General features: G+C 42.3%; 40 protein-coding genes (1 of these 40 running past the window's edge). 24 read left to right on the plus strand and 16 right to left on the minus strand.

All coding sequences use genetic code 11. The annotated features are described in order from the left end of the window. The 3 genes from guaB to pdxH all read left to right on the plus strand — a co-directional run. Positions 1-988: the 3' portion of an IMP dehydrogenase gene (gene guaB / locus ACTXGL_RS11725; protein ID WP_443526947.1), read on the plus strand. The gene continues 485 nt to the left of window position 1, outside the view; the window shows 988 of its 1,473 coding nt (coding positions 486-1,473); the start codon falls outside the window, past its left edge; it ends in the stop codon at positions 986-988. A 195-nt stretch (positions 989-1,183) separates the two neighbouring features. Next, on the plus strand, positions 1,184-2,551 hold the full coding sequence (gene glmM / locus ACTXGL_RS11730) for a phosphoglucosamine mutase (protein WP_443526948.1): 1,368 nt from the start codon (positions 1,184-1,186) through the stop codon (positions 2,549-2,551). 69 nt (positions 2,552-2,620) lie between these two features. Then, positions 2,621-3,292, plus strand: a complete 672-nt coding sequence (pdxH, locus tag ACTXGL_RS11735) for a pyridoxamine 5'-phosphate oxidase (protein WP_443526982.1) — start codon at positions 2,621-2,623, stop codon at positions 3,290-3,292. Between the two features lie 130 nt (positions 3,293-3,422). Here the strand turns inward: pdxH and ACTXGL_RS11740 are convergent, their stop codons facing one another. From ACTXGL_RS11740 to ACTXGL_RS11770, 7 genes are all read right to left on the minus strand, one after another. Further along, the gene (locus tag ACTXGL_RS11740) at positions 3,423-4,715 is read right to left on the minus strand and encodes an HlyD family secretion protein (protein WP_443526949.1); all 1,293 of its coding nucleotides are present in this window, start codon (positions 4,713-4,715) and stop codon (positions 3,423-3,425) included. Positions 4,716-4,785: 70 nt separating this feature from the next. Continuing rightward, a complete protein-coding gene (locus ACTXGL_RS11745) occupies positions 4,786-6,474 on the minus strand; it encodes an MFS transporter (protein ID WP_443526950.1) in 1,689 nt (562 codons plus the stop codon). Between the two features lie 409 nt (positions 6,475-6,883). After that, positions 6,884-7,513 carry a glutathione S-transferase family protein gene (locus tag ACTXGL_RS11750; protein WP_319051518.1) on the minus strand — a complete coding sequence of 210 codons (630 nt, stop codon included), beginning with the start codon at positions 7,511-7,513 and terminating at the stop codon, positions 6,884-6,886. A 44-nt stretch (positions 7,514-7,557) separates the two neighbouring features. Further along, positions 7,558-8,235 carry a type 1 glutamine amidotransferase domain-containing protein gene (locus tag ACTXGL_RS11755; RefSeq protein WP_319051519.1) on the minus strand — a complete coding sequence of 226 codons (678 nt, stop codon included), beginning with the start codon at positions 8,233-8,235 and terminating at the stop codon, positions 7,558-7,560. 157 nt (positions 8,236-8,392) lie between these two features. After that, entirely contained in the window at positions 8,393-9,442 is a 1,050-nt protein-coding gene (locus ACTXGL_RS11760; RefSeq protein WP_443526951.1) for an NADP-dependent oxidoreductase, read from the minus strand. 134 nt (positions 9,443-9,576) lie between these two features. Next, positions 9,577-10,788, minus strand: coding sequence for an iron-containing alcohol dehydrogenase (locus tag ACTXGL_RS11765; protein ID WP_443526952.1), 1,212 nt, complete (start codon positions 10,786-10,788; stop codon positions 9,577-9,579). A 402-nt stretch (positions 10,789-11,190) separates the two neighbouring features. After that, complete coding sequence (locus tag ACTXGL_RS11770; protein ID WP_443526953.1) at positions 11,191-11,796, minus strand: TetR/AcrR family transcriptional regulator; 606 nt, start codon at positions 11,794-11,796, stop codon at positions 11,191-11,193. A gap of 289 nt (positions 11,797-12,085) precedes the next feature. On the opposite strand from ACTXGL_RS11770, the gene ACTXGL_RS11775 reads away from it, so the two are divergent. Beyond that, on the plus strand, positions 12,086-13,564 hold the full coding sequence (locus ACTXGL_RS11775) for an aldehyde dehydrogenase family protein (RefSeq protein ID WP_443526954.1): 1,479 nt from the start codon (positions 12,086-12,088) through the stop codon (positions 13,562-13,564). 148 nt (positions 13,565-13,712) lie between these two features. On the opposite strand, the gene ACTXGL_RS11780 is transcribed toward ACTXGL_RS11775, so the two are convergent. Then, positions 13,713-13,958, minus strand: coding sequence for a hypothetical protein (locus ACTXGL_RS11780; protein ID WP_443526955.1), 246 nt, complete (start codon positions 13,956-13,958; stop codon positions 13,713-13,715). Between the two features lie 359 nt (positions 13,959-14,317). Between ACTXGL_RS11780 and ACTXGL_RS11785 the strand changes: the two genes are divergently transcribed. Continuing rightward, positions 14,318-15,670, plus strand: a complete 1,353-nt coding sequence (locus ACTXGL_RS11785) for a DASH family cryptochrome (RefSeq protein ID WP_443526956.1) — start codon at positions 14,318-14,320, stop codon at positions 15,668-15,670. Between the two features lie 72 nt (positions 15,671-15,742). Then, a complete protein-coding gene (locus tag ACTXGL_RS11790; protein ID WP_443526957.1) occupies positions 15,743-16,180 on the plus strand; it encodes a DUF3429 domain-containing protein in 438 nt (145 codons plus the stop codon). 228 nt (positions 16,181-16,408) lie between these two features. On the opposite strand, the gene ACTXGL_RS11795 is transcribed toward ACTXGL_RS11790, so the two are convergent. Then, entirely contained in the window at positions 16,409-17,155 is a 747-nt protein-coding gene (locus ACTXGL_RS11795; protein ID WP_443526958.1) for a hypothetical protein, read from the minus strand. Positions 17,156-17,341: 186 nt separating this feature from the next. Further along, entirely contained in the window at positions 17,342-18,088 is a 747-nt protein-coding gene (locus tag ACTXGL_RS11800) for a hypothetical protein (RefSeq protein ID WP_443526959.1), read from the minus strand. Between the two features lie 571 nt (positions 18,089-18,659). Between ACTXGL_RS11800 and ACTXGL_RS11805 the strand changes: the two genes are divergently transcribed. From ACTXGL_RS11805 to mmsB, 8 genes are all read left to right on the plus strand, one after another. Then, positions 18,660-19,889 (plus strand): MFS transporter, encoded by a 1,230-nt coding sequence (locus ACTXGL_RS11805; RefSeq protein WP_443526960.1) that lies wholly within the window; start codon positions 18,660-18,662, stop codon positions 19,887-19,889. A gap of 345 nt (positions 19,890-20,234) precedes the next feature. Beyond that, entirely contained in the window at positions 20,235-21,905 is a 1,671-nt protein-coding gene (locus tag ACTXGL_RS11810) for a fatty acid--CoA ligase (protein ID WP_443526961.1), read from the plus strand. Between the two features lie 302 nt (positions 21,906-22,207). Then, positions 22,208-24,229 carry a propionate--CoA ligase gene (locus tag ACTXGL_RS11815; protein ID WP_443526962.1) on the plus strand — a complete coding sequence of 674 codons (2,022 nt, stop codon included), beginning with the start codon at positions 22,208-22,210 and terminating at the stop codon, positions 24,227-24,229. A 506-nt stretch (positions 24,230-24,735) separates the two neighbouring features. After that, positions 24,736-26,220 (plus strand): CoA-acylating methylmalonate-semialdehyde dehydrogenase, encoded by a 1,485-nt coding sequence (locus tag ACTXGL_RS11820; RefSeq protein WP_443526963.1) that lies wholly within the window; start codon positions 24,736-24,738, stop codon positions 26,218-26,220. Positions 26,221-26,403: 183 nt separating this feature from the next. Further along, a complete protein-coding gene (locus tag ACTXGL_RS11825) occupies positions 26,404-27,564 on the plus strand; it encodes an acyl-CoA dehydrogenase family protein (RefSeq protein ID WP_443526964.1) in 1,161 nt (386 codons plus the stop codon). Positions 27,565-27,630: 66 nt separating this feature from the next. Next, entirely contained in the window at positions 27,631-28,413 is a 783-nt protein-coding gene (locus tag ACTXGL_RS11830) for an enoyl-CoA hydratase (protein ID WP_443526965.1), read from the plus strand. A 71-nt stretch (positions 28,414-28,484) separates the two neighbouring features. Further along, positions 28,485-29,744 carry an enoyl-CoA hydratase/isomerase family protein gene (locus tag ACTXGL_RS11835; protein WP_443526966.1) on the plus strand — a complete coding sequence of 420 codons (1,260 nt, stop codon included), beginning with the start codon at positions 28,485-28,487 and terminating at the stop codon, positions 29,742-29,744. 222 nt (positions 29,745-29,966) lie between these two features. Next, entirely contained in the window at positions 29,967-30,911 is a 945-nt protein-coding gene (mmsB, locus tag ACTXGL_RS11840) for a 3-hydroxyisobutyrate dehydrogenase (RefSeq protein WP_443526967.1), read from the plus strand. Positions 30,912-31,088: 177 nt separating this feature from the next. Here the strand turns inward: mmsB and ACTXGL_RS11845 are convergent, their stop codons facing one another. Then, a complete protein-coding gene (locus ACTXGL_RS11845) occupies positions 31,089-31,847 on the minus strand; it encodes an IclR family transcriptional regulator (protein WP_319051537.1) in 759 nt (252 codons plus the stop codon). Positions 31,848-32,440: 593 nt separating this feature from the next. Here ACTXGL_RS11845 and ACTXGL_RS11850 point away from each other — a divergent pair. Next, complete coding sequence (locus tag ACTXGL_RS11850; protein ID WP_443526968.1) at positions 32,441-33,325, plus strand: hypothetical protein; 885 nt, start codon at positions 32,441-32,443, stop codon at positions 33,323-33,325. A 121-nt stretch (positions 33,326-33,446) separates the two neighbouring features. On the opposite strand, the gene ACTXGL_RS11855 is transcribed toward ACTXGL_RS11850, so the two are convergent. The 3 genes from ACTXGL_RS11855 to ACTXGL_RS11865 all read right to left on the minus strand — a co-directional run bounded on the left by ACTXGL_RS11855 (position 33,447) and on the right by ACTXGL_RS11865 (position 35,713). Then, the gene (locus tag ACTXGL_RS11855) at positions 33,447-34,001 is read right to left on the minus strand and encodes a 4'-phosphopantetheinyl transferase family protein (protein WP_443526969.1); all 555 of its coding nucleotides are present in this window, start codon (positions 33,999-34,001) and stop codon (positions 33,447-33,449) included. A 432-nt stretch (positions 34,002-34,433) separates the two neighbouring features. Beyond that, positions 34,434-34,952 carry a peptidoglycan-associated lipoprotein Pal gene (pal, locus tag ACTXGL_RS11860; protein WP_443526970.1) on the minus strand — a complete coding sequence of 173 codons (519 nt, stop codon included), beginning with the start codon at positions 34,950-34,952 and terminating at the stop codon, positions 34,434-34,436. Positions 34,953-35,089: 137 nt separating this feature from the next. Further along, positions 35,090-35,713, minus strand: coding sequence for a DUF6231 family protein (locus ACTXGL_RS11865; RefSeq protein WP_443526971.1), 624 nt, complete (start codon positions 35,711-35,713; stop codon positions 35,090-35,092). A gap of 536 nt (positions 35,714-36,249) precedes the next feature. Here ACTXGL_RS11865 and pepN point away from each other — a divergent pair. Further along, positions 36,250-38,850, plus strand: coding sequence for an aminopeptidase N (pepN, locus tag ACTXGL_RS11870; RefSeq protein WP_443526983.1), 2,601 nt, complete (start codon positions 36,250-36,252; stop codon positions 38,848-38,850). Positions 38,851-39,258: 408 nt separating this feature from the next. Here the strand turns inward: pepN and ACTXGL_RS11875 are convergent, their stop codons facing one another. Next, complete coding sequence (locus ACTXGL_RS11875) at positions 39,259-40,341, minus strand: 3-deoxy-7-phosphoheptulonate synthase (protein ID WP_319051542.1); 1,083 nt, start codon at positions 40,339-40,341, stop codon at positions 39,259-39,261. A 509-nt stretch (positions 40,342-40,850) separates the two neighbouring features. Between ACTXGL_RS11875 and lpxB the strand changes: the two genes are divergently transcribed. The 8 genes from lpxB (at position 40,851) to ACTXGL_RS11915 (ending at position 51,824) form a co-directional block, all read left to right on the plus strand. After that, a complete protein-coding gene (gene lpxB, locus ACTXGL_RS11880; RefSeq protein ID WP_443526972.1) occupies positions 40,851-42,167 on the plus strand; it encodes a lipid-A-disaccharide synthase in 1,317 nt (438 codons plus the stop codon). Between the two features lie 19 nt (positions 42,168-42,186). Continuing rightward, positions 42,187-43,095, plus strand: a complete 909-nt coding sequence (locus ACTXGL_RS11885) for a ribonuclease HII (RefSeq protein WP_443526973.1) — start codon at positions 42,187-42,189, stop codon at positions 43,093-43,095. Positions 43,096-43,329: 234 nt separating this feature from the next. After that, positions 43,330-44,253, plus strand: coding sequence for a CAP domain-containing protein (locus ACTXGL_RS11890; protein WP_443526974.1), 924 nt, complete (start codon positions 43,330-43,332; stop codon positions 44,251-44,253). A 42-nt stretch (positions 44,254-44,295) separates the two neighbouring features. Beyond that, positions 44,296-45,531, plus strand: coding sequence for a tyrosine-type recombinase/integrase (locus ACTXGL_RS11895; RefSeq protein ID WP_443526975.1), 1,236 nt, complete (start codon positions 44,296-44,298; stop codon positions 45,529-45,531). After that, positions 45,528-48,392 carry a tyrosine-type recombinase/integrase gene (locus ACTXGL_RS11900; protein WP_443526976.1) on the plus strand — a complete coding sequence of 955 codons (2,865 nt, stop codon included), beginning with the start codon at positions 45,528-45,530 and terminating at the stop codon, positions 48,390-48,392. The genes ACTXGL_RS11895 and ACTXGL_RS11900 overlap by 4 nt, the downstream gene beginning before the upstream one ends. Beyond that, positions 48,392-50,497: a site-specific integrase gene (locus ACTXGL_RS11905; protein ID WP_443526977.1), complete on the plus strand. Its 2,106-nt coding sequence runs from the start codon at positions 48,392-48,394 to the stop codon at positions 50,495-50,497. The genes ACTXGL_RS11900 and ACTXGL_RS11905 overlap by 1 nt, the downstream gene beginning before the upstream one ends. Next, the gene (locus tag ACTXGL_RS11910; RefSeq protein WP_443526978.1) at positions 50,494-51,012 is read left to right on the plus strand and encodes a hypothetical protein; all 519 of its coding nucleotides are present in this window, start codon (positions 50,494-50,496) and stop codon (positions 51,010-51,012) included. Before ACTXGL_RS11905 ends, ACTXGL_RS11910 begins: the two co-directional genes overlap by 4 nt. Before the next feature lie 221 nt (positions 51,013-51,233). After that, positions 51,234-51,824, plus strand: coding sequence for a recombinase family protein (locus ACTXGL_RS11915; RefSeq protein ID WP_443526979.1), 591 nt, complete (start codon positions 51,234-51,236; stop codon positions 51,822-51,824). A gap of 75 nt (positions 51,825-51,899) precedes the next feature. On the opposite strand, the gene ACTXGL_RS11920 is transcribed toward ACTXGL_RS11915, so the two are convergent. Beyond that, a complete protein-coding gene (locus ACTXGL_RS11920) occupies positions 51,900-52,064 on the minus strand; it encodes a hypothetical protein (RefSeq protein WP_443526980.1) in 165 nt (54 codons plus the stop codon). Positions 52,065-52,132 lie beyond the last annotated feature (68 nt).

Raw genomic sequence — 52,132 nt, forward strand, 5'->3', positions numbered from 1 at the left:
GGTACAAGAAGGCGAGAGTAACGAAAACATCAAAAGATTACTCCACGAACACCGCATCGAAAAAGTTATCGTGATTGATGATAACTTCCGTTTGCGTGGTTTGATTACGGTCAATGACTTTGCCAAAGCTGAAAACAACCCAAATGCGTGCAAAGATGACCAAGGTCGTCTGCGTGTGGGTGCAGCGGTTGGTACTGGTGCAGACACACAAGCACGTGTCGAAGCATTAATCGCAGCTGACGTCGACGTTATCGTTGTCGATACAGCACATGGTCACTCAAAAGGCGTGATCGATAAAGTATCATGGATCAAAAAGAACTATCCGCATGTTCAAGTTATCGGTGGCAATATTGCAACTGGTGAAGCAGCACTAGCCCTACGCGATGCAGGCGCCGATGCCGTAAAAGTTGGTATCGGTCCTGGCTCTATTTGTACCACGCGTATTATTGCTGGTATTGGCGTACCGCAGATCTCAGCTATTGATAACGTCGCTAGTGCACTGAAAGACAGCATCCCACTGATTGCCGACGGTGGTATCCGCTATTCAGGCGATATGGCAAAAGCCATCGCTGCTGGTGCATCATGCATCATGGTTGGGTCGCTCATGGCAGGTACTGAAGAGGCGCCGGGCGAAGTTGAGCTGTTCCAAGGTCGTTATTATAAAGCTTACCGCGGTATGGGTAGCTTGGGCGCGATGTCAGGATCAAACGGCTCATCAGACCGTTATTTTCAAGACGCCAAAGATGGCGTAGAGAAGCTAGTACCAGAAGGCATCGAAGGTCGTGTTCCTTATAAAGGTCCAGTTGCTGGTATTGTCAATCAATTGGTTGGTGGTCTGCGCTCATCTATGGGTTATACGGGCTCAGCGACTATCGAAGATATGCGTACCAATCCACAGTTTATCAAAGTAACCTCAGCAGGCATGAAAGAGTCACATGTTCATGATGTGCAGATTACTAAAGAAGCGCCGAACTACCGAGTAAGCTAAACGCTACTCTATAGTCCTATACGGTCTCAAAACCAGCCCAGTTTAAGGGCTACAGTGGTCTTGAGATACAAACAGCCAACAATGCTTTATTATTGTTGGCTGTTTTTTTTGTAAAATACAAAACAGATTATTACAATAATGATTTTGCCTACATATACGTTAGGCCTTTTATTTTGGACTTGAGGAAGAGACATAATGAGTTATTTTGGTACTGATGGTATCCGTGGAAAATTTGGCGAGTTGCCTATTACACCTGATTTTATCCTAAAGCTGGGTTATGTCACGGGACTGGTTCTCATAGAAAATAATGAAAACCCTGCGCGCAAACCAAGTGTGGTCATTGGAAAAGATACTCGTCTCTCAGGTTATGTTATTGAAGGCGCATTGCAGGCAGGGTTCAATGCGGCTGGTGTTGACGTTCATATGCTCGGTCCACTACCGACGCCTGCTATCGCCCATTTAACGCGCAGCTTCAATGCTTATGCTGGCGTTGTTATTTCAGCCTCACATAATCCTTATTATGACAATGGCATCAAATTCTTTTCTGGTAACGGTAAAAAAATCAGTGATGAGATGCAAGCGTCTATCAATGACAAGCTGACAGCCATTATGAGTAGCGCTAATGGCAATGATGTCACTATGCCTATCATCGATCCTTCGCAGCTGGGTAAAAACAATCGCATCAATGATGCAAAAGGTCGATATATCGAGTTCTGTAAAGGCAGCTTCCCTTATCAGTATGATCTTAGTCATTTAACCATCGTGGTTGATTGTGCCAATGGGGCAGGTTATAGCGTAGCGCCTAGAGTGATGCGTGAGCTGGGCGCCACTGTTATCGCTATTAATAACACACCTGATGGTATCAATATCAATGCTGATTGTGGTTCTACGCATCCTGAAGGCCTACAAAAAGCAGTACTTGAGCATGAAGCAGATGTCGGTATCGCATTAGATGGGGATGGTGACCGTATTGTGATGGTCGATGAGATGGGTAACCTAATCGATGGTGATGGTATTTTGTATGTGCTTGCAACCCAAGCGACAAACAAAGTTAAAGGTGTCGTTGGTACGCTTATGAGTAACATGGGATTAGAGTTGGCGCTAAAAGCGGCAGACATTGAGTTTACCCGTGCAAAAGTAGGCGATCGCTACGTGATGCAGGACTTAGAAGCCAATGGCTGGATATTGGGCGGCGAGCCATCTGGTCATATTTTATGTCTAGATAAGAGCAGAACAGGGGACGCCATCATCGCAGGTTTACAAGTATTAGCGGTGATGCAGGCACGAGGGCGTGCTCTAAGTGAGCTGGTCGAGGGTTTTGAGGTACTGCCGCAAAAGCTAGTCAATGTGCGACTGTCTCAGATGCAAGACCCATTTCAGTATGAAGAACTGGTTGCTGCTTTTGATAAGGCTCAAGCAACCTTAGACGGCCGTGGCCGTCTGCTCATTCGCCAATCAGGTACTGAACCTATGATTCGAGTCATGGTCGAGTCAGATGATGAAATAGAATGTGACGTAATGGCAAATGATTTGGCTGATCAGATCAAGTCAGTATTGGGTTAAAATCAATACTGACCTAACAATCACTAAAATAATGACATCATAATTCTATAATAGGGAATGATCATGAGTATGGATTTTACCGACCAACGCCTCTCATACGAGAAAGGCGAGCTTGATCAACAGTCAGTACCAGCATCACCATTTGAGCTTTTTAAGGGGTGGATGGATGAGGCGCTTGCACAGAAGGTCCAAGAGCCTTATGCAATGAGCCTAGCGACATGCGGTTCAGATAATAAGCCTAGCGTACGTATTGTCTTATTGCGCGAGATTACCGATACCGGCATTGTCTTTTACACCAATTACGAAAGCGCTAAGGGACAGGATGTTGCAGAGAATCCCAATGCAGAAGTGCTGTTCTTTTGGCATGAGCTCGAGCGTCAGATTCGTATCAGTGGTCCTATTGCTAAGATTGATGCTGATAAATCTGCGAGCTACTTTCAAAAGCGTCCGCACGATAGCCAAGTAGGTGCGTGGGTCAGTCAGCCGCAAAGTGGTGAAGTTACAAATCGTGAGGTCATGGAGCAAACGTTTGAACAGCTGCAAGCGGCACATCCTGACAATACTACGGTACCGACGCCAGCGTTTTGGGGTGGGTATGAGATTACGGTTGAAAATATTGAGTTTTGGCAAGGCCGCGCCAATCGTATGCATGATCGAATCATATATACGCAGAGTGGCGGCGACGATAGTAAAGGTCACGAAGGCAATACAGGTTGGACAACCAAGCGTTTGCTACCATAGTTGCTAGGGTTTCACGCTATAGACTATACAAAAATAAAAAAGCCACTCTAGACCCAGTTTCTTTGGTATCTAGAGTGGCTTTTTTGCATGAATTATTTAGCTTATTCGGTATTATATTTTATTTAACTTTCTATTTAGCATCGGCATCAGTATCGACATCAACGGAGACTGACATACCAGGACGCAAACGCGTAAGCTCAGGCTGATTTTGGTCTAAGTCTATCCGTACTGGGATACGCTGAGCCACTTTTATATAGTTGCCCGTCGCAGGATTAGCCGCACCTGCACTAAACTCACTGCCAGTCGCTGGTGAGATGTTACTTATGTGCCCCGTAAATTTGGCACCGCCAAGCGCATCGACATGAATGGTTGCAGGTTTACCGACTGCCATACTGGCAATCTGAGTTTCTTTGAAATTTGCAATAATCCAAATGCCTTTCGGTACGATATACATGAGCTGAGTACCTGCGCTAACGTACTGACCTTCTTTAACACTGACCTGGCTAAGCTGACCTGCTTCAGGTGCTGTAATAATAGTATTGTCTAGATTGATTCTTGCTTGCTTGACGCCTGCTTCCGCATTTTTGATGTTCGCATCCAATGAAGGTCGACTGCCACTAGTTTTTGCTCGATTTTCCTGCGCAGCTTGTAGGTTTGCTTCTGCTTGTTGCATACTTGCCTGTGCTTGGGCAAGTTGTGCCTTGATATGAGCCACCTCCGCTTTTGATACAGCGCCAATAGCATCTAAACCTTGGTAGCGATTGACGTCTTCGCGAGCACTCTCTACATTGATTTTGGCACTGTATACATCCGCTCTGCGTGCTTCGATCTGTGCTTGACTCGATTGTGTATCTTGATCATTAGTAGCGCGGTTAGTGACAGCGACTTCAGTGTTGGCTTGGGCTTGTTCGAGCTGCTGCTGAAACGTTCGGTCATCTATTTTTATCAGTAAATCACCTGCCTTCACATTAGCAAAATCTTCCACTGCCACTTGAGTGACATAACCAGAAACTTGCGGGCTGATAATGGTTGTCTGACCTTTGACAAAAGCATTATTGGTCTGTTGCGTGGTAGGTGTAAATGGGGGGAGCTTCCACGCATACAATATCAATGCCACACCTATGACAATCAGCACGATCAAAAACGCTAAATTCAGATAGGATTTTTTCTTAGGTGACCATCCAGTGGTGTCTGTAATGGGCTCTTTGGTTGGCATGGGTGTCTGAATGCTATCTGCTGGGTTTTCTGTAGCGTCTGCTGTCGTATTATTGCTATTTGGTATATCAGAATTTGCTGTTGTTTGTGTTGCATCTGTGGTCGTCTGTGCTTGAGTAGAAGACGATGCTATATGTGTATCTGTTGCTGGAGCACCAGTAGACGCCTGAGAGATTTGGTTAAGCTCATCTGGTTTTTTTTGGCTCATGACGCGCTCCTAAATTTTTAATAAAAACACCAAACAGGTTTAAATGTGACTGTTGACACAACAAATCGAGTTATTTGGTTTCACGCATTTTTGCAATGACAGCGAGCTCTTTAGCCAGCGGGTTGCGTTTGTGATAACGGTTATAAATATAATTGAGTAGCAAAATAATCGTAACAGCCGTGGCAAGACTGGCCATCAAAAAGAACAGATCGCTATACGCTGCAACCGCCGCTTGGCGCTGAATACCTTGTAACGCTTGGTTGACTGCACCAGCATTTGCTTGGGCAGCGTCAGTGGTCTGACTTGATAGCATATTACGAGTACTCGCTATTCGAGCGCTAAAAGCAGGATCACCCAAATTAAGTGAGCTGACCATATCTGCGTAGTGTGCTTGGGTACGAATGGTCGTAAACGCTTGAATAGCTGCTGCGCCTGCCAAACCGCCAATCGTTTGGGAGATACCAAAAATCACGGAAAAACTAATAATATAGGCAGGACCACTGGCAATAGCGCGCAAAAACCCTTCAAAAACCAAAGGCCCCATAAAATATACGGCGGCAAAGGCAATTAAAAACTGGCTGAGATAAAACATATAAGGTGCTGAATTGATAGACACACCAACATCCATCCAAGAACCTAACGCTATCAATGCTACCGCAAAAATGACAGGCCTGCGTAAATCCATCGGATTGGTGCTAAAAACACTAATGACCAAAGCCAATACACTGGCGGCCAATATGACGATGTAAAAGGTAATCAACTGATCACCGCCGTAGCCTAGCGTGGCAAGTAATCCTGCGGCGCCGACAGTCTGTTCGGAAAGTAAGATTCGCATCACAGCACCTGTCACCATAAAGGCAATAATATTACGGCTACGCATCCAGCGGACTTGTAACATTGGGTTTTTGCGATGGGTCTCAATCCATAATGCAATGCTAATCCCAACGATAGCAATGATAAGCGGATAAATGAGCCAAGGCGTCGTCCACCATAATATTCGACCTTGCACCAGTACGACAGCCAACGCAGCCAAACCACTGGCAAAAAAAGCAAAGCTTAAAAAATCAAGTTTTTCAAATACCTTTTCGATATTACCTGGTGGTAGCTCCAAAAGGTTAATCAGCCCAAAGCAAATCAGTGCCAAACCAAGTTGAAATAAGAATAAGTTTTCAAGCTGACCATCGATGGCAAGGTAGGGCGAGATGATACGTGATAAAGGAATACCAAACTGCACCAAGCCAAACCCCAATATCAAGCCACTAGTCCGTTTGACAGTTGGCATACCTTGTAAGCAATAGAATAATCCCAATATGGTCATACCACTGGCCACCATACCGCTAAGGCCCCTTGCGACAATCTCTAGGTAATAGGGCTCGATTCTAATACTAGGCGTATCTAGCAAGTGGCTACTAATCAGCCATTGCAGACTTGTGGCAGCCAGTAGGAAGAATAAAGTGATCTTACTAAAAAGTGACATGCCAAATTGCTGACGGATCTTGTACAGCAGGACGGTAATACAAGCATTGGTCATATTGTAACTCACAGATATCCAGCCTCCTTCAATAGGCGCTAATCCCATCTCGCCTTGAATTTGAGTGAGATTTGCAACAAGTAGACCGTTTTGGAAGCTGGCTGTGAGACCAATGAATACGCCAATCAGTAGATAGAATACTTTGCGGCGGGTAGGATGATCAGGATTGGCTGGAGAGCCTACCATGAGAGGTTTTTCATGGGGCTTAAACTGATATTCGTTAGTCATGGGCGGACCACAATATATATAAAGAAATGAAGCAACATAGGACAGATTCCAGACGGGGAGTCAGGACAGTGTCATTGGTGTTTTAAACGTCAAAGGTCAGTCGATTTACTGAGGGAGTATGAGGGGTAACTCAATAATCGCTAAAAAGATTTTATCACGAGTTCGGCGGAGATTCTGTCATGTGCACGTAACTTATAAGCCACGTGGCAACGTGGTGTCGGTTGTGTACGCCTAACTCTCAATCTCTTACATACCAAAGCGAGTTTTACTTCCTTTATCACTGCACTGTCGTTATTCTTATACTGTCGCTACCACTACAAGCACAAAATAGAGGACGCATAAAAAACAGCTCTATAAAGAGCTGCTTATGTACATCATACGATTGATATGCAGTAGTTAAAACAAAAGTCTAGATAGACTCGTCATACTTTGCTTCTAACTGCATAGCGCGCTGATAGCTATCCAGACTGGCAAGCGCTTCAGCGTATTGTTTGATATGAGGATAAGCGTCAAGCTTTTGACGCTTGGCCAAAATAATCAAATCAAATGACAGCATAAAGTCAGCACCGCTGAGTTTATCACCGACGATAAAGGATTTGCCTTCAACCGATGTGTCCAAATATTTGAACAATCTTGTCTTTTCTGTCTCGATATAACCATTCAAAAACTCATTGTCATCGATGCCTGCTTTTTTGGTAAATAGCTCTAGCATCAATGGCAACATGAGTGAGCTCTCAGCAAAGTCGATCCACTGTAAATAGTAGCCATAATCAGAGCTACCAGTTTCAGGGCGTAGACGCTCTGGTGCAAACCTCTCAATCAGTAACTCAGTGATAGCGCCTGACTCAGCATAAACCTGTCCATCGATCTCGATAACCGGAGATTTACCAAGTGGATGCACAGCTTTTAGAGAGTCTGGTGCCAAATGAGTTTTGGCATCACGTTGGTGACTAACAACTTCGTAAGGCACGCCTAGCTCTTCTAGGAGCCAAAGCGTACGCAACGAGCGTGATTGATTGAGATGGTGTAAGCGAATCATAATATCGACCTTAGTACATGATGTGATTTATTAGTTTCTGGGTCTTAACCTTTTAGCTTGGCCACAAGACGCGTAGCTGCTTCTTCTGATGAGGCTGGGTTTTGACCAGTGATTAATAGACCATCTTCGACGACAAACGATTCCCAATCAGCTGCCTTTTCGTAGTTGCCACCATTAGCTTTGAGTGCATCTTCTACCAAGAATGGCACAACGTCTGTTAGGCCAACGGCATCTTCTTCTGAATTGGTGAAACCAGTGACCGTTTTGCCTTTTACTAAGTACTCACCATCAACTTTTACGTTCTTGAGTGCTGCAGGAGAATGACAAACAAACGCAACAGGCTTATCTTGCTTGACGAAGGTCTCAATCAGATTGATAGAGTTCTTATCTACTGCCAAGTCCCATAGTGGGCCATGACCACCAGGATAAAAGACTGAATCAAAGTCTTCCGCTTTCATATCAGCAAGTTTTTTGGTATTGGCCAAATGCTCTTGAGCATCTTTGTCGTCTTTAAAACGCTTAGTATCTTTGGTCTGCGTGTCTTCAGTATCACTACTAGGATCTAGTGGTGGCTGACCACCAGCAGGAGAGGCTAGGGTCACGTTGACGCCAGCATCTAAAAATGCATAGTAAGGGGCTGCAAATTCTTCTAACCAAAACCCTGTTTTTTTACCAGTATCGCCTAGACGGTCATGAGAAGTTAGTACCATTAAAATGTTCATAGTTTTCCTTATTTATTGTTTATTGTGAGTGAGCAGTTGAGTCGCAGTCATTAAATGACTGTTAGTATTATTCCTGCTTCAAACGTAATTTTCAGTAGTGATCTTAGCTAGTTATGTTGTTAAGTAGTTATTAACAACGATTGACAACTATCAGTAGCTACTTAACGTCAGCTACTTTGACAACTGTTTTGCCAAAGTTGTCGCCATTTAACATATCGACGAAAGCGTTGGGTGCATCGTCTAAACCATCAGCGATATATTCTTTGGTTTTGACGTCGCCTGATTCTACCCATTTACTCATGGTTTCTAAGAACTCTGGGAAATGATCGCCGTACTCTTCAAAGATAATAAAGCCTCTTACCGTTAAACGCTGGCTTAAGATAAGACCCATCAACATACCTAAACGATCTTTACCATCAGGTAATTCGGTCGCGTTGTACTGTGATACGAGACCACATACAGGAATACGCGCATGATCATTTAGCAACGGTAGAACAGCATCTAATACTTGACCGCCAACGCTTTCGTAATAGATGTCGATACCATCTGGACAGGCAGCTTTTAATTGCTCAGCAAAGTCATCAGCTCTATGGTCGATGCAGACATCAAAACCAAGCTCATTGACCGCAAAGTCGCATTTTTCTTTGCCGCCTGCCACACCGATAGTACGTAGACCATATTGGTTACCAACTTGACCAACCGTTGCACCGACAGGGCCAGTAGCTGCTGCGACAACTAAGGTTTCGCCTTTTTTTGGTTTACCAATATCAGTCAAACCCATGTAACCTGTGAATCCAGGCATACCTAATACGCCCAAACCATAAGAAGGGTTTGACATGTTTTTGTCCAGTTTAAGGACACCATCACCATCACTGACGCTATAGTCTTGCCAGCCTGAGTTTGATACCACCAAATCACCGACAGCAAACCCATCGACATTGGACTCGACGACCTGAGCGACAGTACCGCCCATGATGACATCGCCGACTGCTAAAGGATCAGCGTAGCTTTTTGCATCACTCATGCGTCCACGCATATACGGATCTAATGATAGGTATACCGTGCGTAGTAGCATCTCATTGTCGTTTGGCGTTGGAATATCGCTGGTTGCCATATCAAAGTTATCAGCGGTTGGTTCACCATTAGGGCGGCTGGCAAGTTTAATTTGACGGTTTACTTCTTGATTCTGTTGTTTGTCGAAGCTCATGATAGGACTCCTTTATCGTTATTCATTGTGATTATAATAGTGGTGTTAAATGTAGTAGCTATTCAGCATGGAATAGCTACTACTATAGATAGCATAACGATATGTATTTTTCATTAATATGATAATGTTTCTGACTACGAGGCTTTGCTAGTTACAGCACGCTCCAAGATACGACGTGACACATCTAAGTCGTTCTTGCCATGTTCACCAAGCTTAACCATATTATGGGCTTCAAGCTGTTTGATGATTGGGTCAATTGCTGACTCAGTCAAATCAACGTCTTCTAGGCTAACTGGCAAGCCAAGCTCGCGGAAGAAGTTTTCAGTGTAGACAATAGCGGTCTCGATGATGGTGTCATCATCCTGATCGGTATCAGTGATGTTCCATACATTGCGTGCATACTGAAGTAGTTTTTCTTTTTTGCTTTCTTTTAGCTCACGCATTACTGATGGCAAGACGATGGTTAGCGTACGTGCATGATCGATAGCATGCAATGACGTCAGTTCATGACCAACCATATGCGTTGTCCAGTCTTGAGGTACGCCTGTACCGATTAGACCGTTCAGTGCCATAGTCGCTGTCCACATAATGTTTTTACGTGTTTCTAAGTTGTCTGAATCTTGCTTAACCACTAGACCTTCATCGATAAGGATCTTTAGTAAGCTTTCAGCAAAGGCATCTTGAACTTTTGCATTTACTGGATAAGTCAAATACTGTTCCATCACATGGACAAATGCATCAGCAACACCATTCATAACCTGACGCTCAGGTAGGGTAAGTGTTTTGATTGGATCTAAGATTGAGAATTTAGGAAAGGCAAGTGGGTTACCAAATGGTAGTTTTGCTTGACGCTCGCTATAGTTGATCACGCCGCCCGAGTTCATCTCAGAGCCCGTTGCTGGGATCGTCAATACTGCGCCTAAGTCCACAGCTGAGTCGATGTTTTTGCAATACCCAGTCAGCGCATCCCAAGCTTGGTCGCGTGAGACAGTACCGTCTTCCTCAGTGAGTGAGGAGACGAGTGCAACGAATTTGCTACCATCGATGACTGAACCACCGCCAACTGCTAATAGGAAGTCAATGTTGTGTTCATTGACCATATCAGCAGCTTTCAAGAGCGTTGTGAACTCTGGGTTAGCTTCGATACCACCGAATTCAAAAACAGTGCGGTTACCACTTACTGCCAAGGCGTCTTTTACTTCATCTAATGTACCAGTACGCTGCGCTGAACCGCCACCGTAAGTAATCAGAACGCGGGCATCAGTAGGTACTAGGTCTGATAACTGTTCGATTTGACCTTCGCCAAAGACGATACGTACTGGATTGTAATATTGAAAGTTGTTCATAAAATTCCTAATGTTAATGAAATGGTTCTATTAAATGTTTGATATCAAACAATGAGTGGCGAGCAATGCTTATACGCATATACTCTGAATATTTATGCGCATTGTACATCAATTAGACCAGTCGTCTAGTAATATTTACAAAACTGTCGTATAAAATATTTTGGTCTGAGACAGTAAGAAGGACAAAAGCGCTAGGGATAAATGGTTATATATAAGAGGGTAGGTAGCGGCGTATGGACAGTATTAAGGTTAAACGCTTATCCGGCATGCTGTTTATATTAAATACAAATTAATTAAAGATGACTTATCTGAAAACTTACAACAAATAAAAGCTATCCGAAGATAGCTATTGTAAGAGTGTATGAAAAATATATTAGCTTAAGAACCTATTGATCTAAGCATCTATCGACCCATCTGTGTCGTTGTCATTTGCCAGATTTCAGCCAAAGGCGTATTCGTTTGGCTGATTTTAGCCATCAAGCTTGCTCCAAGCCAGGCAAAATACCAGCGCTTGGCCATACTCTCAGCTGAGATATTATCTAGACGAGGTACTGAGCCATCTATCCATCCAGCCTTGATCTGCTCGGTCAGCCACAGTGTGGTTTGCTGATAGCCCGTGTCAAGTGCCTTACGCATCGTCTCTGACATATCAGCGACTTCTGCACTTAGCTTGACCACCAAGCATCTCTCGTGGTCGCAGCCATTCTGCTGTGTGTCGTACCAATTTTGAAAGTAGTCATACAGTTTTTGCTGAGCGGTAACGTTCTGAGCATCGATAATATCTAAGCGCGCTTTGTATAGGCTAAAATAGTGACCGATAATAGCTTCACCGAACGCTTCTTTAGAAGCGAAATAATGATAGAAAGATCCTTTAGGAACACCTGCTGTGTCCAAAATTTGCTTTAAGCCAACAGCTGTAAAGCCTTTCTTAGCTATCAATTGGTAGCCAGTAGTCAGTAAGTGCGCCTTGGTATCTGGTGTGGTAGTCGTGTCCGTAACAGTAGACATAGATAGGATAGTCTCCCTTGATAGTAGTACAAATAGAGTAGTCAGGCTTCATTGAGCGTCATATTGTCGGCCTATTCTAATAATATTTAGCTGTAGTGGTTACGTTTCATCAACAATATTTACTGACAAAGTTGTCTCGTTTTATTAAGAGCTATGGTAGCATTAGACCAGTCGTCTAGCAAGGTGGCTTTTATTCTTACCAGTCACTAAACAGATAGCCCATTGCTAATACACTATTTTAGATATTGAAGATAAATGTGTCACATAACAAAGTAAAATAAGGATTATTATGTCAACGAACGATACCAGTGCCTACAATGACTTTCATTTGCAATTCATCGCAGGAGAATGGCAAAAAGGTAAAGATGATAGCATTAATACCAATACAAATCCCTATAACGGCGATACGCTCGTAGAGATTCAGCAAGCGACCAAAGATCAGCTGAACGAAGCGTATGATGCTGCAACCCAAGCTCAAGAAGCGTGGGCTGCGCAGACACCAGCAGAGCGTTCTGCTGTGTTGTATAAAGTGGTCAACATATTAGATCAGCGCCAAGAAGAAATCGTTGATTGGTTGATCAAAGAGTCAGGTAGTACCCGTATCAAAGCGATGGTTGAGTTCGGTGCTACACGCGCGATTACACTTGAAGCAGCGACTTTCCCTAATCGTGTACATGGCGAGATTCGTCCATCGAACACGCCTGGTAAAGAAAACTTCATTTACCGCGAGCCTATCGGTATCGTGGCGGTTATTAGCCCATGGAATTTTCCACTACATTTAACCCAGCGCTCGATTGCGCCAGCCTTGGCGTTGGGTAACGCTGTCGTATTAAAGCCTGCTAGTGACACGCCAGTGACAGGTGGTCTACTGCTTGCAAAAGTGTTTGAAGAAGCAGGTCTGCCAAAAGGCTTATTAAACGTTGTGGTTGGTTCAGGTAGCGAAATAGGCGATGCCATCGTTGAGCACAAAGCGCCAAGCCTAGTGTCATTCACAGGGTCGACATCAGTAGGTAAGCATATCGGTGAGCTAGCCAATGGCGGTGAGTACATCAAGCAAGTCGCGCTTGAACTGGGTGGTAACAGCCCGTTTGTTGTATTAAAAGATGCGGATATCGAGCAAGCTGTTAAAGCGGCTGCTTTTGGTAAATTCTTGCACCAAGGTCAAATCTGTATTGCGATCAATAGAGTGATTGTAGAAGACGAGATATATGATGATTTTGTAGAGCGGTTCTTGGCTCATGTTAAAACATTAAATGTAGGCGATCCAAACAAGCCAGACACTGCTGTCGGTCCAATCATCAATGAAAAACAACTCAAATCACTTAAGGATAAAATCGCTCAAGCACAAGAAGAAGGCGCTAAAATGGCATTGAGTGGCGAGATTGAAGGTCAAGTCGTACCGCCGCATGTCTTTACCGAAGTCACGCGAGAGATGGACTTGTCATGTAATGAAGTGTTTGGACCACTAGTAGGTATCATCCGTGCCAAGGATGAAGAAGATGCGTTGTCGATCGCCAATGATTCTATGTATGGATTGTCTAGTGCGGTATTCACAGCCGATATGCAAAAGGGTCTGCGCTTCGCTCGCGGTATTCGAGCGGGTATGACTCATATCAACGATATCTCAGTCAATGATGAAAGCAATACACCATTCGGGGGTGAGAAAAACTCAGGTATCGGTCGCTTTAACGGCGAGTGGGTGCTTGAAGAGTTCACTAGAACGCATTGGATCTCAATGCAAAATGAACCACGTCAGTATCCATTCTAGTAGTGTTACATTAGAACAATTGGCAACAAAAAAGACCGCTTTGATAGCGGTCTTTTTTTATGGCGTTCAGCAATCAACTGAGAACAATACATGTGAGAGCCAGCTCGGGCGTACCACGATTTTCAAAATGAGGATATGCCTTAGTCATTTATCTAGCATGAAAACCTAATAATCCCTCAATCTCTTCGATGGACATGCGTCTTACCAGTGCTTGCTCTTCTACTGACAAGCGGTTGGTATGCTCCTTTATCATGGTATGAATACTCCGAGATATCTCAGAGGTTGTGGCGTAATACATTTGAGGCTGATCTTTTGTGAGTTTCATCAAAAACCGATTGATAAGTTTGCGTTTTTCGTCTGATTTATTCTCTTCAGCTGTATTTTCTTTAGTCATTATATTCTCCTAGAGGTAAGTCATTTAAGCAGCCAAGCTCTTGAGAGTCAATGGTTATAGTGATATTTAGGGTATGACATCTTGTCTAATCAACATCTGATATATGCTAAGTAGAGTCACTATATTGTCTCACTGTTTGATGCCAACAAAAGATAGTGGATTTATATCATTACTTCAAAAAATATGTCGCCTATTTGTTTCTACGTTTGCTTGGTTCATATCTACTCGCTTCTCTGATTTGACCATGTCTATAGCGTGCTCACTTGCCTTTTCTATACTCAAGTTACATTGAACTGTCTATGCAAGCTACTCTAAAATCTTAAACATCATAATTAAAATACATAGCAGGAGGTTTAGATATGTCACATCAGCCATCCGATAAAAATGTCACATTGGTCTTATTTCATAATGATTTGCGAGTAGCGAACAATGCGACATTGTCGACAGCAGCTAAACTATCTAGCAATGGAAAATTACTGCTTGTCTATGCATCGTCATTGGCGGAGGGGTTGAATGATAAAAACAGTGACCCCGCTTATCATTATGACACTATGGGTAGTGCTCGCGAGCAGTTTTTGCAAGAAAGCTTGGCTGATTTGAACGCCTCACTAACGCAGCTTGGTAATAGACTGCTGTACCTAAAAAAAGACACTGTAGTGCTAGACACACTTACGCAGTTGCAAGAGCTGATTGAAGTCCAACAAGTAACGGATATATGTGTCAGTAAAACCTCTGATTATTATCAGAATCAGGTATATGCTTTACTACAGGATAAACACCCGCAGATACGCTGGCATGTCCAGACAACGGCCACGTTATTCGATGAGTTACCGCTAGATCAGTTACCCAAGAGCTTCACCCAATTTCGTAAGAAAATTGAAAATGATCATGATTTATTGCATACCGAAGAAGATGCGATCATTTGTCCAACGCCAGAGTCACTGGCGCCAATGCCTGAGAGTATGGCTGATAAGAGTGAGTATTTTTGTGACGCGCATCAATGCGACTTGCAAGAGGTCGATAGTTTTAGAGGCGGGGAGTCAAACGGTCTCAAACATTTGGAGCGTTATTTTGATTCTGAGGCACCAAGTACGTATAAGACCACGCGAAATGCGCTTGATAACTGGACACAGTCTACCAAACTCTCTGCGTGGCTTGCCAATGGTTCACTGTCTGTAAATACGGTATTAAATCGTCTACGCCGTTATGAGCGCGACATTATTGCCAATGGCTCTACCTATTGGATATGGTTTGAGCTGCTATGGCGCGAGTATTTCTATTGGTACGCGATAACGCATCAGCAAAAGCTATTTTGGTTCACAGGTATCGGTCAGCACTCGCCAGAAACTCAGCTAGATGAAGAACGTCTATCACAATGGACGCGGGGTCAAACGCCATATCCGATCGTTAATGCGTGCATGAATCAGTTGAACACAACGGGATATATGTCGAACCGCGGACGGCAACTGGTCGCAAGCTGTTTTATCCATGAGCTGGGTCTTGACTGGCGTTACGGGGCAGCTTACTTTGAGCAACACCTCATTGATTATGATGTTGGTAGCAATTGGGGCAACTGGCAGTATTTGGCAGGTGTGGGTGCTGATCCAAGAGGATCCCGACAGTTCAATCTTAAAAAGCAAACTCAGCAATACGATCCAGAAGGTGCGTTTATTCGACAATGGCAAGGCAATATTAAAAAGAGCGATGAATAATTGCTAAACATTGCGGATGTGCAGGCTACAGCTTTGAATAGACTAACCATACCATCAAAATAGGTTTAGACCATGAAAAAACCAAGTCCTTATCTCACTTTTGCAGGTGCTATACCCTTTATCGCTTGCGCGCTTTTACTGGCTATAGATAGTGATACGATACCTGTATTGGGAAAGACGACTGAGGTGCTGAGTATATATGGCTTGGTGATTGCTTCGTTTATGGCAGGCGCGCATTGGGGTAATCATCTGAGCTTGGCTGATAATGATAGATGGGCTATTAAATTGTCCTTTTTAAGCAATATGATAGCGCTTGTCTTATGGTTCGGGTTTTTAATACTATCTACGGTCAGTTTTATTTGGTTATTAGCAGCTAGTTTTGCCAGTATGTGGGTGATTGATTATGGCCTCAATCAAGCGCGTATCATTACTCAGAATTATCTTAAAGTGAGAACCTATGTCACAGGAATAGTAATAGCATCTCTAATCGTAGCCGCTCTGCAGCTATAAGTTATACGATATAGTACTAAAATATTCACTCTACGATTAAGTATATGGTTGTTCTAGCTTATGGTTGATTTAGCATATAGTTGTTCTAACATATGACTATCACTAAATATAATGATTAGGTGCAACCAGTATTATTGAGCAAGATATACAAAGGAGGCTACCATATTGGTAGCCTCCTTTGTATTGATAAAATCTATGTACACAGACTACGTTCGTCGATACACAAGTCTAGGCTGTTTCTAACTTGGGTCGAGCCTTTTTGATGGCTTTGACCAATGCTTTTTCAAATCCACCTTCTTTAAATTGTACAAGGTAAGAATGTGCCGCACAGAAATTACGAACGTCGCGCCATTCGTGTGCTAGCGCTTCTGCCCAGTCACAATAGTGCTTGCCCGCGTTTGGCTCATCTTTGAGGGCTTTTTTGGTGGTGGGGTGCAGTATAAGCTCAGGTAAGACAGCCTCTAGTAGCTTCATTGGTGGACTCATAAATGTATCGTCAACATGCAAGCTTTGGCTAGCAGGGTGATAGGCCAGTAACGATCCTGCATGAATCATCTCGTTTGATGAGATATAAGCGATACCTTCTGACATCGAAAACTTGAGCTCTGGATAGCGATCGGCGACTGCGTCACTTTCTACCAAATCATCCGCCCAATTCACTTCTGGCACTTTTTTGCGGTGACGGCTGCTGCCATAGAATGTTGCTTGCGGAAAGTCTTTTGCCATTTGGGCGCAATGCACCGTATGGAACGGGTGGACATTGAGAACAGCTTCGACATCTTGTCCATTGTTGGTTAGTGCCATGACTTCGTCTCGAACATCACCTGTTAAAGCGTAGCTGTCTAAAAATATAAAACGTCCTGAAGACAGCTTAACAAGCGAGCAATGGGTACCAATGTTCACTACACCGCCAATACGGAATGACCCGCGTATGTTCCAAAATCCTGCCCCTAAATCATGAATCTGTTCTGACATTTATAATTCTCCTTATTTAATGTGTTAACTCAAAAAATCACAATGACTTTCTATTCTTATCTTTTTGCTCTTACTGTAAGTGGTTATGAGCATGTTAGCTTATAAGTACTCTATCTCCTAAATATAGGGTCTTCTAAACATTGTATTCTTAGATATTGTACCTCTCAAACATAGACGTCTTTAGCATCATTGATTCTCAAGCTCATTGCGAGTGTTATCAATGACTGACAAGAGCGCTGCTTCAAATTGACCTTCCTCAAATACCATCAGTCCTGAGTGTGCACCGCAAAAATGACGAACATTACGCCACTCGTGTGCCAGACCTACTGCCCAATCGCAATAGTGCTTGCCCGCGTTTTGTTCCGTTTTGAGTGCTTTTTTGGTGGTTGGGTGCAAGCCAAGATTGGGCTGTACTGCATTGAATAGCTTTGACGGTGGTATCTCAAAAGTATCATCGACATAAATGCTCTGGCTAGCAGGATGATATACCAGCAATGAGCTTGCATGAACGTTTTCATCAGGCGCAATATAGTGAATACCTTTAGGTATGGAAAATTGAAGCTCAGGATAACGCTCAGCGACCGCGTCACTTTCTACCAAGTCATCAGCCCAGCTAACCTCAGGGACTTGTTGCGGATGTCTGCTACTGCCATAAAATGTCGCTTGCGGAAAATCTTGTGCCATTTGGGCACAGTGTACCGTATGAAATGGATGGACGTTGAGGACGGCTTCGACATCTCTACCTTCATTGGTCAGTGCCATGACTTGTTGACGTAAATCTCCCGTTAATGTGTAACTATCCAGAAAAATAAATCGTCCTGATGGTCGCTTTATTAGAGCACATTGGACACCAATATCGATAATGCCATTTTTTATAAATGATCCTCGAATACTCCAAAACCCTGCACCTAAATCATAAATTTCATCATTCATCGATGTGCTCCTTTACTGTTCATTTGTTAAATCATTTTACTTATTTATATATAACACTATGCGATTATTAATGGTTTGGTAAATAATGTCTGTACAAGAAAAGATATAAGCAATGTAGATGTGTAAAAATGAAATAGAGTTGTTATCCAAATGTCATCTCAGCAAACGAAAACTGCCCATCAGTCTACAATCAGCGATTATAGCTGTTGTCTGATAGCTAAAAGTTACTGTAGTTATTGAGCTTGTTGCAAAAACCATCTCTCACTTTCAATCAGTAAATAGAGTTTTGTCTAATAAGGGCAAGCGTCTCCATAATGATCTAAACCTAACTTTTTAATCTAAGTCAAGAGCACTATCAATTGCCAATAACACATTTAAACCTGAGTATATTAATTGATGTGCTAACATGCCTCTTTTATCATTATGATAGCTATTTATCCTCTACGGCTTCATGTCTATGCTATAGCTATAAAAAGTCGATGTCATAAATTCGCGTTATATTTTCCTACCATTTAAGCTAATGACACGCTCGATCTACTGTCATAGCATAACCAATATAGTCAGCTCTCTTGTGAATAATCCTACAGATAAATCCCAAAGCATTGCCACAAAACCATCGCCTTCATCCAGTCATTCAGTGTCGTGGGTTTTGAAGCTTACGATTGGTTTGATAGGTATGTTCGCTTTTTTACAGATATATTCTATCCAAGCGGTACTCCCCGTCATGATGGTGGATTTTGCTGCGACTGAAGTACAAGCTGGCATGATAGTTGGTGCTACAGTCATGGCAATTGCCATCATGTCACCGTTTTTGGGTATGCTCTCAGATGCCGTCGGTCGCAAATCATTTGTGGTTGGTGCGTTGCTATTCTTAGCCATACCGACATTCTTGATCGCCCAAAGCTCCAGCATCGGCTGGGTAGGTTTATGGCGTTTTATGCAGGGGCTGTCCGTACCAGGTATTACAGTGGTGACGATTGCCTATATCGGTGAGGAGTTCGAGGGACGGGCAGTGACCGAGCTGATGTCGTTTTATGTCTCAGGGTCAGTGTTCGGCGGTTTTATGGGCCGGTTTTTGCTAGGGCATTTGCATGAGTTGATCGGTTGGCGTCATGGTTACTATGTCATGACAGCGATAACGCTACTGGGTGCGGTATGGGTCGGTAAGATGCTGCCATCGTCTCGTCATTTTGTACCCAATCCCAACTTTCGCTCAGCGATACAAACACTAGGGGAGCACGTCACCAATCGCTACGTGGTCACCTCTTGTTTACTGGGTGCTTGCGTTTTATTTTCACTAGTCGGTTGTTTTACTTTTATTAATTTACATCTGACAGATGAGCCATATCAGCTGACGACTGGTGCACTTGCGAATATTTTTGCGGTGTACTTACTTGGGGTCATTATTACACCGTTGTCTACGTCACTATTACGTCGATTTGGCTCAGCGCGTACCGTACGAGTGGCGATTGTTATCTCGATGGTCGGGGTGTTGTTAACGTTGGTGACACCATTGTGGGGCGTGGTTATAGGACTTGCCATTATGTCATCTGGCGTGTTTATTACCCAGTCAGCGACCATCAGTTATATCGCTGTCAATGTTAAAAAAGGACGGTCACTGGCATCGGGCTTATATTATCTGGGTTACTACTCAGGTGGCACGCTCGGCGCGTGGTTGTGCGGTATGGCTTATGCACGCGGGCAGTGGTCTATGACCGTAGGGCTATTAGTCATCGTACAAATATTGGCATTGATAATAGCCAGCGTTGGGATGGTCAAAACCACGGTGCAGTCAAAGTAGCTGACTGATCTCTACATTATGTATTTGCCCATTATGCTACTTAATGTAAGCCCGCTTTACATGGCGCTGCTTTTTTCTTACTATCTATAACGATGTTATTAACCTAATAAGGTTGTCGTTCATTATAAAAACTCACTAAGAAATGAGAATGATTGGGCAAAACATTCCACATGAGTATTTTTACGAATTATCATTACTGTGTATAGTCAAAGAAATCTAAAACAGGTACAAGGCAGCCGACTGCAGATTGTACAAATAGTACGTCTAGGGAGGATAACGTCGTAGCTGTTTAGCAGTTCTCTGACTATATAACCTATAAATACAACAAACAAGGAAGTCAGATCTATGTCAAATATTTATCACAGCGCGCCATCTGCCTATGATTATCCATTACTGGTCAAGCAGCTACTAAACCGTGCAAAAACAGTATCGCAAGACCAAGAAATTATTTACGCGGACAAGAAGCGCCTCACATATAAAGATCTGTTTGAACGTATCAATCGATTGGCTAATGTATTGGCAAACTTAAATCTCGATGCAGGTGATGTGGTTGCGGTTATGGATTGGGACAGTCATCGCTATCTTGAGTCTTATTTTGCGGTACCGATGTCAGAGTACATCCTACAAACGGTCAATATTCGTCTCTCTCCAGAAAAAGTTCTGTACACCATCAACCATGCCAAGCCCAAAGTACTAATGCTCAACTCTGAGTTTGCGCCGCTAGTCAAAGACTATCAATTTGAAAACTCTAGTATCGAGCACATCATTTGGCTTGATGATAATGGAGTAACGGCTGAAGGTGTCTTTGGTGACAACCAAAGCCGTGTCACAGGCGAGTATGAAGCCCTACTAGACGCTGCTAACAGCGAGTTTGATTTCCCAGATTTTGATGAAAATACTATCGCGACGACTTTTTATACTTCTGGTACGACAGGGGACCCAAAAGGGGTTTTCTTTAGTCATCGCCAATTGGTATTACATAGCCTAGCAGAGGCCGCTACTTTAGGTATGCTTCCCAACAAACAAGGTGTCAGCTACGGTGACGTCTATATGCCGATGACACCGATGTTCCATGTCCATGCATGGGGTTTCCCATTTACAGCGACGATGGTCGGTCTAAAGCAAGTCTATCCAGGGCGTTATGCGCCTGATACATTGATGGACTTAATCATTAACGAAAAAGTCAGCATCACTCATTGCGTCCCTACCATCCTGCAAATGGTACTCAAAGAAGCCCAGGATCGTGGTGTTAGCTTCAATGGTTTAAAAATGATCATTGGTGGTTCAAGGTTGACTGAAGGGTTGGCAAAAACAGCAATGTCTCAGGGTATCGAAGTCTATACAGGCTACGGCATGTCAGAAACCGCGCCACTTATCAGTTTGACTGAGTTTAGCCTTGATGAGCCTGAGATGAGTGAAGAAGAAGATATTGCTCGTCGCTGTATGACAGGTAAGCCTGTGCTTATGGTCGATGCTCAGGTCTGGGGTGAAGGCAATAAATCAGTTGGCAAAGGACAAGACAACACAGGTGAGCTAGTACTACGAGCGCCTTGGTTGACCCAAAGCTATCTTAAGAACGATGATGCTGGTAAAGAGTTGTGGGAAAGCGGCTATATGCACACTCAAGACATTGCCTACATACGTCCTGATGGTTATATCAAAATTACAGATCGCCTAAAAGATGTGATCAAGTCTGGTGGTGAATGGATATCATCGCTTGAGATTGAGACGATTCTATCACTACATCCTTCAGTAGCTGACGTATCGGTGATAGGGGTGCGTGACGAGCAGTGGGGCGAGCGTCCATTAGCATTGGTTGTCCTAAAGCCTACTGCCCAAGATACGAGCGCTGATGATATCAAAGCCATCGCAGAGAAAGCAGTAGAGCGCGGTATCATTCCTAAATATGGCGTACCAAGTCAGTTTAAGTTTGTAGATGAGCTGCCAAAAACCTCAGTAGGTAAACATGACAAAAAGGTCATGCGTGAGATATATGCCAACCAAACTCAAATATAATCATATCTATCAGTTGAATATTCAACGTTTGTATTTGTCAAAATGTAGTGCACGTTACACGCTTAATAGTTGACCTTTGCAATAGGCTCTGCTACATTTTAAACCGATACGTAATGTATCGGTTTTTTAATTCTGGCAAGGATGACCAGTACTTATTCAGACATTGTCTACTATAATCGTAACCGTGTAAGCATCGTAGATTCGGACGTGCAGATAGCGCTTCCAATGCGATGACGACTTGCCAGCGTTTCGATGATAAAATAACATTGCCTCATTTCTCGTTTATGCTAAGGACAGCTATTATGAGTGACCACGCCCAACACCCAGTCTCTACTCACACAGCAGACATGCCTACATTTGCTGATATCTATCACGACTCTATTATCGAACGAGAGGATTTCTGGGCGCAGCAAGCAAAGCGCATCTACTGGCACAAAGAGCCTGAGCAAATTCTCGATGACAGTAATCTACCGTTTGCAAAATGGTTTGTCGGCGGTGAGACCAATCTTTGTTATAACTGCGTAGATCGTCATCTGGCGGATCGTGCCGAGCAAGACGCGTTTGTCTGGGTATCATCAGAAATCAATCAAGAGTTGATAGAAACCTTTCCAGCAGTCGTTGATTCGTTTAAAGATCTGGGCAACAACGTCGAGTTTTATACAGACTATACCAAGCGTCGTCTGACGTATAACGACCTATATAAAGAAGTTAATTATTTTGCTGATGTCCTACAGCGCCATGGTATTGGTAAGGGTGATCGCGTCATCATTTATATGCCGATGATTCTAGAAGCGGCATATGCCATGCTGGCTTGTGCTCGTATTGGCGCAATACATTCAGTCGTTTTCGGTGGGTTTGCAGCCCATAACTTGGCTATCCGCATGGATGATGCTGAAGCAAAAATGGTCATTACGGTAGATGCAGGTCTGCGTGATGGCAAGGTTATTAATTATAAGAACCTTGTCAATCAGGGCGTCGAGCAAGCAACAACCAAGCCTGAGCATGTATTGGTGGTCAACCGCGGTATTTTACCGTTTGAGCCGAGAAATGTTGACGTCGATTATGCGACCGAACGACGTCACAGCTGCGAGGCGCATACAGTTGTGGAGCCCGTCTGGCTTGAGTCAAATACGCCGTCTTATTTGCTCTATACCTCTGGTACGACAGGTACTCCCAAAGGCGTGCAGCGTGATACTGGCGGTCATGCGGTCGCACTGACTACTTCGATGGATTATGTCTATGATGGTAAGACAGGTGAGACGTTTTGGGCAATATCGGATATTGGCTGGGCAGTTGGGCACTCTTATACGATTTATGCGCCACTGCTAGCAGGCATGACGAGTGTCATGTACGAGGGCCTACCACACTCACCGAATCCTGGTATTTGGTGGCGTATCGTTGAGGCCAACAAGGTCAATATTTTGTTTACAGCGCCCACGGGCGTGCGTATGCTCAAAAAACAAGACGAGAGCTGGATGACCCGCTATGATGTCTCTAGTGTCAAATCGTTCTTTTTAGCAGGTGAACCACTTGATGAGTCAACGGCCGGCTGGCTGACCCAGCATTTAGGCGTGCCAATCTTAGATCACTATTGGCAGACAGAGTCTGGTTGGCCCATCTTGAGTCACACACCAAAATTTGATCATAAACCGCATAAGCAAGGATCACCTGGCTATCCTATGTATGGCTATGAGGCGCAGGTGATCAATGAAGAGACTGGCGACCCCTGCAAAGCGGGCGAAAAAGGCCTGCTTGCAATTAAAGCGCCACTGCCGCCTGGTTGTCTGACTACGGTGTGGCGTAATGACGATCGCTTTATCAGTAGCTACTTTGGTTTGTTTGATGGTCAGCAATATTCTACGTCAGACTATGCAGTGACAGATGAAGATGGTTACTTTTATATATTGGGGCGTACTGATGATGTGATCAACGTCGCAGGTCATCGGATAGGGACGCAAGAGATCGAAGAAGCGATTAGTATGCATCCAGATATGGCAGAGTGTGCTGTAGTAGGCATTCAAGATGAGTTAAAAGGAGAGCTGCCCATTGCATTCTGTGTGCTAAAAGATCAGACGCAAGTCGAAACGACCGAAAACCGCTTCCGTATTGAGCAGCAAGTCATCGGTGCGGTGGTCAAATCTTTGGGCGGTATTGCAAGGCCAGCGGCTATTTATTTCCCGCAAGCACTGCCAAAGACTCGCTCTGGCAAAATCCTACGCCGATCTATTCGTGCATTGGCTGAAGATAAGCCTACAGGAGATATGTCGACCCTCGATAACCCAGCCGCTATCGATGCGATTAAGCAGTCAATGAAAGACTATTGATCATCAAAGATGAATAAATAGCCTGCTGCCTATCAAAATTAGACTAGGGCGTGTCCCTATTTTAAAAATGGTGATAAAAATGAGATAAATCGAAGGCAAACAAGGAAAATAGTGCATACAATATCGAGATATTGACCAGCTATTTGACGCCGTTTGTCAAAGGTTTAGCCATTTTTGGCACATTTAGTAATAAACGTTTGAATTAGGGACACGCCCCAACCATTTAAAAGCTCATGAACCCTCATGGGCTTTTTTGTCTCTGCTGTTTTCTTATAGCAATATGTTTACTCATCGCATTTTGATAAAACAAACTTAATGAAAATGTTGATAAAGCGCTTGACCCTAAAATTGATTTATTGCTATAGTCAATAACGATACAAAATAAATCATTTTAAAATTTAGAATTTTAATGAGGTTTTATAGATAAACGCTCATGGCGTTTCATTCATCAATGAATACTCAGGTGCCGTCACACGGTAGTCTCGCAAAAAAGATAAGGATATCTTATGCACCACGTTCAACAGCTCATCAACGGTCAGTTCACACAGTCAAATACCGATGAATGGATTGATATTACCGATCCTGCGACCCAAGAAGTCATCGCAAAAGTCCCGCAAACCACCAATGATGAGATCAATCAAGCCGTTGCAGCCGCCCAAACCGCGTTTGAGACATGGCGCAAAACACCAATCACCACACGCGCTCGTATTTTCTTGACCTATCAAGCACTTATTCGTGAGCATATGGATGAGCTAGCAGAAATATTAACCGCAGAGCAGGGCAAGACGATTGCTGATGCACGCGGCGATGTGTTCCGCGGCTTAGAAGTGGTCGAGCATGCCGCTGGTATTGCCAATTTGCAAATCGGCGACTTTGTAGAAAACGTCGCATCAGGTGTTGACACTTATAGCATCTGGCAGCCGCTCGGCGTTTGCGCTGGTATTACGCCGTTTAACTTTCCTGCGATGATTCCGCTATGGATGTTCCCAATGGCGATTGCCACGGGTAATACGTTCATCCTCAAACCGTCTGAGCAAGATCCGATGGTGACTATGCGTTTGGTTGAGCTAGCAATTGAAGCAGGCGTACCAGAAGGTGTGCTGAACGTGGTACATGGCGGCAAAGCAACCGTCGACGCCATCTGTGACCACCCAGATATCAAAGCTGTCTCTTTCGTGGGATCTACTAGCGTTGGTAAGCACGTCTATGAGCGTGCCAGCCAGTCAGGTAAGCGCGCCCAATGTATGATGGGTGCAAAAAACCATGGCGTTATCTTGCCTGATGCCAATAAAGAGCAAACGCTCAATCAGCTAGCAGGCGCGGCGTTCGGTGCCGCTGGTCAACGCTGTATGGCATTGTCAGTCGTCGTACTAGTAGGTGCTGCTGGAGAGTGGATCGATGATATCAAAGCCAAGGCAGAAAACTTAATTGTTTCAGCTGGCAAAAATGACAAAGACTTGGGACCACTGATTTCGCCTGCCGCAAAAGCGCGTGTCGAGCATTTAATTGGTACTGGGGTAGAAGAGGGTGCAGACTTAATTCTAGATGGTCGCGGCATTACTGTTGAAGGATTTGAGAACGGTAATTTTGTTGGTCCAACTATCTTTGACAATGTCACAAGTGATATGCAAATTTATCAACAAGAAATCTTTGGACCCGTACTTTGCATCATGCGCGCTGACAGCTTAGATGAAGCGATTGCACTACTGAATGCCAATCCACATGGTAACGGCACGGCGATATTCACCCAGTCAGGCGCTGCTGCACACAAATTCCAGCAAGACATTCAAGTCGGTCAAATCGGTATCAACTTACCGATTCCTGTGCCACTACCAATGTTCTCCTTCTCAGGCTCGCGTGCCAGCAAGCTGGGTGATTTAGGCCCTTATGGTAAGCAGGCAGTGCAGTTCTATACTCAGACCAAAACCGTCACTGCACGTTGGTTCGATGATGAAGCGAGCCGCGGTGTCAATACAACGATTTCAATATAATAATCAATTGACTATATTTGCGGTATAACCTTGATGCCACTTGCGATACTATTGGTCGCAGTTTTATTATCGTTATACCGCTATCGTGCGGCGCGCACACCTTATCAGATGTCTCACTCGCACTTTATCAAGGGGTGCATCAAACAGACTTTTTATTTGATCTATAAGAACAAGGATAACCCTATGGATTTTGCATTGACCGATGATCAGATTGCCTTTCGCCAAACGGCCCGTCAGTTTGCGCAAAAAGAGCTCAAGCCAAACGCTGCTGAATGGGATCGCAACTCGCATTTCCCCATAGATGTCATCAAAAAATCTGGTGAGCTTGGGTTTTTGGGGCTGTATACCAATCCAGAATACGACGGTTTGGGATTACCAAGACTCGACTCCGCAATGGTATTCGAAGAGCTGTCGTGGGGGGATACCTCTGTGGCAGCCTACATGAGTATCCATAATATGGCAGCATGGATGATTGGCGAGTATGGCAGCGATTCGCTATGCAAAAAATATTTGCCCGATATGGTCAGTGGCGAGTGGCTCGGTAGTTACTGCTTAACAGAGCCAAATGCAGGATCTGACGCAGCCTCACTACGCACCAAGGCGGATAAACAAGGCGATTACTACGTACTGAATGGCGAAAAAACCTTTATTTCTGGCGCAGGATCAACTGATGTATTGGTAGTTATGGCGCGCACTGGTGCGGCAGGTCCAAAAGGCGTTTCAGCGTTCGTAGTAGATGCCAATAGCGCTGGTATCGAATATGGCAAAAACGAGCAAAAAATGGGCTGGAAAGCCCAGCCGACGCGGACGATTAGTTTCAAAGACGTCAAAGTCCCAGTAGAGAATCTGATAGGTGAGGAAGGTCAAGGTTTTCGTATCGCTATGAAAGGGCTGGACGGTGGTCGTATCAATATCGGTATTTGCGCCGTGGGTACGGCACAATCTGCATTAGAAACAGCAACCAGTTACGTACAGGAACGTAGCCAGTTTGGCAGTCCAATTGCAAGCTTACAGTCCGTACAGTTTAAGCTTGCCGACATGCTGACCCAGACTATCGCTGCGCGTCAAATGCTCTATTTAGCGGCTGATAAAGTCGATAGTAATGATGGGCAAGCTTCTACCTACTGTGCAATGGCGAAGCGCCTCTCTACGGATCTGTGCTTTGATGTTGCCAACACCGCCCTACAACTGCATGGCGGTTATGGCTATCTAAATGAATATCCACTTGAGCGTCACGTGCGAGACTTACGTGTGCATCAAATATTAGAAGGTACCAATGAGATCATGCGAGTGATTATTTCACGTCAGATCTTACAAGACGAGGCGCTAAGCCAACTGCGCTAATAGGCTGTTATGGTTACTATTGTGACGATATCATACTTTTTCGCTTGACTAAAACAAGGATGTTTTATGACAGATTATACCAATCTAAACCTATCAATTGATGGTCATACTGCCACGTTGACATTGAACAACCCTCCTGCGCATACGTGGACAATGGACAGTTTGCATGCGCTCAAACAACTCATCACCGATCTCAATGCCAATGACGATATCTACGCGTTAATCGTGCATGGCGATGGTGAAAAGTTTTTTTCAGCGGGCGCAGATCTCAATAACTTCTCAGACGGTGATAAAGGCCGTGCGATAAGTATGGCGATTGCATTTGGTGAGGCGTTTGAAGCATTGTCTGCTTATCGCGGTGTCAGCATTGCGGTGATCAACGGCTATGCGATGGGCGGTGGACTTGAGTGTGCGCTCGCATGTGACATTCGTATTGCAGAAGCGCATGCACAGATGGCACTACCGGAGACGGGCGTAGGTCTACTGCCATGTGCAGGTGGGACACAAAACCTACCTTGGCTCGTCGGAGAGGGTTGGGCAAAGCGCATGATACTGTGCGGCGAACGCGCTGATGCAGAGACGGCATTACGTATTGGCTTGGTGGAGGAGGTCACTGAAACAGGTGCAGGGCTACTAGCCGCTCAAGACTTGGCCAAAAAAGCCGCAAAGCAATCGCCTGTTGCTGTCAGTTATTCTAAAGGACTTATTCAAGCAGCCAGAGATACCCCGCCTGCCCAAAACCTTATTCATGAGCGCGAAGCTTTTGTGAAGTTGTTTGACACGATGGATCAGCGCGAAGGTGTACAAGCATTCTTAGAAAAACGCAAACCCAGTTGGCAAAATAAATAAGCATTGCTTAAAATGCTTGGGTCATAATGTTTATGACATTATTTAATTTTTTAACTTTGTAGGTCACTTTTATGACAGCAGCTACCGACGATACCCAAAAGCCTTCGAGCAATACCGAGCAAGAGGCCTCTGTATTATTCAATACTGAACCGACAGATTGTGGTCACCTCATTGGAGTGATGACGCTCAATACACCCAAATCGCTCAATGCGCTCAGCGTTGATATGTGCCAGCTGCTATCAGAGCAGTTAGTGCAGTGGCAAGCTGATAACCAGATAGTCGCGCTGGTATTGAAAGGTGCAGGGGACAAGGCGTTTTGTGCCGGCGGTGATATTCGTAAGCTGTATGACAGTATGTCTACCGATGCGCCAGTGCCCAATCCTTATGCCACTGAGTTTTTCAGTCATGAGTATCGTCTCTATCGTCAAATGCACTTTTATTCAAAGCCGCTAATACTTTGGGGCGACGGCATTATTATGGGTGGCGGCATGGGATTAATGGCAGGTTGTAGTCATCGTGTGGTGACTGAGCGTACCCGTTTTGCTATGCCTGAAGTGACAATTGGGTTGTTTCCTGATGCCTCTGGTAGTTGGTTTTTGCAGCGTATGCCTGCCAAGACAGGTTTATTTTTAGGATTGACAGGCGCGATGTGCAATGGCAGTGATGCGCTATTAGCGAATCTAGCGGAGTATGCTGTTGCCAGTCATGACTATGACGCTATCATGCAGCGTCTAAAACGAAGTAATTGGCAAACATCAGACAGTACGAGCAATACGGACAAGTTCCATAATGACAGTGCTCATAGTATTGTTAGCCGTGCACTTGCAGCACTACCTGCAGCGGATCTACCCGATAGCAAGCTGGCGACGTACTGGCAGCCTATTCAGCAACTCATGAACAGCGGCGGTCTGGCTGATATCGACGCACTGCTACAAAGCGATGAAGCGCTCGTACAGTTGAGCAAAGATTTTGCAGAAGACAGCTGGACACAGCGAGCAGTTGCCACCTATCGTCATGGTTGCCCAGTGACAGCAGCATTGACTCATGCGCTATATCATAAAGTCGCCGATTTATCGATAGAGCAGGTTTTGTATCTAGAGACCAATGTCGCGGTACATTGTGCGGCTAATCCTGATTTTAAGGAAGGCGTGCGAGCATTACTGATTGACAAGGATAAGAATCCACAGTGGTCACGCTCACTAGCAGACTGTCTCAGTGTAGAAGGGCAGGCATATATCGATCAGCACTTCGATAACCCTTATCCTAAAGGTCAGCATCCTTTAGAAGGCTGGTTGGATGCCACTGCTTTAGCCAGTCAGCTTGTGCGATAAGCTCAAACGTAGCTAGAAGGGTCATAAGGTCTAGATTACTTACCAACAGGGAGCGCCACCGACTCTCAATAACTATGTTATTTCAAACAATCTATGTCAGTTAAGACAATAGGGCTCGCTGGTTCATAATATACAGTGAGTCGCAAATAGTAATCATAACAACCATTATTAACGCAATATAAGTAGGTAGCAATGCCTACGCAATCATCAAGGAGTGATGAGATGAGTACAAAGGATACAAGTACAATAGATAATGACACCTCTAAACCAAACGTTGCTTTTATAGGACTTGGTAATATGGGTGCTCCCATGGCAGAGAACTTACTAAAGGCAGGTTATACACTTTCTGTGTTTGATTTGTCTGATGCTGCTACCAAGCGTCTGCAGCAGGCAGGTGCTAGCGTCGCGCAAAGTCCTAAAGAGGCTGTGAGTAATGCTCAAGTTGTCATTAGTATGTTGCCTGCAGGGCAGCACGTGCATTCGGTGTACTTAGGCGACAACGGTTCCAATGGTCTACTTGCAGAGCTGAATAAAGGTACGCTAGTGATTGATAGTAGTACGATAGCAGCTGCTGATGCCAGAACCGTGGCAGACGCTGCGAGTAAACTGGGTGTTGAGTTTTTGGATGCGCCCGTGTCTGGTGGGACGGGCGGCGCGATTGCTGGTAGCCTAACCTTTATTGTTGGCGGTAGCGCTGAGGCATTCGCTCGTGCTGAGCCGATACTTGCCGTTATGGGTAAAAACATCTTTCATGCGGGTACGCATGGCGCAGGACAAGTTGCGAAAATTTGTAATAATATGCTGCTAGGTATTTTGATGGCAGGGACAGCAGAGACTATTAACCTAGGAGTGAAGAATGGTCTAGATCCAAAAGTGCTGTCGGATATTATGCTACAGAGTTCAGGTCGTAACTGGACATTAGAAGTTTATAACCCGTATCCACAAGTCATGGAAAACGTCCCATCTAGTAATGGTTACCAAGGTGGATTTATGAGTAAGCTCATGCAAAAAGATTTGAATCTTGCCATGCAAACCGCTCAAGACACTCATGTAGACACGCCGATGGGTGCAAAAGCAACGGAGTTGTACGCATCACATACTCTAGAGAATGGCGACAAAGACTTTTCTAGTATCATGGGGCGTCATGATATCTCGCTGTTGTCTTAAAGACTGCTATAGGGAATATTAGTAATGTTGCTAATAGCTGTTGCTTATTAATAGGTGGTGCTTATCAATAGACACTTGCGATGTGCCAATAGATACTTGTTAGATATCAGATAAAACAGAAAAGCGCCGCGCTAGGGACTATAGCGTGGCGCTTTTTGGTGCATGATAAGGGCGATATCAGCTCTGTAGGTCATACACGAGGGCTTGGATATCCTGCGCGGCTTGCTGTAGCCGAGGTACATAAATCAGTAATTCATCGAGGGACACGCGTATCGTCGGTGCATGCAGGTACAGTGAGGCCAGATAACGTGACTTCTTGTCTAATATAGGCACTGCTACTGCTACCATTTCAGAAATAAACTCCTCGTTATCGATACCGATGCCAGTATCAGCGATACGATCAAGCTCAGCGTTCAAGGCATCAATATCAGTAATGGTATTTTTGGTGAATTTATCTAGTGGTAATCCTTGTAGTATCTTCATACGGCTGGTAATAGATAATTGACTGAGGTATAGCTTACCTGTCGCTGTACACCACATGGGTGACTTGGCTCCTACAGGAAGGTATATCTGCAAGGGCAGGGTTGTTTGCGCGCGATTGGTATAGATCATGTCCATATGATATGGAACGCCAATACCACAAGTTTCTTTAATTTCGTCAACCAGTTTTTGCAAAATCATCTGGCGCTCATTGAAGAACAATCGCTGTTGCCAAAGCTCAACACTCAGATTGCGTACCCGCTTACCAGGGATAATCCCACCACCGATATCAACAGTCAAAAAACCGTCATCGACCAAGTTTTGAATCAGACGGTGTATGGTTGGTTTGGGGATATCCAGCTCTTGTGACAACTCGAGTGGAGACAGAGGCTTAGAAGCGTAAGAGACAGCTTCTATGATCTCTAGTACACGGGTAATTGACGATACTTTAGGCATATAAAAGGCTCAGTATTAATAAAAGATCAAAGTATAGAAGCGCACAACGCTTTCATAAGTAGAACAAAGGGTAATAAAAAAAGACGTCTGAGAACAAATTCCTTCTTACCTCTAATTTAGCACAATATAAAGCCTAGACAAGGTTTAGTGATACTAAATAATAGCATTCGTATCATTATTTCCTATATTTACAATTTATTTGTACAAGCAACATAAGATACGTCCAATCACAAGCTGCAACACTCTGTAGTAATAAGCTATATAACTGATATTGAGCTGCACATTATACTCAGTCATTATAGTGAAATATTTTGTAATACCTTTACATGAACATTAACCCCGCCGACACTCATGTCTACACTGTTTGGTTACTTTGAGAGCGTTGTGTAACAGGAATTCAAAGTTTTGCAGGTTGGTGTAGCAATTATTACAGTATCTATGCAATCTTTACATAACGGCAAATAAAAAGCGCATTCCAAGGGGTGACTTTTACGGCCAAAATTGTTTTAATCTCCTCAACAAAATGATGGTTTAAAAAAAGCATAACTATCGTTTTTTATGGGCGAGTTATTTCACACTTTAGGAGAATAATTATGAAACTGATTAAACTAACGGCAATCTCTGCCGCTGTTCTAGCATCTACTGCGGCACTAGCTGCTGAGCCAGTAATTGTTGTTGACGATAATGATGCAGTTGTGTACGAAGCTCAGCCAGTTGCTTATCAAGCAGCAGAGCCTTCTTATGCATACAATTCTGATGCTGGTATTTTACGCAACACCACTGGTGCTGTTGTTGGTACTACCAAAACTTTATTTAACACTGTTACAAACCCAGCTTCTGTAAGCGCTGAGGTTGGTTCTTTGGGTTATGGTGCTAACGTTGGCTTTAGCGTTAACGAAAAAGTTGAATTACAAGCTGGTTGGGCTGGTGGCGATGTTGCTGACTTATTCGGTGGTGATTTTGACGCAAATGACATCAATTATGATGTTGATAGTGACTTTAGCAACCCGTATCTAGGTGTGCAATTGCGTCCTACTGGTAACTGGTTCACTATGGGTGCTGGTATCATCGTTCCTGACAACGATATTGATGTAAGAGCTAATGCTGAAGGCGACGGTTATTACAGCATTGATGGCAACAAATATTATGCTGGCACGGCAACTGCAGAGCAAATTCTTGAAGAGGATTTTGGCGGCCAAAATGTAGGTAACCTAGAAGGCTCTCTAGAACATCGCAATAAATTAGCCCCTTACTTAACTGTTGGCTTCCGCCCTAACATCACGAATAATTTCGGTGTATTTGGTGAAGTTGGTGCAGCATACTTGGGTAAAGTAGACGCAGATGTCCGCTATACTGGTGAAGGTGGTAACACTGTCGCAGCAAATCAAGCTGCTCGTGATGCAGAAAATGATTTAGAAGATAAAAACTGGTTAGAGTGGATGCCAATCGTTAAACTTGGCGCAACTTACCGTTTCTAATCTAATCACAGTGTAAATACTGTTATTAGAAGAGAACAAAAAAAACGACCCTTTTTAGGGTCGTTTTTTTATGTCTAAAAGAAAGCGAAGATAATAAATACGAGAGCATTGTCAGATATGATCAAAAAACGACGACTGTTTGATCTGCTTGCAATACTGCAATTTGGTGATTGGATTGATCGTTAGTATGACTGATAGTAATAAGGTCTTTATTCATATCATCAGTCAAGGCAGGAATGACATCAGAGTAATCTATACCTAAACCTTGTGCCAAAGTGTACTGATGGATCTTGATAAAGCTTTCTTTGATTTGCCATAGTAACTTTGCAATATAATCACGCTGATTTTTTGGTAATGTCTGTAAAACAGCAATCTCATTATCGGAATAGAAACGCTGTGCGACGTGCCAAGCCACATTATTGTGCTCTATGTCGATTCCAGCAGGACGATGGTGACTGATGACTAGAGCTATTTGACTCGGTGACGTCTTATTGCTATTGCTACGATTTTTATCATGGGCACCTGTATGACTAAAACATACGTAATATTTACTGTTTATAAGTCGATAAGGGAAGCTCGACTCGTCTAAAGTGTCTTCGATGTCTAGTTTCTTAAGTAGGTTTTGTAGAAGGTGCCTGACGCCTTGACGCTGCTGCTCACGCTGTCTACGAGCCATGCTGCGTTTCGATGTGGGCTTTTGTAGAGATACATAATGCCATTTACAATCACTCAGATCAGTAAGGTCTGTACATAATGACCCAGATGATAACGACCGAACTGACGCGTACAGCGTGCTGTTTATATTCAGACAAGCTAATGACTCGCTCACCTTGGCAGTCACGCACCATATGTCATGACCGAGCTGAGTATATTGAATGTGAGTTATGTTTGAGGCTGGTATTATCATAATTAATCGTTAAGGATTTCAGTCAAAATGTAAGGTTTTTCAGATATCAAATTACTTGACGCTAATTCAAGGTAGGCCGTTCTTTAAACAACTGTCGTGCCCATGAGTTGCAGGTAACCATAGCGCTTATAATAAAATATAAAAAAGCCCAGCAATAGTATATTACTGGGATTTTTTAAGGATCTAATAGTTTAAATATTCTTAGTAAGACAGCTCAGCACGGCGGTTTTGGGCATAGGCGTCTTCAGTATTGCCGGCAGCAGCAGGGCGTTCTTCACCATAGCTGATAACACGGATGTTGTTGGCAGTGACCCCTTGAGCAGCAAGATAGTTACGTGCTGCTTGTGCACGGCGCTCACCTAGGGCCATGTTGTATTCACGGCTACCGCGCTCATCGGTATGACCTGCGATCACAACACCAGCCGCTGGATTTGAGTTTAGTAGACTCACATGCTGGTTAAGGACACTTGCTGCTTGTGCAGTGATTTCGCTACTATCAAAGGCGAAATAAACCACTGCTTGTAAGTTTTCTGCACCAGTAATTACGGCGTTTGAGTTATCAACAATAACGGCACCATTGTAGCCAACTTGACCACTTGGAATACCTAGCGGAGCTACCACAACTTCAGAGGTAGAGCGTTTGGTAGCACAACCTGTGGTTAGTGCCACAGCGCTTGATAGCACAGCAAGAACAGCGATCTTAGAAAAACTGATTGACATGACGAGCTCCTGAAATTTTAATTGAATTTGTTTTTTTGAACTGCTTACCATAAAGCTTGAGCAATCTCTCCTATCATATACTAACTGTTAATTTATGTAAGTATTTTTACTGTAAATAACAATAGACAGAACCTATATCACCAGCGATGCTTGCCCCAATTCTCTGGATTTGCCCAGTAGTCAGCATTGAGCCAGTTTGGTAGTTTTTTATAATCATATAAATTGAACTGCCAAAGTGTCGCTGATACTGTGGATGAGGTGATTGATTCAACTTGATTAGCACCCAAGGATGGCTCGCTTAAAATATCAAACGGTGTAAATCCATAAGGTTTTAGATCTATCGAGCTATCAAGAGCAACCAGTAGATGTGCTGCATATAGATCACGATAGCGCATGAGCGCAGGAATATATTGTTGTAATGTCTCATGGGACAGGGAAGGTAGCCAAAAACAGGCAAGCTCATAACGCTTAGGTAGATGCTGTTTGGTAAGTTCTGATAAAGTCGATATATGCCACGATTGGACTGGCACATTGCTGTTATCTGGTAAAGTCTTTAGCTGTGTTTGCAGCGCTGATAATTCTGTTTTGTCATGTGCAACCCATAACAGCTCAGTGGTATCGTTAGTCTGATCGCCCGTCGTGTTTGCCTGCCCATCTATCGAGGTGTCATGTGAGCTACCAAGTGATGACATAAGGGCATCGACATAGTCTCTAAGCAAAGGTAGAGTGATCTTTGAGGTTTTGGCAGTATGTGTTGTCATATCATGGGCCGTTTATTGAAGGTGGGTCATTGGTATGTTTATTAAATCATTTTAAGCGACATTATCCAATTGATAACTCGCGTCCATTTGTTTATTTGATTTTTAGATCAACGCTCGCTATGAATTATGCGAGTAAGCATAGCTGCATAGAAAAAGCGCGTATTATCTGTAAATGATAACTCAGTTATCTCAATGTCTACACTTGAAATTTAAGGGTTTAGGTCAATCTAGCTATCAGGCTAGTAAAAATAGTTAGACTAGCGATAATAGGGTGACAGTCCCTCGTGAATAAGCAATATCAAGCAATGCATGCCATCAACTTAAGTATAAGCCTGATATAAACAAGATTATTTATAAATAACAGATCGTAAATGACTGTTTATAAACGTCAGGCAGCTACAACAGTGTGAGCTTGAATGCGATACGTATTTTAAAAAAAGCAATAACAACAGTATTAATATCAACCATCTATATCATCAATAATAGGAAATCATATGTCCACTGCTGAAACTGATGCTCAAATTATCAATCCTGATATGCCTGATGTACCACCGCATGCGCCTAGCAAAATTAACTTAAAAGATTATCAGAAGCCAAGTTTCGATGTTGAGACGGTTCATCTGGACATTAAGCTATTTGAAGACCATGCACTAGTAAACAGTACACTTAAAATGACGCGCCAAACCATAGGAGATATTGTCTTATTTGGTGAGTCGTTAGAGCTATTAGCCCTTACTATGAATGGTAACGAGCTAACAACTGATCACTACAGCCAAGAAGATGGTAAGCTGATAATTCATGATGCTCCTGATCAGGTGACCTTAGATATTCAGGTGCGTATCTGCCCGCAGACCAATACCGCGCTAGAAGGTCTGTATATGGCGGGTAGCGGTGATGACACCATGTTCGTGACCCAATGTGAACCAGAAGGCTTTCGCAAGATTACTTTTTATCCTGATCGTCCTGACGTACTGGCGATATTTACCACTCGATTGGAGGCAGATAAGCGCTATCCAACCCTATTGGCCAATGGCAACTTAGTTGAAGCAGGCGAGGTCACTGATGCGCCAGAGCGTCATTATGCAATCTGGCAGGATCCCACCAACAAGCCAAGTTATTTGTTTGCTTGTGTCATCGCTGATTTGGATGTACTGACAGATTCTTATACGACGAGTGAAGGTCGAGAAGTCTTACTAGAAGTGTATGCAAAATCTGCCGATATCGATAAATGTGATGTTGGTATGCAAGCGCTAAAAGACTCTATGAAGTGGGATGAGGTTAATTATGGGCGCGCCTATGATTTAGACCGCTATATGATCGTTGCCGTCAGTCAGTTCAACATGGGTGCAATGGAGAATAAGGGACTTAATATCTTTAACACGGCTTGTGTGTTATCTAGTCCTGAGACAACCACTGACGCACGTAGCTTTAGTGTGAAAGCTATCATCGCCCATGAGTATTTCCATAACTGGACAGGTAACCGAATCACTTGCCGTGACTGGTTTCAGTTGTGTTTAAAGGAAGGCTTTACGGTTTACCGTGATCAGTCATTTTCAGCGGATCAGCAGTCAAGCGCTGTGCAGCGTATCGATGATGTAGCCACACTGCGTGCGCATCAGTTTGCTGAGGATGCAGGCCCATTAGCCCATCCGGTACGTCCAGAGAGCTTCGTTGAGATCAATAATTTTTATACAACGACTGTCTACGAAAAAGGTGCTGAAATCGTACGTATGATTGCGAACACATTAGGACCAGACGATTTCCGCACAGGAACAGACGAGTATTTCCGCCGTTATGATGGGCAAGCGGTAACTGTTGAAGACTTTTTGTCCGCACTTAGCATCACTAATCAAAAAGTCGAAGACTTCATCGATTGGTACCGCCAACCTGGTACGCCAGTATTATCAGGTCATCAAACCTATGATAGTACCGCACAGACGCTGACCATCACTTTGAACCAGCAGACACGTCATGTTAGTGGCTTTGATGCGCCAAAACCACTGCCGATACCTGTAGCAACGGCACTGTTTGACAAAGAGTCTGGCAGTATTGTTGCTGAGCGTATGCTGCTGCTTGACCAAGCAACGCAAACCTTTGTGTTTGACAATATGACAAGCGAGCCAGTGGTTTCTTTGTTGCGTGATTTTAGCGCACCAGTACAGCTCAATTATGATTATCAAGATGAAGACTTAGCATTTTTGCTCAAGCATGAAACCAATGGGTTCAATCGCTGGCAAGTGACTCAGATGCTAGTCAATCGTATTTTGCTGCAAGGAAAAGGTGAAAAAAGCACCCCTGATGTGTATCTAGAGGCATTGGAGCAGTCGTTGCCTGTCTTGGCAGCTGATGATGAAATGTTGGCGGCAAGGCTACTTGATATTCCCTCAGCACAGGAGCTGGCTTCTGCTATCTCTAAGGATTACAATCCAGTGCTAGTCAAAGAGCAGCGTGATGGACTATATCAACAAGTAGCAGACAGACTCAAAGACCAGTGGGCAGTCTTGTATAATAATCTACCAATGCAGTCTTATGAAGACAGTGCTAAATCTCGTGGTGTCCGAGCTTTGCGTAACGTTGTACTTGATATGGCACTGACTGCTAATGTTGACGGTTCAGCAGACTGGGCGCAGCAACAATACGATCATGCCAGCTGTATGACTGAGCGCTTTGGTGCACTCAAGGCAATGGTCAATCATCAATTGGCACATGCAGATCATTATCTCGCAGATTTCTACCAGCGTTTTCAAGAAAACGATCTGGTTATCGACTTGTGGTTTAGCGTGCAAGCCGCCGCTGATAGTGTGACGCCTGACGTGGTCAAGTCGCTACTTACACATACAGATTTTGATTGGAATACACCTAACCGCGTTCGTTCAGTCATTAGTGCCTTTAGCTCGCAACCAACAGTACTATGGACGGCAGAAGGTCTAAAAATGTATACCGATGTTATCAAACAGTTAGATGACGCCAACCCTGTATTGGCGTCGCGTTTGCTACAAGTGCTAGCGCGTTGGAACACATTGGCTGAGCCGCATCGTCAAATGTCACATGAACAGTTACTAGATTTACAAAAGAATGTATCATCTAAACATGTGACTGAGAGTTTAGACAGTGTACTGGGCGCGGCAGACGATTGATTGTGAACCGTAATGCAACGATACAGTCTATGATATAAAAGCAAAGCCAATCCTGAAATGGGGTTGGCTTTGTTTGATTGAGAACTATAGGGCATGTCCCTAATTAAAATATTTATAACTAAATGGGCTAAGAATGGCTAAATCTTGCCACACGGCGTCAAATAGCTGGTCAATATCTCGATATTATCTGCGCTATTTTCCTTGTTTGTCTGCGATTTATCTCATTTTCATCACCATTTTTAAAATAGGAACACGCTCTAATTATTTTTCATTGCTCATTAAGTGTTTTAGAGTTTCAAAATAGCATGTCATAAAGAAAGCCCGTTTGGCACTAATAATTAAGTGCCAAACGGGCTTTCTGTTTTACCAGATAGTTTTTGCTAGACAGTAGGTTATTCTTAAAATCGATTAGCGGTTTGGTAGGACGTCTTTTACCATATCATGTAGGCTACGCAACGCGGTAACCGTGCTGTCCCAATCTAGGCAACCATCAGTGATAGATTTGCCATACTCAAGTTGACTCAAGTCAGCAGTTAGCTTTTGATTGCCGCCTTTTAGATGGCTTTCGATCATCATACCGATGATTGACTTATTGCCGTTTTGAATCTGCTCAGCAACGTTGTTGATGACCATCGGCTGTAGGTACGGATCTTTACCTGAGTTGGCATGGCTCGAGTCAATCATGATCTTACTGTTGGTTTTGCCTTTGGCCAGCTCGTTTTCAACTTGAGCAACTGCAGTTTCATCATAGTTAGGCTTGCCATTACCACCGCGTAGTACCACATGCGCGTAAGGGTTACCTTTCGATTTGATGATAGAGACTTTGCCATCTGAAGACAGACCCAAGAAACTATGTCCTTCTTTAACGGCTTGCATTGCGTTGACAGCAACTGTCATGCCACCATCAGTACCGTTTTTAAAGCCAACGGGACAAGATAGACCTGAGCTCATCTCACGGTGTGTTTGGCTTTCGGTAGTACGGGCACCAATTGCTGACCAGCTGATCAAATCCTGCATGTACTGCGGGGTGTTTGGATCAAGTGCTTCAGTGGCGCAAGGAAGGCCTTTTTCATTCAGATCAAGCAGTAGCTTACGTGCGGTACGCAGTCCTTTTTCGATATCAAAGCTATCGTTCATATCAGGGTCATTAATCATGCCTTTCCAGCCAACCGTGGTACGGGGCTTCTCAAAATAGACACGCATAACTACAAATACGCTGTCTTCGATCTCTTTTGCCAATACAGCTAAGCGATCAGCATATTCATGTGCTGCCTTGATATCGTGGATAGAGCAGGGCCCAATGACCACAAACAATCGCTTGTCTTTGCCGTCCAGGATGTTTTGGATAGTGTTTCGACCGTTTAGGACGGTTTTATAGGCTTCATCTGATAGAGGTAGCTCAGTTTTTAGCTCAGCGGGCGTAATCAAAGGAATAAATTTTTCAATATTCACGTCGTCAATATCTGCATTATGGGTAACTGATGTTGTCATGGTTATATATCGTCTAGCTGATTTATAGGAATATTCATTATGCGGACAAAATGTTTGGTTGACAAGGGTAGTCAGGCAGTTAATTGACTGATAACTGGAATGAGGAATCTAAAACTTAGTTATACTTCCATGCATTTAGGGTGTGTTTTCCAAAATGAGATACGTCTCAGCATTGTATTTAAAACTGCAAATGCACGTTTGATATTTATTTTTTCTATCTGCTAATAATGACTAATCAAAATTTATACGGTCGATACTCAGATTTTATAGCTTAGGTTTCAGAACTTGAGTCTCATAGCTTAGGTTCTGTAAATTGGGTTTCACGTGCGAGTTTAGCTATTTTTATCATCGTCACGTATGATAGCGACATTAGCGATAAGTGGCTAAAATGTTACTTTAGAGATATGGTAGACAGACCTGCACATCATCTGTGAATACTTATCACTGATTTGTGGCGTTATATTTTATAATAGCGGTTTATTTTTATTCTTTAATACTGAGAGCTTGTCATGACAGATTCTGCTACGTCTCATTCACATACTGATTTAGTCAGCCAGACAGAGGCGGACTCTCAAAGACCGAACAGACACCTCGCACCGCTAGTCATAGGTATCGTGGCAGGCGAAGTGTCTGGAGATAGCTTGGGTGCAGATTTCATGCAGCAGATGAACAATCTACGTGATGATATCGTCTGGGTTGGTGTTGGTGGTCCCAAAATGCAAGCGCAAGGGCTGCAGAGTATTTTTCCATTAGAGCGACTTGCGGTGATGGGGCTGGTTGAAGTCATGTCACAGCTACCAGATTTGCTCAAAGCGCGCCGCGAGCTACTGAGCGCATTTGGGGTGGCTAGTATTGATTGGTTTGTTGGTATCGATGCGCCAGACTTCAATCTACGGGTATCCAAAAAGCTCAAGCCGCAAGGCGTGTTCTGTGTACAGTATGTCAGCCCTTCTATTTGGGCGTGGCGTGAGTCACGTATCCACAATATCAAAGCAGCAACCAATCTGGTGTTGTGCTTGTTTCCATTTGAGCTACCAGTTTACGAGCGTCATAACCATCCGGCGATCTGCGTGGGTCATCCACTGCTACGAACTATCGATCAGACGTTGATAGACACACCAATCAATCAGCGCCGCAGCGAGCTCGTTTGGCACAATGATGGATTACAGCAGTTTTTTATTGAACGGTTTGATGATGTGAGTCAGCTTGTTTGTGTGATGCCAGGTTCTCGGCGCGGTGAGATTACGGCTATTTTGCCCTTAATGCTCGATGGTATTCAAAAGTTAATACTACTAGATCCTAAGCTGTGCTTTATCATTCCGACAGTGGATCAAAACCATCAGTATATTGTCCAAGAGGTTATAGATCAACGCTCAGAGCAGCTACGAGAAGCTATTGTGGTCATTTATGACGACACCCAACCAGAATTTAGCCAGCAGGCCATGGCAGCTTCAGATATTGTGATGCTAGCATCTGGAACAGCAACGTTGGAGGCGATGCTGCTTGAACGACCGATGGTGGTGGTGTATCAATTAAATAAGCTGACCTATCAGATTGCCAAACGTTTGGTAAAAGTTCCTTATGTGGCATTGCCGAATATACTTGCTGGTGCGCCAATTGTGCCTGAACTTATACAAGAGCAGGCAAGCGGTGACAATATTTGCCGTACCGTGATGCGTCTACTGCAGCCACGTGCCTATGCCGAACAACTAAAGGATTTACTAGCGACAAAACAGTCATTACAGCAGCAAAGCAACCATGAACCAGCAAATAGTGTGATTGAGCAGTGGTTTATGCAAAATACTAAGATGATCAATCCTACCTAAACAAGAAAGACTTTTTAACATGATGCCCATTCAGCACAGTACAGATCAACATAGTACGGATCAACACAGTATAGAAAACTCAATTCAGACAGTTGATAACAAGATCGAAAATATCGATGTCAAAGGTCAGTGTATTCAACTGGTAGCACCCATACATTTATATGGGCAGATGAATACTTCGGAGCTCCTCACTCACTATTTCACCAATGATAAAGAAGCTAAGCAGACAGTACTACAAATTGGTGTCGATGAAGCAGGGCGTGGACCATTACTGGGGAGCGTTAATGTTGCTGCTACAATACTGCCGCCGATGTGGTCAGGACTGATTGAAGCACAGCCGCTAAAAGACACACCGCTATCGACTCTAACAGATTCAAAAAAATTGAGTGAAAAAAAGCGAGATATCCTCTATCCGCTGGTCAAACAGCATGCCACAGGGTACGTCATCGCTGACATACCAGCGGCAGTCATCGACCAGGTAAATATATTGCAGGCAACCATGCTTGGTATGCGGCTGTGTACGGAGACGTTATTAAAAATAGTTTTTAAAGGTATGTTAGCGGCCACAGTCGCTGAAGACGCATTGCCTAATAACGTAAAGATTGAGGTGCTGTTCGATGGCAATCGTTGCCCTGATCTGAACCCCGCTATATTTGACGAATTAGATATGACGCTATCTGGCGTTGATTGCCAAGCGTGGGTGAAGGGTGATGCGCGCCATACGAGTATTGCCGCCGCCAGTATATTAGCAAAGGTAAGCCGTGATGAGGCCATGTACAGCCTTGATGCGCAATATCCAGAGTATGGTATTGCCAAACACAAGGGCTACCCGACGCGCGCGCACATGGAAGCAATTGACAGATACGGTGTGCTATCAGCACATAGACGTAGTTTTGCACCAGTACGAAAGTCGCTAGAAAGTAGATAAATGCAGAACAGCGAGCATTTTAATCATCACGAATGTACCGAAATCCCATAACAATCAAGCGACATATATTATGAATTAATAGACTGTTTTCTAGAAATAACGAGCAAAAGTCCATAAAGTATATTACAATATATTCATACCAATACAAAAACCTGTAAAATCAATAACTAAGCTTTGGTTTAATTTTTTATTTCCACTATGATTTATATACATAACTATTTTATAGGATAAAGGATGACAGCTCATATCCCTCAAAAGAACCTCGCTTCAGTACTATTTTTAACAGTGTTTTTAACGGCTTGTGGTGGCGGCGGCGGTGGAGACTCCGATAGCAGCTCTGTACCTAATGATCCACCGAGTGAAACACAAGAAGATATCGTATCAGAACCAATTACTTCAGTACCTATTACAGCGTCGCCCGATGAAGAGGAAGAGTCAGCCGGAGATGTACCAGACAATACAAATAAGGAACCCGTAGACAACAACGCACGAGCAGCATTAAGTGCTAATAATCAATTTAGTCTGGCCAGAACCAGCTGTGGTCTAAGTGGTCTCTCTGGTGATACAAAACTGGACGATATTGCGATTCAGCATGCAAACTATATCAAATATGTATTTGCTAATAGTACACCAACCAGCTTTAACGCCCATGTCGAAAATGAAATCAGTGATATTGCTAGCGTCACAGGTGACAACAATCCATTCTTTGGTGGCCTAGACTTCTCAGATAGATTGTTAAATGCAAACTACAGTAATGCACAATATGGTGCGACAGAAAATATCGCTCAATCTGTCTATTACAGCTCAGCAGGGAATTTTCTGAAAACGGATGAGGTCGCAACCTCAATGGCAAAATCATTGCTAGCCGCACCGTATCATCTGCGTTCTTTGATGCTGCCAACATCGAGTCTGATCGGCACAGGGATGGTGACTTACAAACCTAATGCCAAAAATCCAACCCTTAATCAAGGCTATGTCTTAGTAAGCCATGCTTCAGCGACAAGAGCGACAAGAGATAGGTCCGTATCAGGTGTCTTTACTTATCCATGCGAAGGGGTGACTGGTACAGTAACTGCGCTATATAATGAGTCGCCAAACCCTGTTAGTTTATTCCCCTATAATAGTAATTCACAGTATGGAGTAATTAAACATATATAATATGATCCATACTTTAGCTTATAGAATACTCTGGTGGATGCTATGGATATTAAAGTTTGTATTGATACGGAACTAGATTTATCAAGATCTTGTCTACTTAGTGAAGTTCCAAACTTATTACTATATGAGACTATTAAAGTAAATGGAGTTGGAGTATTCGATGATAATGGCAAAATCCTTCCTATTATTTCTGAGTATTTATCATATAAGTCCAAACATGAGAGAATAGCTTATAAGTCAGTAAATACATATGGTAAAAACCTGATCTACTTCTTAAGCTACATTCGTAGTCGACCAGATTATGACAATGATGAAACTGATGAGGTATTTCTATCAGTACCAGCATACGTAATTCAAGAATATTTAACGTTCCTTGCTCGTGATGACCATAAAAGCTCAGCTACTATTAGAAATCGTGATGCTACATTACGAGCTTTCATAGAGTACCTCTGTAGTCCCACAGAAGACCGTGAGCAGCTAAGAAAAAATAACCCATATGATAATGGTTATCTATCAAAAGTACCGAAGCGAACACCAATTAGTTCCTGCAATCTTAATGACCTCTTCATTTTAATCAAATCTACTCGTTCAGAACGAGAAAGAGTTATACTTCAATTCCTATATGACTCTGGTTTACGTCGTTCTGAGTTACCTAGAGTCAGTCTTGAAGACTTTAAAGACAGTGTCAACTTCAATTCTAAAAGTTTTATCACTTGCGACACTGATCTACCAATTCACACTGACTATGTACCCTTAAAAGTTAAAGGCAGTAAAGGTCGTGGTAATCAAATCAAACCACGTTGGACTCTAGTTAGCTCAGCAACTATCAAACGTATACAAAAGTATCACGCATCCCCTCTATATAAAAAATACGCTCGTAAATATTTAAAATCCTCAGATACTCCAGCATTCTTCAATGCTAAAGGTACTCCATATACACCTAGCGCAATTAACAAATTGCTTGAGCGTGTAAGTAAACGTGCAATAAAGAAAGGTCTTCTCAATCGAACAATTTCTCCTCACAAATTACGGCATGGAAATGCTTATTCGATATTACAGTCAAATGATCTAGGAATAGATTATTTAGATCGCCTCGTTGTTGTACAAAAGAATTTAGGACACAATCAACTTGATACTACTCAAATGTACACGAGCATTCCTCAAGACATTTACAACAATATGTGCAATAAAAATGGCGAATTAATAACTAGAGCTGAAAAAATGAGACGCTTGAGCGAACAGACCCAATTAAAGATTCGTATTGGGGATATCAAATGAAAGGAAGTAGAGATAGTGCCGATCGATTAATCAATACATGGGTAGAGTGCTTATTACAGTGTCCTGATCAACTTTTATCATTACCACTTAACAAAGACTTTAAAAGCCCTTGGGGCATCAACGTTATGTCTGGATTTTTAGTAAAAGAGATATCTATCACAATTAGCGAAGCTCAAAGATTAAAACATCTTACTCTTCCTTTAATAAAAAAATTAGATGAAATGCAAGTTATTAAAAAAGAAGCCTCTATTAAAGAAAACTTCATTAGACAAGAAATTTTTCATTGGTATAACAGCTTAAGTTTTAATGATAAAAATAATCTTCCTAGACTTACCAGCTCTGTAAATAACATTTGCTTTGAATCTCTAGGATCTGAGCAAAGCTATTGGGCTAATTCAGCAAATCGTTACGAATGGGTAGCAGAGGTAATAGATGGCATTCATGAAGATCTTTTTGAACTAGGAATCATAGGTGCAGACTTCAAAAAAGTTAATGGAGAAAAGCAAATAATTAAAGATGTTAGATCAACTATTGTGGAATGGGTGTCAAGAACAGTTAATGATTTAGAAGAATTATGGGAGATACCTATTAGTAAAGCTGACAACTCATTGGGCTTCAGTGTGTCTGTCAAGCATATTCAAAATATTACAGGAGCCTCTCCTAGTAGGGCAACTTTATATAGAGAGTTTACAAACCCTTTAATCAAAAAGATGATTGAAAAAGATATATTAGTAGTTCCACATGATAGTTATAAGGTTGCTGGTATAGAAAATAGGAGAAAACTTCTAAATTGGTACAGACAGCTATCCGAAGAAGAAAAATATACATTGCCTATTTTTGGCAATAAAATTTCACTTAATAAAATGCATTTTAGACAACGACCTATAAACTCATCTTCCCTAAAATTTAATGTCGTTAAGAACGCTTGGGACTTCATTCATAAAGACCTCGAAAAACTTAACATCGTTGATGTTAACTATAAGAGCTTCGCTGAACGAAAAAGAAAGAAAAATTTTAGTAAAAAAGAACCTAGTGTAATCAAGAAGGAGTGTCTCGATAAATTAGCAATGAAAGGCTTAAACACTATTGCTGAATTTATCGAACCTTCAAATTTAGAACCTTTTATTCAGATCGAGCAACTTTTTGCCGCACAAATTAAGACTGTAGCTTCAGAATCAAGTAAAGGTGGCTATAGGAGTGCTTGTAGCTTGTTTATAAAGTACTTATCAAAATTTTATGGGTCTAAACCATTAAGAGTAATCGAAGTTTTCGATGAGCATCTTTTATCTCGATATCGCAAATACTTACATCAAAAAATAATAAATAAAAAAATATCAAGTCATTCCGCAAATACAGTTTTGGGCTTAGTACGTAGGGCATTACATAGACTGACTCAAGTACGAGATTCGGAATACATTTTTTTTGATGTTAGTGGTTTTTCTGCAAGCAGAGAAACAGATACTAAAAAGCCATTCACAAAGAATGAACGGCTACAGATACTAGATTCTATTGAAAAGGGTTTAAATGAATCTAGAAAAAATTTTACACCCTACAAAATAACAGGTATTGGTATAAACCCTTTAAGCGAAGAGGGATTCATAGTACGAGGACTTTCGACATTAGAAAATGCAAGATGGCTTTTTGAAAACCATTTGATGTGTAGGTCAGTTCATTACAATACAGCGAATTCACATATAGAGAAAGCTTTTCTAAGAATCATTGCTAGTTCAGATAAAAGTTTAAAAGATGTGTATGAAGAATGGGGCGTTAGTACATTAATAAATGTAGATACACTAATACCATATATTCTGAGACTTGCTCAAGTTACCGGGTTAAACACAGATTCTTTACTTTCTCTTGACATAGACGATTATGTTGACTGTCATCCAGCAACATTACGACCTTGTCTTAGGTATTGGAAAGAGCGGTCTAACGGTCACAAAGAATATCACCTTGATCTTTTTAATGCAGATTTAACATGGCTAACATCTACCCAAGCTAAGTCCATAAAAATAATTTTTGAAGAAGTTATTTCTTTGACTAAGGATTTTCGACACTTGATCGAAGATGATGAATCAAAAAATAAGTTGTTCATCTATCAATCAAAATATAGAAATCACAGAAGAGTAATTTCTTTACTAGAGCATAAGGGAAATAAGACAACAGGCTTAGGGTATTATCTATCTAAGTTCACTAAAAAATATAATTTACACGACGATTCAGGATATCCAATAACTCTCAATATAAGTCGATTTAGACCAACCTTTGTTAGTGAAATGCTTAGCAATGGCGTATCTCTACGTGAGGTTCAGCTAATGCTAGGACACTCATCAATTCAGATGACGATAAACTACCTCGACTCGTTCGACTTTAACTCAGTAAGTAGAACGAAGATAAATGATAAGCTAAAAGAAATACATCAATCGACTTTGGATGAAAAAACTGAAGAACTATCAAAAGATATTAAGCTCAAAATTAGTGACGAATTAGCAATAACATTTCATACCCCTTTAGCTGAATGTAGAAATATTTTTGATCCACCAGATTTTGTAAAAAATCTTTCTTCTTATATTCCCGGTACTCCATGTTCACAATATAATAAATGTTTGGGTTGTGATAACGTTATTATTACTGCCAAGAATCTCCCTGAAATTTTTGCTATGAAACGTGATTATACTCTTTTAACAGAGCATACCCGTGTAATGGACACACCCTATGGACATGTGATTTCAGAGAATATAGAACTAATAAGGGGAATTATAGACCCAGAGTTGTCCGCATTTTCCTCAGAAGAGTTAGAGAATGGGCGACGTTTAGCAGAGTATATCGAGACAACTACACTAATCGATGGGGCAATTTAATGAACCATGAAGAAAAGCTGAATGTATTAACAGATTTTGTAGAACATCGTTTCTACGTTTTAGATAATTTAAACCATACTAAAAATCAAGACAACGTTTATGTAGGGCACAAAAATACGTATCATACCGAATATATGTCATCCCTTATGAATAAACCTGTATCGAAACTATCGATATTCTCTGATTGTATTTGGGATTTTAATAGTGATTATCCTAATGCTGCAAAAAATGTTCAGGGGGCAATGTTACGTATTAGTTTTTCAAAATATACTGAAATCCCAGTATTTGTTTTAATAGAAATGAAAGTTATGTTTGAGCTAGCCTTGCTAAACAACTCGATTTTTAAGCCTCCAAAAAAAGAGAGAAAAAGCCGAGGAAAAAAAGTATTAAAAGCTAACTCATTAATTTTGATTTTTAAAAATGGCTTAGCATTTATCAATGAAGTATTTAAACAAGCATCTTATGAGCTAGGTTCTGTGTTTGTTAATGAAAAGATCAAGACATTATCTGATATAACACCTGAATTTTATTATAAAGCCGCTGCAAACTATGACCGTATGAAAAATGTGAAGCTAGATCAGTTTTTCAAATACCTGCGCAGTCCAGCTTCTGTAAAGTATATATTTGAAAAGCCTATAGCTTACATTGAGATAAGTAGCTTGAAATGGAAGATACTACCAAATGTTGATAAACAGAAAAAAGATCAAGTTCTACCAGATCTAGTATTCGAGTCTTTATCAAAAATAACATCTTTTATTGTAGTTGACTTTTTAAATGCTATAGGAGATAAAGAGAAAATAGCAGATTCTAGTTCTTTAGAAAGATTTAGGACAAGCGATTATTTATCATGGGCAAGTGAAGCACAAGTATCCAATGAAACCTTAAACGGGTACACTGCTTTTAAGCTAAGAAGTAGAGGTTATTCTTCAAGCTTAGTTACAAGTAAAATTGAACCTTATAACTGGATGCTTGACAAAAACTCTAATATTATGGGTGGACAAACTTTACGGAAAAACTTGAAAAAGCGTGGTTATCATTTAGATGATTTAAGACAATATTTTAGTCTTTTATCATACTCATGTCTTTACTTAATCGGTCAATATACAGGCATGAGACCATCTGAGCTATCAGAAATAAAGGTTCAAAACTGTTCATGCCTGATTCAAAATGATGGCTCTTGGCTCCTAGAAAGTAAAGTTAAGAAGCATAGAGAGGAAACTAATACAGGTTTGTTTGATGATAGGTGGGTAGCTATACCAATCGTTAGAGATGCAGTATTAGCAGCTTCATATATTGCAAAAATTAAAGCTTCACCTTACTTAGTCTCTAATATAGATACTGTTAAACCACAAAATTTTCCCAAAGCAATGGATAGTACAGGTATTACGTATCAAATGAACAATCTCATTACTCGACTATTAGGTGAAGGTATTTCGAATGAAATAAAGTTTAACGTATATATGCTAAGACATACCTTAACTTATCAATTATTTAAGGCAGAAGTTGGTCTACCTTTAATATCATTTCAATTAAAACACTTTGTAGATAGTATCTCCAAATACACGTCTACTGGTTCCACGTCAGCAGTAACGCTAGGCTATGGAGATATTGGTGAAATGCTATCAAGAGATGGGAATCGAGTAAGAGATAAAAAATCATTTCGTCGAGCAGCTGAATTAGAGGCTATTAAGACTGCTCATAACCCAAATGGTATATATTATGGAGGTAGAGCTGATGAGCATAAAAAGGGTCTAATCAAAACTTTTCAAGGATATATGGCTGAAGGGTATACGGAAGAGGAAGTGTATGAAGCAATGGTAGACCAAGGTGTAGCCGTTGTATATGTGGGACAGGGACTTTGCTATGGTGGCAAAGAAGAAAATGACTCAAGTTTGCCATGCATTGGTTCACTACGTTGTAATCCTGCTCGGTGCAAACAAGCTGTCGTTACTAGCAAACATGCCCCTAAATGGCGTGAGGTTTATGTTTTGAATAAAGCAAACTTAAATAAACCAGAATACTCTCATAATCGTGAACAAATTATAGCAGCAATGAACGAAGCCAAAATGGTTCTAGAGAGTATTGAAGAAAAGGTTGAACTATGAATGATCAAGCCTATGACAAAAAAAATAATGATGACTATGAAGCAAATACATCTTTGTTAAAAAAAGCTATATCAGATATTGAAAGTAACAAAAAACTGAAAGCAACTATAGCGCAACTTTCAGAAATGTGTGGAGTTCATCGAAATACTATATCAAACCGCGTTTGGCCTGTCCAAGAACTAGCCAGAATCAAAAGTATCAGAAAGGCTAGAGAGAAAGCAAATAAAGAACAAGTGCGTTCAAATGATAGTGATATAAAAAAAATTCTTGAAGAAAAATTGACTCAAGCGCGAGATGAGATTATTTACTGGTTTAATGAGTATCAAGATATGAAGCGTTTTGCTGATCACTCAGACAAAAAATATCAAAACATGAGAGAGTCGCGAGATTATTACAAGGCATTATACGAAACAAACCAGAAGTTGCTTTTAGAAGCTGAGCTAGAACTCAAAATTTTGAAGGAGAAACTAGATCTAGAGCTAACACAGGTAAATGCAAACCAGCTCAAACACTAATAGTGAAAAAAGTATCAAATAAGCTAAAATAAAGCTTTAGTAACCTTATTACTAAAGCTTTATTTTAGCTTAGAAAGCTATCATTAAACTATACTTAAAGCATAAAACCTCTAAACGATAACCTATCTATCATTAGACTTGTTTATCTTATTAAAAGATAGTAATATCCTGCTATTATCAATGAACATTAATTATTAACTCTAAATAATAGAGGTGGCGTTATGACAGTCAGAATATACGTGAGAGCTAGCACAAAAGACCAAGACGCTAAGAGAGCGTTGTCTGACTTGATTGGCTTTAGCAAAGGTTATGATGATAGCTATATTGAGTATATTGAAAATTACAGTGGTACTAAGTTAGATAGACCAGCTCTTACTAAGTTACTTAATGAAGCAAATCAAGACGACATATTGCTTGTTGAGAGTGTAGATAGATTAAGTAGATTATCTCAGGATGACTTTGCAATTCTAAAGCAACGCATTAAAGATAAAGGCTTAAGGTTAATCGTAGCAGACCTACCTACTACGCATACAATCAATACTGGCATGAGTGGAGAGATATTGGCTGTAATCAACAATATGCTAATTGATTTGTTAGCAACAATGGCTAAATTGGATAATGACAAGCGTAGAGAGCGTATTAAGCAGGGATTGGCAAATAGTGGCTATAAGCCCAGTGGTAAGAAACCTAATACAACAAAACACAATCGTATTAGAGAATTAGGCAGTCAGAATAATATGACAAAAGAGGAAATCGCTAAGGCGGTTGGTGTTGGGGTGGCTACGGTTTATCGAGTACTAAAAGATACGTAACACGTCAGGTAATGAACTTAAATAATTATGCTTTGCTGAATTAATACGTCTAAAGATAAAAAGTAGTCATAAGCGTTAATTATCTTCAAGCGCTACCTTAGTATAGTGAGCGTGTAGTAGCGCTGTTACTTCTTTGATAGTTGCGATTCTACCTTCCTGATAGTCTTTGAAGATATGCTGAGTATCTGGATTGACAGGAAGGTTGTCTACTGCGAAACTAGCCGAAGTAATAGAGACCATCCCAGATTCTGTGTAACTGACGTTTAGATTAAATACTTACACAAAATTTAGGAAGGTCTCTGAAAATT

Source organism: Psychrobacter sp. T6-6 (assembly GCF_052258185.1).
Taxonomy (GTDB): domain Bacteria; phylum Pseudomonadota; class Gammaproteobacteria; order Pseudomonadales; family Moraxellaceae; genus Psychrobacter.

Coding starts and splice junctions, on each gene's coding strand:
- ACTXGL_RS11745 (WP_443526950.1), bottom strand. CDS start 6,474: ATGACTAACGAATATCAGTTTAAGCCCCATGAAAAACCTCTCATGGTA.
- ACTXGL_RS11830 (WP_443526965.1), top strand. CDS start 27,631: ATGACAGATTATACCAATCTAAACCTATCAATTGATGGTCATACTGCC.
- ACTXGL_RS11890 (WP_443526974.1), top strand. CDS start 43,330: ATGACAGCTCATATCCCTCAAAAGAACCTCGCTTCAGTACTATTTTTA.
- ACTXGL_RS11785 (WP_443526956.1), top strand. CDS start 14,318: ATGTCACATCAGCCATCCGATAAAAATGTCACATTGGTCTTATTTCAT.
- ACTXGL_RS11765 (WP_443526952.1), bottom strand. CDS start 10,788: ATGAACAACTTTCAATATTACAATCCAGTACGTATCGTCTTTGGCGAA.
- ACTXGL_RS11855 (WP_443526969.1), bottom strand. CDS start 34,001: ATGGCTCGTAGACAGCGTGAGCAGCAGCGTCAAGGCGTCAGGCACCTT.
- ACTXGL_RS11820 (WP_443526963.1), top strand. CDS start 24,736: ATGCACCACGTTCAACAGCTCATCAACGGTCAGTTCACACAGTCAAAT.
- mmsB (WP_443526967.1), top strand. CDS start 29,967: ATGAGTACAAAGGATACAAGTACAATAGATAATGACACCTCTAAACCA.
- ACTXGL_RS11845 (WP_319051537.1), bottom strand. CDS start 31,847: ATGCCTAAAGTATCGTCAATTACCCGTGTACTAGAGATCATAGAAGCT.
- ACTXGL_RS11800 (WP_443526959.1), bottom strand. CDS start 18,088: ATGAATGATGAAATTTATGATTTAGGTGCAGGGTTTTGGAGTATTCGA.
- ACTXGL_RS11910 (WP_443526978.1), top strand. CDS start 50,494: ATGAATGATCAAGCCTATGACAAAAAAAATAATGATGACTATGAAGCA.
- ACTXGL_RS11895 (WP_443526975.1), top strand. CDS start 44,296: ATGGATATTAAAGTTTGTATTGATACGGAACTAGATTTATCAAGATCT.
- ACTXGL_RS11795 (WP_443526958.1), bottom strand. CDS start 17,155: ATGTCAGAACAGATTCATGATTTAGGGGCAGGATTTTGGAACATACGC.
- ACTXGL_RS11850 (WP_443526968.1), top strand. CDS start 32,441: ATGAAACTGATTAAACTAACGGCAATCTCTGCCGCTGTTCTAGCATCT.
- ACTXGL_RS11780 (WP_443526955.1), bottom strand. CDS start 13,958: ATGACTAAAGAAAATACAGCTGAAGAGAATAAATCAGACGAAAAACGC.
- glmM (WP_443526948.1), top strand. CDS start 1,184: ATGAGTTATTTTGGTACTGATGGTATCCGTGGAAAATTTGGCGAGTTG.
- ACTXGL_RS11915 (WP_443526979.1), top strand. CDS start 51,234: ATGACAGTCAGAATATACGTGAGAGCTAGCACAAAAGACCAAGACGCT.
- ACTXGL_RS11835 (WP_443526966.1), top strand. CDS start 28,485: ATGACAGCAGCTACCGACGATACCCAAAAGCCTTCGAGCAATACCGAG.
- lpxB (WP_443526972.1), top strand. CDS start 40,851: ATGACAGATTCTGCTACGTCTCATTCACATACTGATTTAGTCAGCCAG.
- ACTXGL_RS11825 (WP_443526964.1), top strand. CDS start 26,404: ATGGATTTTGCATTGACCGATGATCAGATTGCCTTTCGCCAAACGGCC.
- ACTXGL_RS11905 (WP_443526977.1), top strand. CDS start 48,392: ATGAACCATGAAGAAAAGCTGAATGTATTAACAGATTTTGTAGAACAT.
- ACTXGL_RS11865 (WP_443526971.1), bottom strand. CDS start 35,713: ATGACAACACATACTGCCAAAACCTCAAAGATCACTCTACCTTTGCTT.
- ACTXGL_RS11750 (WP_319051518.1), bottom strand. CDS start 7,513: ATGATTCGCTTACACCATCTCAATCAATCACGCTCGTTGCGTACGCTT.
- ACTXGL_RS11885 (WP_443526973.1), top strand. CDS start 42,187: ATGATGCCCATTCAGCACAGTACAGATCAACATAGTACGGATCAACAC.
- ACTXGL_RS11770 (WP_443526953.1), bottom strand. CDS start 11,796: ATGTCTACTGTTACGGACACGACTACCACACCAGATACCAAGGCGCAC.
- pepN (WP_443526983.1), top strand. CDS start 36,250: ATGCCTGATGTACCACCGCATGCGCCTAGCAAAATTAACTTAAAAGAT.
- ACTXGL_RS11790 (WP_443526957.1), top strand. CDS start 15,743: ATGAAAAAACCAAGTCCTTATCTCACTTTTGCAGGTGCTATACCCTTT.
- ACTXGL_RS11875 (WP_319051542.1), bottom strand. CDS start 40,341: ATGACAACATCAGTTACCCATAATGCAGATATTGACGACGTGAATATT.
- pal (WP_443526970.1), bottom strand. CDS start 34,952: ATGTCAATCAGTTTTTCTAAGATCGCTGTTCTTGCTGTGCTATCAAGC.
- ACTXGL_RS11760 (WP_443526951.1), bottom strand. CDS start 9,442: ATGAGCTTCGACAAACAACAGAATCAAGAAGTAAACCGTCAAATTAAA.
- ACTXGL_RS11810 (WP_443526961.1), top strand. CDS start 20,235: ATGTCAAATATTTATCACAGCGCGCCATCTGCCTATGATTATCCATTA.
- ACTXGL_RS11755 (WP_319051519.1), bottom strand. CDS start 8,235: ATGAACATTTTAATGGTACTAACTTCTCATGACCGTCTAGGCGATACT.
- ACTXGL_RS11775 (WP_443526954.1), top strand. CDS start 12,086: ATGTCAACGAACGATACCAGTGCCTACAATGACTTTCATTTGCAATTC.
- ACTXGL_RS11920 (WP_443526980.1), bottom strand. CDS start 52,064: ATGGTCTCTATTACTTCGGCTAGTTTCGCAGTAGACAACCTTCCTGTC.
- ACTXGL_RS11815 (WP_443526962.1), top strand. CDS start 22,208: ATGAGTGACCACGCCCAACACCCAGTCTCTACTCACACAGCAGACATG.
- pdxH (WP_443526982.1), top strand. CDS start 2,621: ATGGATTTTACCGACCAACGCCTCTCATACGAGAAAGGCGAGCTTGAT.
- ACTXGL_RS11900 (WP_443526976.1), top strand. CDS start 45,528: ATGAAAGGAAGTAGAGATAGTGCCGATCGATTAATCAATACATGGGTA.
- ACTXGL_RS11740 (WP_443526949.1), bottom strand. CDS start 4,715: ATGAGCCAAAAAAAACCAGATGAGCTTAACCAAATCTCTCAGGCGTCT.